Below are 53665 nucleotides of genomic sequence, written 5' to 3'. Positions count from 1 at the left end.
GCCGACACCGTCATCGAGGTCGGACGGCCCGCGAACACCATCGTCGGGTACGCCGAGAACCACGACGTCGACCACGTCGTCATGGGCAGCCACGGTCGGTCCGGCGTCACGCGCATCCTCCTCGGGAGCGTCGCCGAGACCGTCATCCGACGGTCGCCCGTCCCAGTCACCGTCGCCCGCGCCGACGAGACGAGCGGTGACGGGACGAGCGCTGGCGCGACGAGCGCGGATTCGACGAACGCGGACGCGACGAGCGCCGAGGACGCGCCCGAGAGCGAGTCCGCGAACGGCTCGCCCGAGGACGCCGCGAACGAGGTCCCCGGCGAAGGCTCCGCCTGACCAGCACCCTTTTCCACTAAGGTTCCGAACACTTCTGGTATGGAATCGAGCGGCGGCGACGTCGTCGCCTGGGAGATCTCGGCTACGGACACGCGATTCGGCCGCCTCTGTGGGTACGCGCTCGTCGGCGTCCTCGGCGCGTTCGCGCTCGTGGCGCTCCTCGCGTTCGCCGTCGCCGTCGCCGCTGCGGTCGCGAGCGGCGACAGCGGGACGCTGTTCGTCGCCGTCGTGCTCGTGCTCGTCGGCGGCCCGATGTCGGCCGTCGCGCTCGTGCCGTTCCTCGACGCCGACCAGCGCCCCGACGACCTCTGGCCCAGCGAGACGTTCGACGTCCGCGCACTCCACCCCGTCGGCGTCGCCGCCAGCAGCATCCTCGCCGCCGCCGCCCTCGTCGCGACGGTCGCCAGCGACAGCGTCCTCGCGGTCTACCCGCTCGTCGGCGTCCTGTTCGTCGCTGCGATGGGGCTCGCCATCGGCGGCCCGGCCGGGCGCGTCGACCGCGACGCCGGCACGCTCACCGTCCACGGGAACACGCACCCGCTCGCCGACCTCGCCGCCGTCCGCGCCGTCGACGTCGGCGGCCTCGTCCTCGTCAACACGCGGTTCGTCGCCCGACCGGGCGGCCGCGACGCTCCCTTCCTGTTCACGGTACCGCGCGACGCCTACGCGCAGGTCCGCGACGACCTCGACGCCGGCGTCGCCGCCGACAGCACCGTCGACGCCCCGCGCTCGCGCGCCGACCGCGTCGCCATCGTCGCCGCCGGCGTCGGGTCGCTCGCGCTCGCCGCCGCCCTCGTCGCACTCGGCGCGACCAGCGGCGTCGACGGCGCCGACGTCCTCTACGCCGTCGCCAGCTTCCCCGCGCTCTTCGGCGTCCTCTTCCTCGCGCTCGCCGCACGCCGGAGCGCGTGAACGTCGAGAGACGACGGGAACGAGAGACGACGGGGGACGCGTGAGCGACGGGACGCGTCACCGACACGACCCGCGCTACGCGACCCGATACCGGCCGTCGTCGGTCGTCTCGAGTTCGCCGAACAGGACGAGCCAGTCGAGCTCGCGCGCGACCGTCTCGCCCCAGACCTCGCGCCAGTTCGTCGGGTACTTGTTGCGCTCGTACTGCGGCACCCTGTCAGCGACTGCATCGAACACCGCGTCCGCCGACACGGGCTCGTCCGCGGCCGCGACCGCGTCGCGGACCGCGGGCGCGAGATAGACGCCCTCGAGGAACCGCTCAGCGAGTTCCACCGGGTCGACGTCCTCGCGCGTCCTCGCGTACCCGCGCTCGTGCTCGGCGACCAGCCCGAGCGCGCGCAGGAACGTCAACCACTTCGCGGCCTCGTCGCGCTCCGGGAACCCGACGCGCTCCATGAGTCGCGTGCAGCAGTCGTCCTGCGTGTCCGGCACGAGCGGGACCGCCTGCCGGGACTCGAACACGCGGTCGACCGACTCGGGCGGACGCGGCACGTGCTTGAATCGCATCGCCTACGAGAGGTCGAAGCTCTCCGCGAGCAGTTCCTCGTCGGTCTCCCCGAACACGTGCGTCGGGCCGCCGCGGACGTCGATCGTCACCTTCGCGGGCGCGAACACGTCCTTCGGGATCTGCTGGAAGTTCCAGTCGTTCTCCTCGAACACCTGCATGAACGGCTTCCCGTACGTGTCCGCGGCGGTGCTCGCGACCTCGTCGAACCGGTCGAAGCCCTGGTCGACGACGACGTGCACCTCGCCGCCGTACGCGAGCGCGTCGTTCGTGCGCGCCATCGCCTCGTCCTCCGTCGGCGCGACCGGCGCGACCGGGGCGCGAGCGTTCACCGACAGCACCGAGAGCGGGTCGTAGCCGAGTTCCGCGAGCCGGAAGGCCGCGAGTTCGCCGGCGCGTGCGGCCATGCTCACGCTCCCCGCCATGCTCGCGGTCGGGAACGCGAGCAGGAACACGCTCTCGACGTTCGTCTCCGTCAGTTCCGCGACGTGCTCCGCCACCGCTTCGTCCGGGAGCGTCTCCGTCTCCACCGCGAGCGCCGTCAGGTCGAACGCGTCGTGGTACCCGATGGTCCGGAAGACGTCCTCCTCGCCGACGAGCGCGCGCGCCGGCCCACTCCCCAGGCCCTCGAAGTCGTCGACGCTGACCTCCCAGCCCGCCTTCTGCGAGCACAACAGCGCGTACGCCGGGTGGTCGGTCGTCAGTTCGACGTGCGATAGCGGCGCGCCAGCGACGTCGCCGAGCTCGCTCTGGACGGTCGCCAGCCCCGCGGTCTGGATCTCCGACAGGAGGAGGCCGGCCTCCAGCCCGCCGTCGAAGTCCACGCCGAAGTCCAGGACTGTCGCCTCGTTCTCCAGTTCGAACGCCCCAACGTGCAACTGCTCCGCGAAGTCGATGGCCTCGTCGACGAGCTCGATGGCCATCCGATTCAGACTCTCCATACCCCCGCTAGCGCGCCCTCACGAATAAAAGACGCCAGTTCGGGCGACGACCAACGGGAGTCGCCGAACGAGCGGCGCGGCGACCGGTGGGAGCCGCGTCGCTCGCGGTCGATACGAATGGCGCGGAGGGTGCGACGACCAACGGGAGTCGCCGAACGAGCGGCGCGGCGACCGGTGGGAGCCGCGTCGCTCAGGGGTCAGTCCTGGGTCGAGCGGGCGTCGCGTCCGAGTTCTTCTTCGACGCGGTCGACTTTCGAGCGGGCGGTCGTGTCCACGGTGCGCTTGTCGTCTACCTTCAGGAACGTGGAGACGCGGTCGCCGTCGACGGCGGCGTGCGCGGCGCTCGCGGCCGCGAACACGGTCTCGGCGTCGTCCGCTTCGATGGTCGTCCCCATCGGCGTCGTCTCGTACGCGACGTCGAACTCCTCGAGTGCGGCGACGGCCTTCGCGACCTCGCCAGCCATGCTGTCCTCCGTGACCGGTGCCACCGACAGGAACGCTACGGTCGTCATACCGGAACGTTCGGCGAGCGCGACCGAAAGCGCGTCGACTGTCCTCGCTGGACCTACCGAGCGGTCACTCGTCGTAGAGCGATACCGTGACCAGCCCGTCGAAGTTCAGGAGGATGCGCTGGGTGACGTCACCGAAGAACGCCTTCCCGCTCGGCGACCGGCGGCGTCCCGAGATGAACATGTGGTCGCAGCCCTCGTCCTCGGCGATCTCGATGGCGTCCTGCTCGAGGCGGCCGACCACACCGCGGTACTCGACGTCGACGTCGTGCTCCTCGACGACCCGTCGACCCGCCTCCTTCGCGATGTGGGTCGCCTCGCGTTCGGCCTCGTCGATGGAGAACGTCCCGCCACCGCTCCCCGTCTCCAGGCGCGTCGCCATCCGGTCCTCGTACTCGTCCTCGGGCATCACGTGCAGGAGCACGAGTTCCGCGTCGACGCCCTCGCACAGCTCCACGGCCTCCTCGACGAGCGCTTCCGTCGCACCTGTGTCCATTCGAACGACTGCCAGTGCTTTCTCCATATCCCGACCTGTCACGGGGTTTCCGGAAAAGCGTTTCCAGTACGCGTCAACGTGGCACGCACCCGCAGGGTGGCGTTGGCCTCGGGTGACCGGTGACGAGCACTCGGCACCCGCCGGCCGACCGCGACGAAGCCGTCCGCACCGACGACCAGCCCGATGACAAGCACGGCTTTCCCACGCAGGGTCGGCGTAGCTGATGAAAATATTCTGGGCAATAACGCTATACGGCGGACTGTGTAATGACCCGGCAGAAGGGGGATGCAATCCGGACAAGACGACGCAGGAGGGGGAAGAACAGTGCCGAAAGCGATCGTCCACAAGAAGATCCTCGACGTCGCCGAAGAGCGACCCGACGCGTCCATCGAGGAGCTCTCGGAGCGCGTCTCGGCGGCGTCGCCGTCGCTCGTCGAACGCGTCCTCGACGACTACGGTGACCCGTCGGCGAGCACTGGCAGTCCGACCGCGAGCAGCGCCGACGCGTCCGCAACCGCATCGGACGGGAGTGGACTGGCCACGGTCGCGGCGGCCGACGAGGACGCCGGCGCGACCACGCCACCGTCAATCGTTGGGTCCGAGGATGGCGTCGACGCGGACGGGTCCGACGGGGAAGCGGATGTGGACGCGGCCGACAGCGACGACGGGACCGACAGCGACGACGGGACCGACAGCGACGACGGGCGGACGGACGCGAACGAGACAACACCCGACCGCGTCGAGTCACTGACCGACCGGCAACGCGAGTACCTCGCCGCAATCAAAGCGCGTCCCGACGCAACCCAGAGCGAGATCGCGGCGACGTTCGACGTCAGTCAGGCGACGGTCAGCACGCAACTCAACGCCATCGACGGCTTCGACTGGGCGAACCGCCAGTCGTACGTCGCCGACCTCCAGCTCGACGAACACGCCCCAACCGACGAGCCCGGGACGGCCGACGAACCCAGGACGACCGACGACGCCTCCGGGAGCACGCGCAACGCGAAAGCGGGCACGGACGAGCAGGATGCGAGTGCGAACGAACCAGCAGCAGACGAGCCGTCGGCACCGACGGACGACCGGCCGACCGACGACGAGCCGAGCGACCCAGACGACCCCGACACGGCCCGAACCGACGCGCTTGAACCGAGCGAGTCGACCGACGAGCACGACGCCGACGCAGCGGAATCATCAGACGAAACGGTCGCCGAACCACTCGACGCAGCACAGACGACCGAGACGACCGGCGTCGACCGAACCGTCGCAACGGCACTCGCGGAGACACGACCACCGCGCTCGCCCGACCACGACGACGGCGACGACGCCGTCGACACGACCCTCGCCGACGCCGTCGACGACCTCGCCACCACCGTCACCGAACTCGAACGACGCCTCACCACCAGCACGACGAACCCAGCACCTACCTCACCACTCCGAGACACCGAACTCGCAGCCAAAGTCATCCACGCCACCGTCCAATCCGACACCATCGACGAAACCGACGCGCTCGAGGTCATCCAACACCTCACCACGCAACCCGAGGACTGACCGCGAACACGACGCCCTCACCCCGCCAGCACCACGCGCCACCCACCCGACCGCACCGACCACGAACAACCAGGTGCACTCACAACCGACGACACCGAGCGACCCCCGTCACTCGAACCCCGAAATCCACTCGTTCGACCTCGACGAACGCAGCCGCCTCGCCACGCTCGTCGACTCCGAGACGACGAAACGTGCGCAGACCAGGACCTGAACTCGGTCGCACGGTCCTCGGTTCGCTCGGCTGCGCGCTCCCCGCTCAAATCCCAGCGTTCGACTGCACTCGCCGACGCGCATGACTCGCACCGCTATGCGGTGCTCGTCGGCGTTGTCGTCGAGAGAAGTGCGCAGACCGGGATTTGAACGCGACGAGACGGTCGCCTCACTGCGTTCGGCGCTGCGACTCGTCTGCTCAAATCCCAGATACCGATTCTTCCGGTTTCGGACGACTCGCTACGCTCGTCGTCTGGGAAACCGGAAGAATGCGCAGACTGGGATTTGAACCCAGGTTGTGACCATGGCAAGGTCACGTGATACCACTACACTATCTGCGCGCGGTCACGCTTTCGCGTACCTAATCGTAGTGGCCGGGTTACAGATAAGGGTTCCGAATCGTGGCGCGTTCGTGACGTGGAACCACCACAGGGCGCCGGGGTCGAGACTCCAGACTATGTCTTCTCTACGTGCGCGAGCGCTCGCGCGAGCGAAGGCCAGCGACCGCGGCACCGAACCGGTCGTCACGCGAGCGGTCGCACGCGCCCACGCCCTTGGGGCCTGCCTCGCCCGCCCCTTCCTCGCGAGGCCGGCTAGCCACCCTGCGTGCGAAACCAACCCACGCCAATGCGTCACCTTGTGAACTCGAAACACGCGGCTAGTGGGCTGAGAGCGCCTCACAACCCCAAATACAATTCGGCACCCTTTTATGGCGCGTTCGAATACAATCGGCACAGTCTAGTGACGAGGCGAGAAAGCGTCACGGCATGACCACCAGCGTACTCGTGCCGTCCTCCCTCACCCGGGAAGCCGAGGACAAACGCGAGGCAACTCGCAAACTCGGTTACGTCGCCCGCGCGGCGACCATCTTCCGGGCGGACCGACTCGTCGTCTTCCCCGACGAAGACGGCGAACGGAAACGAGGCGGGGACTTCGTACGCACCGTACTCGAATACGCCGCAACGCCCCCCTACCTCAAACGCGAGGCATGGGGAAAACGGCCAGAACTCGAGTACGTCGGTGTCCTGCCGCCGCTCCTCCCGGCGTCACAGACCGGCTCCGAATCGAACGATTCGGAGTCGTTAAGACAGGGAATCGTGACCGAGGTCGGACCTGAAGGGCGCGTCCGGGTCAATTGCGGACTGCAACACCCGATCTCCCTCAACGTCCCTCCGGCGATGGAGGTGGCTGAGGGAGAGCGCGTGACCGTCAGGGTCTCTTCGAGACGACCGGTTCGTGCGCGACTCGTCGACGCCCCACTCCCGGGGTTCGACGTGGAGCAATCGACCATTTCGGCAGCACTCGGCCGTGAGGACGCGGGCGTGACCATCGCCGCTTCACGACACGGGGAGGAACTCTCCGTGTCCAGGCTGGACACGCTCGCCGGGCGCATCCACGACGACGGACTGACCGTCGTCTTCGGAGCGCCCGACAGAGGACTGCCGCCAATCCTCGGCGTCGACGCCGACGCCGTGGACTCGAACACCGTCGAATCCGGTGACCTACCCGGGTTCGACCTCTGGGTGAATTCGATCCCGAACCAGGGCAGCGAGGTCGTGCGAACCGAAGAAGCGATGTTCGCCACACTCGGCTGCCTCACCCTAACGAGGTAACAGCATGCCACAACCAAGCAGACCACGCAAAGGCTCGCTCGGATTCGGCCCACGAGTTCGCGCGTCTAGCGAGACGCCGCGATTCAACTCGTGGCCCGAGGACGATGGACAGCCGACGCTGCAGGCTTTCGCCGGCTACAAAGCCGGCATGACGCACGTGGTGATGATCAACGACGAGTCCGACTCCCCCCGCGAAGGGATGGAGGAGACCGTTCCCGTGACCATCATCGAGACGCCGCCGATGAAGGCGGTCGCCCTGCGAGCGTACGAGAACACACCTTACGGCAAGCAGCCGCTCACCGAAGTCTGGGCGCCCGAGGTCGACGACGACCTCGACCGCGTCCTCGACGTCCCGGAGGACGTCGACTTCGAGACGAAGGCCGACGACTTCCGCGCGACCGTCGACGAGGCGGACATCGCGGACGTCCGTGCGATCACGCACACGACGCCCCGTAGCGTCCCGTCGGTCCCGAAGAAGAAGCCGGACGTCATGGAGACCCGCATCGGCGGTGGCTCCATCGACGACCGCGTCGACTACGGCCTCGAACTCCTCGAGGACGGCGGCGCGCACGACACGACGGACGTCTTCCGCGAGGGCGAACTCGCGGACGTCGCCGGTGTCACGAAGGGCAAGGGCACCCAGGGTCCCGTCAAGCGCTGGGGCGTCCAGAAGCGGAAGGGCAAGCACGCCCGCCAGGGCTGGCGGCGCCGCATCGGGAACCTCGGTCCGTGGAACCCGAGCCGCGTTCGCTCGACGGTCCCCCAGCAGGGCCAAACTGGCTACCACCAGCGCACCGAGCTCAACAAGCGTATTCTCGGGCTCGGTGACGGTGACGACGCGAACGTCGACGGCGGCTTCGTCAACTACGGCGAGGTCGACGGTCCGTACACGCTCGTCAAGGGGAGCGTGCCTGGTCCCGACCAGCGCCTGCTCCGACTTCGCCCGGCTATCCGACCGAACGAGCAACCGCGCCTCGACCCCGAGGTCCGGTACGTCTCCACAGCATCGAACCAGGGCTAAATCATGAACGCGACAATCTACGACCTGGACGGCGACGAGTCCGACTCGCTCGAGCTGCCGGAGGTCTTCGGGACGCAGTTCCGCCCGGACCTCATCAAGCGAGCGGTCGGCGTCGCACAGGCAAACGCGAAGCAGGACTACGGAGCGGACCCGCACGCGGGCCTCCGGACGTCCGCGGAATCGCCCGGCTCCGGGCGTGGCATGGCGCACGTGCCGCGCACGAACGGTCAGGGTGCGCGCGTCCCCCAGACTGTCGGGGGTCGCAAGGCGCATCCGCCGAAGGCCGAGAAAGAGCAGGGGAAGTCGATCAACAAGAAGGAACGCAAGCTCGCGTTCCGTTCCGCGGTCGCGGCGACCGTGGACGCAGAGCGCGTGGCCGAGCGCGGCCACGAGTTCGACGACGACCTCGACCTGCCCGTCGTCGTGTCCGACGAGTTCGAGGACCTCGCGAAGACCAAGGAGGTCGTCGCGCTCCTCGAAGCACTCGGGCTCGACGCGGACGTCGAGCGCGCTGACGAGGGGCGCTCGGTCCGCGCAGGCCAGGGGAAGGCCCGTGGCCGGAAGTACACGGAGCCGAAGTCCGTGCTGTTCGTCACGTCCAGTGACGCGGGCCCGTCGAAGGCCGCGCGGAACCTCGCCGGTGCCGACGTCGCCACCGCGGCGAACGTCGACGTCGAGGACCTCGCGCCCGGCACGCACGCCGGTCGACTCACCGTCTGGACGGAGTCCGCCGTCGCGGAGGTGAACGAGCGATGAGCGCCGACGTCATTCGGTTCCCGCTCGTCACCGAGAAGGCGATGAACGACATGGACTTCGAGAACAAGCTCCAGTTCGTCGTGCACGACGAAGCCTCGAAGATCGACGTCCGCGAGGCCGTCGAGTCGCAGTTCGAGGTCGACGTGGACGACGTGAACACGATGATCACGATGAAAGGCCAGAAGAAGGCGATCGTTCGTCTGAGCGAGGACGACGACGCGCAGGAAGTGGCCTCCCGCATCGGGGTGTTCTAAGAATGGGACGCAGAATCCAGGGGCAGCGACGCGGTCGTGGTGGCTCGACGTTCCGAGCCCCCAGTCACCGTTACAAGGCTGACCTCTCACACAAGAAGCTCGAGGAATCGGACGTCGTCGCGGGCGAGGTCGTCGACATCGAGCACGACCCTGCTCGCTCCGCGCCCGTCGCGGCCGTCGAGTTCGAGGACGGCGACCGTCGTCTCGTGCTCGCGCCCGAAGGGATCGCGGTCGGCGACGAACTGCAGGTTGGTATCTCCTCGGAGATCAAGCCCGGCAACACGATGCCGCTGGCGGAGATCCCCGAGGGTGTTCCCGTGTGTAACGTGGAGCGCCAGCCGGGTGACGGTGGGAAGTTCGCGCGTGCATCGGGTACGAGCGCGGACCTCATCACGCACGACCGCGACGCCGCGGTCGTCCAGTTGCCCAGCGGCGAGATGAAGCGCCTGTCGCCGGACTGCCGCGCCACGGTCGGCGTGGTCGCCGGTGGCGGTCGGACGGAGAAGCCGTTCGTGAAGGCGGGGAACAAGTACCACAAGATGCGTGCCCGCGGTGGCAAGTGGCCGACCGTGCGTGGTGTGGCGATGAACGCCGTCGACCACCCGTTCGGTGGCGGTGGCCGCCAGCACCCGGGTCAGCCCAAGTCCGTGTCGCGGAACGCGCCGCCGGGCCGCAAGGTCGGCGACATCTCCTCCCGACGCACGGGCCGAGGTGGTAACAAATGACGAATCAGGAATACCGAACCGGCCGGGACGAGGACGAGGAGTTCACGTACCGCGGCCACACGCTCGACGAACTCCAGGAACTCGACCTGGAGGACGTCGCGGAACTGCTGCCCGCTCGCCAGCGGCGAAGTATCGAACGCGGCCTCTCCGTGGAGAAGCAGAAGCTCATCGAGGAGGCTCGCGACGCGACCGAAGAGGAAACCGCGAACAACCCGCTCCGCACGCACCTGCGCGACATGGTCGTGCTGCCGGAGTTCGTCGGCCTCACGTTCGCCGTCTACAACGGCCAGGAGTTCGAGCGCGTTCGAGTGGAGCCCGAGATGATCGGGCACTACCTCGGCGAGTTCCAGCTCACGCGAACGTCCGTCGAGCACGGACAGGCCGGGATCGGGGCGACGCGGTCCTCGAAGTTCGTGCCACTCAAGTAAACCATGGGAATCAGTTACAGCGTCGACGCGGATCCGGATTCGACGGCGAAAGCCATGCTCCGGGAGCGTCACATGAGCAACAAGCACAGCAAGGCCATCGCGCGAGAGATCAAGGGGATGACCGTCGCGGACGCGCAAGCGTACCTCGACGACGTCATCGCCGGCGACCGCTCGGTGCCGTTCAAGCAGCACAACAGCGGTGTCGGGCACCGTAGCGACATCGACGGCTGGGACGCCGGTCGTTTCCCCGAGAAGGCCAGCAAGGCGTTCAAGGAACTGCTCACGAACGTCGCCGCGAACGCGGACCACCAGGGGTTCGACGGTGAATCCATGGAGATCGCGCACTGTGCGGCACACAAGGTCGGCGAGTCTCAGGGCCGCAAGCCCCGCGCGATGGGGCGGGCGTCGCCGTGGAACACGCCGGAGGTCGACGTCGAGATCGTCGTCGAGGAGGTCGAAGCATAATGGCTGACGAACATCAATTCATCCAGGACGGGATGCAGCGCTCCCAGATCGACGAGTTCTTCGCGGAAGAGCTCGGTCGCGCCGGCTACGGCGGCATGGAGATGGCGCCGACGCCGATGGGCATGCAGATCGTCCTCAAGGCGGAGAAGCCCGGGATGGTCATCGGGAAAGGTGGGAAGAACATCCGGAAGGTCACCACCCAGCTCGAGGAGCGATTCAACCTCGAGGACCCCCAGATCGACGTGCAGGAGGTCGACGAACCCGACCTGAACGCGCGTATCGTCGCGGACCGTCTCGCGAACGCGCTCGAGCGTGGCTGGTACTTCCGGAAGGCCGGTCACACGACCCTCGAACGCATCATGGACGCTGGCGCGCTCGGCGCCGAGATCGTCCTCTCCGGGAAGGTCACGGGTGCGCGGTCGCGCGTCGAGAAGTTCAACGACGGGTACATCAAGCACAACGGCGAGCCCGCTGAGGAGGTCGTCGACCACGGCCAGGGCGTCGCGGTGATGAAACTCGGCACGATCGGTGTCGACGTGAAGATCATCCCGCCGGGTGCGGAACTCCCCGACGACTTCGGCGTGCACGCCGACATGGACGTCAACGAGGTCGCGCCCGAGGCTGTCGAGGCCAACGAGGCGGCGGACCTCATCGAGGAACCCGACGACGAGGAGCTCGCGGAGATCCAGGAGGACGTCCAGGAAGCCGAGGACGACCTGTCCGCGGACGCCGACGACGACGCCGTCGACGCGGTCGACGAGGACGTCGTCGAGGAGGTCATCGAGGACGAACTCGACGAGGAGGTCGTCGACGAGGACGTCGACGTCCCGACCGACGACGACATCGAGGAGGACTTCGAGGACCTCGACGAGGCCGTCGAAGCCGAAGCCGAAGAGCTCATGGACGAGATGGACGACGAAGCAGAGGACACGGAGGAGTAAGTCATGGCGATTCTCCACACCGAAGAGATCCGCGACATGACGGCCACCGAACGCGAAGAGGAGCTGGAGGAGCTCGAGACCGAGCTCCTGAACACGAAGGCGGTGCAGGCAGCCGGTGGTGCGCCCGAGAACCCCGGGCGCGTGAGCGAACTGAAGAAGACGATCGCTCGCATCAAGACGATTCAGACGGAAGAAGGCGACCACGAGTAAGCGACCATGGCACTGACACCCGAGACGCTCCCACGACACGAACTCAACGGCCTCCTCGTGGAGGTCGTCGATGCCGCGAACCCCGACCTCGTCGGGATAGCGGGGCGTGTCGTCCTCGAATCGAGGAACACGCTGCACGTCGAGGACGTGCGCGATGGGGAGTCTCGGGTGCGGCAAGTGCCGAAGGAGTCCGCGGTGTTCGAGTTCCAGGTCACAGATGAAGCCGCCGACCGCGAGAAGCGGTCGGGGACCGCGTCGAAACTCGGCCGGGATACTGCTGGCGTCCGCGCCGGTCAGTCCGGGTCGGGCGACGGCGTGGCCTACGTTACGGTGGATGGCGACCGGTTGCTCTCACGACCCGCACTCCGATCGGAAACTGCAGGTGATTCGAAATGGCGATAGGACTGAACGTACCAGAACCGGAGGACTCCTGTGCTGACGAGGACTGTCCGTTCCACGGCTCGCTTGCCGTGCGCGGCCAGACCCTCGAAGGTACGGTAGCCTCCACCGACATGGACAAGACCGTCGTCGTCGAGCGAGAGTACGACGTGCGAGTCCCCAAGTACGACCGCTACATGAAGCGGCGTTCGCGGGTACCCGCCCATGCACCGACGTGCATGGAACTCTCGGAAGGCGACACGGTCCGCATCGCAGAGACACGACCGCTCTCGAAAACGAAATCTCACGTCGTCGTCGAAGTGCTCGACGGCGAGGGAGGTGACGCCTGATGGAAGCCCTGAAGGCCGACGTCACGCAGGGCCTGGAGAAGGGCTCGCTCGTGGCGTGTTCGGACAACACGGGCGCTCGTGAAGTGAAGATCATCAGCGTCGCCGGCTACCACGGCACGAAGAACCGACACCCGAAGGCGGGCGTCGGTGACAAGGTGACGGTCTCGGTGACCAAGGGGACGCCCGAAGAGCGTCGTCAGGTCAAGGAAGCCGTCATCATCCGTCAGCGCAAGCCCATCCGTCGTCCCGACGGCACTCGCGTCAAGTTTGAGGACAACGCGGCCGTCCTCGTGAACGAGAACGAGGAGCCTCAGGGGACGGAGATCAAGGGTCCGATTGCGCGCGAGGTGGCCGAACGATTCGGTTCGATTGCGTCCACTGCGACGATGATAGTATGACACGACAACCAACCAAACAGCGAAATCAGACCGAGCGTGCGTCGCTTCACGAGAAGCAGAAGCAGGTTCGTTCGACGCTCTCCGACGAGCTCCGCGAGGAGTTCGACCGTCGTCGCGCTCGCGTGAACGCGGGCGACACGGTCGAGGTGCTCCGCGGCGACTTCGCGGGCACCGAGGGCGAAGTGCTCGACGTCGACCTCCGCGAGGCGGTCGTGCACGTCGAGGACGTCACGCTCGAGAAGGCCGACGGCGAGGACGTCCCGCGCGCCCTCGACGCGTCGAACCTCCGCATCACGGACCTCGATCTCGAGGACGACGTGCGCGAGGCACGCCTCAGAGGTGATGACGAATGACGAAACACCAGAAGCGACTCTCGGTTCCGAAGTCTTGGCCAGTCGAGCGCAAGACCGAGACGTTCACCGTGAAGGCCGACGCCGGCCCGCACGGCGAGGAGGGTGTCCCGCTGGTCATCCTGCTCCGTGACGTCCTCGGGTACGTCGACTCGAAGAAGGAAGCTCGCTACGCCCTGAATCAGGGGTCCGTGCTCGTGAACGGCGACGCCGTCAGCGACGAGCAGCGCCCCATCGGGATGTTCGACATCATCGCGTTCACCGAGCGCGGCGAGCACTACCGTGTCTTCCCCGACGAAGGCGGTCGACTCGCGCTCACGCCCATCGACGCCGATGCGGCGGACGCGAAGCTCGGGAAGATCACGGGCAAGCAGCAGGTCACTGGTGGTGACACGCAGCTCTCGCTCCACGACGGGCAGACGCTCCAGCTCGAGGACGCGAGCGAGTACGCCGCGAAGGACTCGATCGTCGTCGACTTCGAGAACGACGAGATCGTCGCGCACTTCCCCTACGAGGAGGGTGCGCTCGTCACGGCGGTCCGCGGCAGTCACGCCGGCGAGATCGGCGAGGTCGCGGACATCGCCGTCACGCACGGCAGCGGGTCGAACACGGTGACCGTCGAGCAGGACGATGGCTCCTACGATACCGTCGAGGAGTACGTCGTCGTGATCGACGAGAACTTCACCGCCTCCACGGGAGGTGAGGACTGATGAGCGAGAGTGAGTCCGCCGAGTTCCACGAGATGCGCGAACCCACGATCGAGAAGGTCGTCGTCCACATGGGCGTCGGCGAAGGTGGGCGTGCGCTCGCGGACGCGGAGGACATCATCGAGAGCGTCACCGGCCAGCAGTCCGTTCGGACGAAGGCCAAGTCGACGATGCCGGACTTCGGTATCCGTCAGGGTGACCCGATCGGTGCGAAGGTCACGCTCCGCGGTGACGACGCCGCCGAGTTCCTCGAGACGACGCTCTCGATCGCGGAACTCGAGGCGTCCCAGTTCGACGACACTGGAAACTTCAGTTTCGGCGTCGACGAGCACACGGACTTCCCGAGCCAGGAGTACGACCCGAACGTCGGGATCTACGGCCTGGACGTGACCGTGAACCTCGTTCGACCGGGCTACCGCGTCGCGAAGCGCGACAAGCGCACGCAGAGCCTGCCGTCGAAGCACCGACTGAACCCCGAGGACGCGGTTCGATTCGTCGAGTCGTCGTTCGACGTGGAGGTTAACGATGAGTGAAAGCGAACAAGAGCGCGAGCAGACTGGAGAGCACGCCGCAAAGCGGACCGGTCAGCTGGAGGAATGCCAGCGTTGCGGCCGAGAGCAGGGTCTCGTCGGGAAGTACGACATCTGGCTCTGCCGACAGTGCTTCCGAGAGATCGCTCGCGACATGGGCTTCAAGAAGTACCGATAACAATGACAGCAAGCGACCCGTTCAGCAACGCGCTCTCCGGCCTCGATAACGCCGAGAGTGTCGGGCATCTCACGCACAAGGTATCGCCCGCTTCGAACGAGATCGGTAGCGTACTCGAGGTCTTCTACGACCGCGGGTACATCGACGGCTTCGAGTACGTCGACGACGGTAAATCCGGCGAGTTCGAAATCGAATTGAAAGGCCAGATCAACGAGTGTGGCCCCGTCAAGCCCCGGTATTCGGTTGGCGCGGACGAGTTCGAGCGCTGGGAGAAGCGGTTCCTTCCGGCGCGGGACTACGGCGCGCTCATCGTGACGACGAGTCACGGCGTCATGAGTCACTACGAGGCTCGTGACAAGGGCATCGGCGGTCAGGTCATCGCGTACGTGTACTGAATCATGCGAGTAGAACTACAGATTCCGGACGACGTAACCGCCGACGTGGACCATCTCGACCTGACGGTCGAGGGTCCGAACGGAGCCGTCACACGACGGCTCTGGTACCCGGACGTCTCCGTCGACGTCGAGGACGAGATGGTCGTCATCTCCTCTGACGCGGACGACGCGAAGACGACGGCGACGGTCGGAACGTTCGAGAGTCACGTCCAGAACATGTTCCACGGCGTCACCGAGGGCTGGGAGTACGAGATGGAGGTCTTCTACTCTCACTTCCCGATGCAGGTGGACGTCGAGAACGGCGAGGTCGTGATCGAGAACTTCCTCGGCGAGAAGGCACCGCGACGGACGACTATCCACGGCGACACCACCGTCTCTGTCGATGGTGAGGAGCTCACCATCAGCGGTGCGGACAAGGAGGCAGTTGGGCAGACCGCCGCGGACATCGAGCAGCTCACGAAGGTCTCCGGGAAGGACACGCGTGTCTTCCAGGACGGCGTGTACATCACGCAGAAACCCCGCAAAGGAGGTGCCTGATAGATGGCTGACGAACCCGAGAATCTCGAAGACATCAGCGGTGTCGGGCCGTCGAAGGCCGACGCGCTCGAGGACGCTGGCTACGAGTCCGTCGAGGACATCAAGGCGGCGTCCCAGTCCGAGCTCGCGGAGGTCGACGGCGTCGGGAACGCGCTCGCTGCGCGTATCAAGGCTGACGTCGGTGACCTCGAGGTTAGCGAGGACACCGAGGCGGAGATCGAGGACGACGAGTCCGAGGCCGAGGAGGCCGAGGAGGACGTCGAGACCGAACTCCAGCCGCGTGGCTTGACCGAGAAGACGCCGTCGCTTTCCGACGAGGAGGAGCGCCTCCTCGAGCAGCGTCGTCGCGTCGGCAAGCCGCAGTTCAACCGCCAGGATTACCACAAGAAGAAGCGGACGCCGACCTCGTGGCGGAAGCCGCGCGGGCAGCTGTCCAAGCAGCGACGTGGTGTGAAGGGCAAGGGCGACAAGGTGCAGGCTGGCTTCCGGACGCCGAAGGCGGTGCGCGGCAAGCATCCGTCCGGCTTCGAGGAGGTTCGCGTGCACAACGTGGACGACCTCGAGGGCGTCGACGGTGACACGGAAGCGGTCCGTATCGCGTCCGCGGTCGGTGCTCGCAAACGCGAGCGCATCGAAGAGCACGCGGAGGACGCCGAGATCCGCGTCCTGAATCCGACCTACGTCGAAGTGGAGGTCGATTCCGATGAGTGATCTGTCCGCACAGAAGCGACTGGCTGCGGACGTCCTCGACGTCGGGAAGAGCCGCGTCTGGTTCGACCCCGACCAGCAGGGCGAGATCGCGGAAGCGATCACGCGCGAGGACATCCGCGAGCTCGTCGACGACGGCACGATTCGAGCAGAGGAGAAGAAGGGTATCTCGAAGGGTCGGTCGCGCGAGCGCAAAGCGAAGCGCGCGTACGGCCACCAGAAGGGCCCGGGCTCCCGCAAGGGGAAGGCCGGTGCTCGCGAGAACTCGAAGGATGCGTGGGAGAAGCGCATTCGCGCGCAGCGAAAGAAGCTCAACGAACTCCGCGGGAACGGCGAGATCGACCGTTCGCAGTACCGCGAGCTCTACAACAAGGCTCGTGGTGGGGAGTTCCGGAGCGTCCAGTACCTGCTGAACTATATCGACAACAACTACGGTGACGAATAATGGCGACAGGACCACGATACAAGGTTCCGATGCGACGTCGCCGCGAGGTCCGTACGGACTACCATCAGAGGTTGCGCCTCCTGAAATCCGGGAAGCCGCGCCTGGTCGCTCGAAAGAGCAACCGGCACGTCACGGCGCAGCTGGTGCTCCCTGGTCCGGACGGTGACGACACGCTCGCGGCTGCACACTCGAGCGATCTCGAAGAATTTGGATGGGAGGCTCCGACGGGGAACCTTCCGGCTGCGTACCTGACCGGCCTTCTGGCTGGGCAGCGCGCGGTCGAGGCTGGTCTCGAGGAGGCGGTCCTCGACATCGGTCTGAACACGGCGACGCCCGGTAGTAAGGTGTTCGCCATCCAGGAGGGCGCGATCGACGCGGGCCTGGACATCCCTCACAACGACGCGGTGCTCGCGGAGTGGCCGCGGAACCGCGGTGAGCACATCGCCGAGTACGCAGAACAGCTCGACGAACCGCTCTATCAGGGCGAGTTCGACGCAACAGCTCTTCCCGAGCACTTCGACGAAGTGCGGGAAACCCTCATGGAACAATGAGTAACGACAACTACAACGACGGCTGGGAACCCGTCACTCGCCTCGGTAAGAAGGTGCAGGAGGGCGACATCGAGACGATGGAGCAGGCCCTCAATTCCGGGCTTCCGCTGAAGGAGGCCGAGGTCGTCGACCAGCTCCTGCCGGGGCTGGACGACGAAGTGCTGGACATCAACATGGTCCAGCGCATGACCGACTCCGGGCGACGGGTGAAGTTCCGCTGTGTCGTCGCCATCGGCAACCGCGACGGGTACGTCGGGTACGCCGAGGGTCGTGACGACCAGGTCGGTGCTGCCATCCAGAAGGCCATCGACATCGCGAAGCTGAACATCATCGACGTGCCTCGTGGCTCCGGGTCGTGGGAGGACCGTTCGACGAAGCCGCACTCGCTCACGCACAAGACGAGCGGGAAGGCGGGTTCGGTCGAGGTCGAACTCATTCCGGCGCCGCTCGGGCTCGGGCTCGCGGCGAGTGAGACGGTTCGGAACGTCCTGGAGCTCGCTGGCGTGGAGGACGCGTGGACGAAGTCCTACGGGAACACGCGGACGACGGTGAACCTGGCGAAGGCGACGTTCAACGCGCTCCAGAACGCTTCGCAGTCTCGTGGTGCTCGCACGCGCGGGCAGTCCGAGGGTGCGGGGGAGGTCGAACAATGAAGGCCGTCGTGCAGCTCCGCGGTGAGGTCGACATGGCTGGCGACATCAAGGACACGCTGGAGATGCTGAACGTCCACGAGGTCAATCACTGTGCGCTGGTTCCGGAGACGGACAGCTACACGGGGATGTTGACGAAGGTCAACGACTACGTGGCGATGGGCGAACCCAGCGAGGACGTCCTCGCGACGGTCCTCTCGAAGCGCGCGGAACCGCTCGAGGGCGACGCTGACGTGGACGGCGAGTACCTCGCCGAGCACACGGACTTCGAGGACTTCGAGGGTCTTGCGGCGGCGTTGATCGCGGAGGAGACGACGCTCCGCGAGCAGGGCCTGGCACCGTGCCTGCGCCTGCACCCGCCCCGGAAGGGCCACGACGGCATCAAGCACCCCACCCAGGAGAGCGGCCAGATCGGCAAGCACTCTACGGGTGATATCGACGGGCTCCTCAAGGCGATGCGATAACCATGAGTAAGAAACGTAGACAGCGTGGCTCGCGCACGCACGGTGGCGGCACACACAAGAACCGGCGTGGTGCCGGGCACCGTGGTGGGCGTGGTCGCGCAGGACGGACGAAGCACGAGTTCCACAACTACGAGCCGATCGGCAAACACGGCTTCAAGCGGCCGCAGGACGCGCAGGACGACGTCGTCGAGATCTCGGTGCAGAAGCTCGACGAGGACGCGGTCCTGTACGCTGCTGAGGGCGACGCCGAGAAGGACGGCGACGCGTACGTCATCGACGCGCGCGACGTCGTCGAGGACGCGTGGGAGGCTGACGCGGTGAAGGTCCTCGGGAACGGGCAGGTTCGGAACGAACTGCACGTGACTGCGGACGCGTTCTCGGCGAGCGCTCGCGGCCTCATCGAGGAAGCCGGTGGCAGTGCGGAGCTCTCCGAGCGCGGCGAGGCGCTCGCCGAATCGGAAGACACTCAGGGATCGGACGACGACGAGGAGTAATCTATGGGATGGAAGGAGGCTGCGGAACCGGTACTCACGCGGATGCCCACGGTCGAGCGACCGGAGGGTCACGTGCCGTTCAAGCGCAAACTGATGTGGACCGGTGGCGTGCTCGTGTTGTACTTCTTCCTCACGAGCGTTCCCCTCTGGGGGCTGCCGGCTGGCGGTGGCCAGGACCTGTTCGGGCAGTTCCGCGCGATCCTCGCGGGCGGCCAGTTCACGGTCCTGCATCTCGGTATCGGACCGATCGTCACGGCGAGCATCGTCCTGCAGTTGCTCGGGGGTGCGAACCTCCTCGGGTTGGACACGGACGATCCGCGTGATCAGGTGCTCTATCAGGGCCTCCAGAAACTCCTCGTCGTGTTCATGATCGTCTTGACGGGGCTACCGATGGTCCTCAGCGGGTTCTTGCCCGCGGATCAGGCGCTCGCGCAACAGCTCGGTATCGGTATCGCCGGTGTCCAGGGGCTGTTGTTCGCCCAGATCTTCGTGGGTGGCCTCCTCATCCTGTTCATGGACGAGGTCATCTCGAAGTGGGGTGTCGGGTCCGGTATCGGGTTGTTCATCGTCGCAGGTGTTTCCGAGAGTCTCGTCACGGGTATCATCGGGCCGCGGAACGGCCTGGTGTTCAACTGGGCGGGGATGGTGCTCGGTGACACGGCGCTGTCGGTGGACAACGTCCTCGGTTCGCAGGGCCAGGTCATCGCGCTCATCACGACGCTCGCGATCTTCGTGATCGTCGTGTACGCGGAGTCGGTCCGGATCGAGATTCCGCTGAGTCACGCTCGCGTGAAGGGTGCACGTGGTCGGTTCCCCGTGAAGCTCATCTACGCGAGCGTCCTGCCGATGATCCTCGTTCGCGCGCTGCAGGCGAACCTCCAGTTCCTCGGGCGTATCATCGTCTCGCAGGCTGGGTCGCCGACAGCGGATGGGCGAGTGGTCATCGAGATCCTCGGCGTGCAGATGCCGTGGCTCGGGTTGTACTCGCAGACGGCTCAGGGCCCGAACAGCCCGGTCGGCGGGTTGTTCTACTACATGGCGCCGATCCGCCAGCCGACTGACTGGATGTGGTGGCTGGCGAGCGGTCCGAGCCAGGAGATCTGGCAGGTCGTGACTCGGGTCACGGTCGACCTGACGTTCATGATCATCGGCGGTGCGATCTTCGCCATCTTCTGGGTGGAGACCGCCGACATGGGTCCGCGGTCGACCGCGAAGCAGATCCAGAACTCCGGGATGCAGATTCCCGGGTTCCGTCAGAACGTCGGTGTCATCGAGAAGGTCATGGAGCGGTACATCCCGCACGTGACCGTCATCGGTGGTGCCCTCGTCGGATTGCTGGCGGTCATGGCGAACATGCTCGGTACCATCGGTGGTGTCTCCGGAACTGGGCTGCTGCTCGCGGTCTCCATCACGTACAAGCTGTACGAGGAGATCGCCGAGGAGCAACTCATGGAGATGCACCCGATGATGCGCCAGATGTTCGGCGACTGACTGCGGTTCTCTCCTCTCTTTCCGTTCTATAGTGGTTCGGTAGCGACGCGTGAAGGGTTCGTCGTGGATCGAGTGTGGCGGTCGGTGTGTGTCGGTGCGGGCGTCGGACACGGTGCTCTCGACGTGGGAGGTGTGTTGTCTGGGTCGTCTTTGGTGTCGTGTGGTCCGCTCGTTGATGGTGGGTCGTGTGGTCCGCTCGTTGATGGGAGTCGTGGGGTCCGCGTTCGTCGCGGGCGCGGGGTGGTACGCTCGCGAGGTCGATCGTTGCTGTTGGGGTGCGTGCGGGAGTGATGGCTGCCGTGTGCGGTATTCGGGCGGTGGTTCCGTTGCCGTGTTTCACGTGCTCGACGACGCGTTCGGTGTCGTTGGATGGTCTCGGTTCCTGAAGCACGCATCGAGCGTGCGCGAGGCGGTGGTGTACGTGTGCGCGATGACGGGTTTCGACGAGGTCCACGTCGATCTCGTCGTGAAACGCTCTCGCTGATGCAGTCGACCGTGTACTGACGAGTCCAGGGGCCCGCACTCGAGCGTGCGAGAGTCATCCCTGGCTGATTCCGGGTGAAGGACCAGGGTAGTGATCGAAGAACGCGTTCCGGACGCGGGCGTCTACGTCGACGAGGCCGGTGCGGTCATTCGTTCCCGAAGAGGCGTTCCTTGAGCGTGCGGCGGCGTTTCTTCTCGGCGAGCAGCACCGAGCAGTCGACGTCGTCGACGACGTCCATGACGAGCGTGCCGCCGACGAGGCGACTGATGAGGCCGCGTTCGGTCGCGCCGACGAGGAGCATGGTGGCGTCGCGAGCGCGGCGTTCGATGGCTTCCTCGACGTCGCCCTCTTCGATAGTGAACTCGGCGTCCTTCAGGTCGTGGTCGACCGCCCAGTCCGCGAGGAACTCGCCGGCGTCGTCCCGGCTCTCGTCGTCGTCGCGGACGTACAGGAGTTCGACCGTGGAGCCGTATTCGGAGCGGAGGTCGCGTGCGACGGCGGCGGAGAGGTCGCTGTCGGGACCGCCGGCGGTCGGGACGAGGAGGTGGTCCGGGTCGAACCCGCGGTCCTTGAGGACGAGGAAGTCACAGGGGACGTCGCTCGTCAGTTCGTCGACGCGTGATTCGGCGCGGCCGTGCGAGTGCGGCCCCCAGCCCATCACGCAGACGTCGGCGTTGTACGTGCGGGCGGCGTCGAACACTTCTTCGAACGCGCGATGCGAGATGATGGTGTGCGTCTCGACGTCCACGCCGAACGTCTCGGCGTCCTCGCGGGCGGCGGCGAGCAGTTCGTCGTTCGTGCCGTCGAGCGCGTCGACGTTGTCGCGAGCGTGCTCGAGCGTCGTCTGGTCGGGGACGGTCACGATGTGGGTTGCGATGACGGTGCCGTCGTTCTGTTTGGCGAGTGCGCTCGCGAGCGTGATGAGGTCCTTCTCGTGTTTCGGGTTCGCCAAGGGTACCATCACGCGGTACTGGCCGCCGTCGGGTGCGACGGATTCGGCGGCGGCGACGGCGCTGTCGGGCATCTCGTCGCTCCGCGAGAGGATCCAGTCGGCGAGTTCGCCAGCCTGGGTCGTTCGACTGCGGGCGTAGAGGAGGTACCAGCCGGCGGCGAACGCGACGACGCCGAGGCCGAGCCAGCGGACGAACGGCGAGATGTAGATGATGAGTGCGAACGAGAGGAGAGCGCCGAGGATGGGCGTGAACGGGTAGAACGGAACGGTGAACGAGGGGTCGTAGTCCTCGACGTTCGCTTCGCGCATCACGATGAGTGCGAGGTTCAGGAGGCCGTAGATGACGAGGTGGAGGACGCTCCCGAGTTCGGCGAGCGTGTTGATGGGGGCGACGAGGATGAAGACGAGGATGAGTGCGCCCGTGATCCCGATGGCGCGGTACGGCGTCCCGAAGCGCTCGTGGATCTCGTTCAGGTCCGGGGTGACGATGCGGTCGCGTCCCATCGCGAAGTTGATGCGGGAGGACGCGAGGATGCTCGCGTTCGCGCTGGATGCGGTGGCGAGCAGGCCACCCAGTAGGAGGGCGCCGGCGACGACCCCGCCCTGTATCTGGCGGCCGACCTCGACGACCGCGATCTTGTCGGGGTCCAGGCCCGCGATGAAGCCGTCGGGGACGGCGGCGCTCATGACGACGAGAACGAGCGCGTACACGGTCGTGACGATGAGGACGCTCCCGATGACCGCGCGCGGCAGGTTCTTGTCGGGGTCCTTGATCTCTTCGGCGACGCTCGTGATCTGGACGAACCCGAGGTAGGAGACGAAGATGAGGCCGGTCGTGGAGAGCATCGCGTCCACGCCCTTGGACTCGGGGAGGTTCGCCGGTTGCGCGTTCATGATGCCGAGTGCGGTGAAGACGGTGAGGATACCGAGGAGGATGACGACGATGACGTTCTGGAGGCGCCCGGTCTCCTTCGCACCGACGTAGTTCACGGTGATGAACAGCGCTGCACCGCCGAACGCCATCGTCTTCACGGTCGGGATGGTGACGCCGAGGAGTGCGTACCCGGTGGCGAGCCCGAAGATGTTCCGGATGTACTCGCCGAACCCGACCATGTAGAACGCGCTCGCGAACGCGAGCCCGAGCCAGTTCGACCAGCCGGCGACGGACCCGAACAGGGGGCCGAGGGCGCGGTTCACGTAGAAGTACGCGCCGCCCGACCGCGGCATCGCGGTGCCGAGTTCGCTCGCGGAGAGCGCGGTGAACAGCGCGATGACGCCACCGAGGACGAACGCGCCACCGGCGAGACTCCCTGCCTGCGAGATGGCGTCCCCCGGGAGGACGAAGATACCGGCGCCGATCATCGTCCCGACGCCGATGGTGAGTGCGGCGAGCGGGCCGAGGTCCTTCGCGAGGTCCTCGTCGGTCACTGTTCGCCCTCCGCGTCGGTTGTATCGGTCGCGTCGGTCGCGTCGGTTGTATCGGTCGCGTCGGTCGCGTCGACGTCGCTACCGTCGTCGTCGGCTTCGTCGGGGAGGACGACGACGGGACGGTCGTTCTCGGTGACGAGGTCGTGCGTGGTGTCGCCGGTGAGGAACTGGAGCCACCGCGACCCCTCGCGGGGCGTGAACACGACCGAGGACGCGTCGATGTCGGCGGCCGCGGCGAACACGGTGTCGGCGACGTCGGTCCCGTAGTCGATGCGGGTCTCGACGCTGACGTCCGCGGCGCGACAGTGCGCTTCGACGTGGTCGAAGATCTCTCGAGCGCGGTCCTCGCGTTGCTCCACACTTGCCTTGTCGACCCCCCCACCGGACTTCTCGATGACGTGACAGACGACGATGGTCGCGCCGGCGTCGAGCCGCGGCAGGAGCGCGTGGAGCGTCGCCTCCGCGTCCGCCTCGCTCGCCACCGGCACGAGCGGGTACGCGAGCAGGTCCCTCATCCGCCACCACCGCCGTCTGGCGTCGACGTGGCGACCGTCGGTTCGTCGTCGCAACGACCGTGGCGAGGGACGGACGCGGCCCGCTCCCGACAGCGGCCGCTTCCAGTGAATCGTGACATACGCCTGCTTGCGCGTCCCGCTACGTAATACTTCGCTCTCAGGACCACGCCTGCCGGGAGTTCTGCACTTCGAAGTAACTCGTCCGTGTCACCGCACGCGGACGTCACCGATGCGGTCTGGCATGGTCGACTCGACGGCCGTCCACTCCTGGGGCGTGTCGGTGATGCCTCGACAGCGGAGCTCTCGTCGGCCGCCGCGACGTCGGACGTCGACTCGCCCCCCGAACAGATGCGCGAGCTGGGCGAGATCGCTCTCGTCGGTCGTGTTCGTGTACATCGGATAGACGCCGAGTGCATCGGGTGCGTCCCCGAGCACGAGCAACTGGTGCGTGAACCGCGCGACCGTCTCGACGTCCCCGCCGAGGACGAGCCGCGACAGCGAATCGAACACGACGTGCCGCGTCGACACGCCGCGGTCGAACAGCGTCGACAGGCACTCGTGGACCGCTTGACTCGTGCCCGTGAGGTCCATCGGCGACCGCACGCGCCAGTGTAGCGGCCGCGGGTTCGCGCGTACCGCTTCGCCCTGTGGTCGCGCGTCCACGACCGCCACGTCGTCGCGAGCGATGCCCGAGACGCGCCGCTCGATGCGGTCGACGAGCGTCCGCGGTTCGAGGTCGGTCGTCACCGCGACCACGCCGTCACCGTCGTTCGCGGCGCGGTCGAGCAGTCCCGTCGGTACTCCCCGGAGCACGTCCTTCGACGTCCCCGCGACGAGGACGCTCCCGGCACCGGCGAGACTCCCATCCGGGATGGCGCTCGCTACGTTCTTTCGGTCGGACACGTGATTCCACCCGTTCGCATCACTCGAATTCTCGTTTTCTAGGGCTTAACGTTGACGGCACTTCACTTCAGAATCCGGTCGCTGGCCGGGTTCGTTCTTGATTCTAGACGGACTCTACGGGGAGTTTACACGGAGTTCGCAAAACGAATAATCCCTCACTCGGCGTCCTCGAAGCCGGACATCTCCCTCCGGAGAACGCTACCTATGACACGCCTAACGCGACGTCGCGTCCTTCAGACGATTGCGGCCCTCGCCGCAACGACCGCCGCCTCGACCGCGCTCGCCAACCCCGGGAAGGGCAGCGAACGCGGGAACGGCCGTAGCGTCGGTCGCGTGTACGCGAACGACGTCCTGTACCGCACGAACGTCGTGAAAGTGCTCGACAGCGAACCGTCCCCGAGCGACGCGATCTACTTCCTGCACGACGGCGAGCAGCCGACCGTCGAGAACATGGACGCGGACGACGCGCAACTGTCGCCGTTCGTCTCCGAATCCGCGCCTGGCGATCGCGACTGGAACGGCGGCCAGTGGGTCCACTACAGCGCAGAGGTAACCGACGTCGACGCGTTCAACGCCGACGCACCCCTCACCCGCGAATCGGACGTTCTCGACGCCGACTACGTCGACGTCACCAAAGGCCGCCCGAACTTCGGCCCACCGAACTTCTTCATCTGCCCGCTCAACGGCCGCGCCTGACGCTTCCCGCGGTCACTCGCTGACACCACCTCTTCGCTCTCGCCCTCGTTCTCGCCCTCGCACGTGAGGGAACTGGTCGTGCGGCCGTAGGTCGTGATTACGCGAGCTTCGCTCAGCGCCTGGATTCGGTGGAGGAATCGGCGGTAAGGGGTATAAGCGCACGGTGTTTTCACTTCGATGAGGGAGGCATCCCTCAACCCACACCGTGGCTGCGCGGCCGGCGCGCACTCCACGTTTCGCGGCTGCCGACTACAAATCGTATATAAATGTTGTCCTACAAGTTTAGAACGCCATATTAGTATCAGAATTTTATAGGGTGTCTTGGCGTGCGATCATTGATTGGGAAAAACACAATACGTGGCCGGTTTTGAACGGTCTTCAAGCCGCCATTGAACGCGGGAAATCCGACCTATACCAAATTCCAGACACACTTGACAGAGTGGAATCTGAACTGATGGCCGGTGGGATTAAGTAAGTCGCTTCTAATCTGAATGGTAACATCGGCACGGTGGGTGAACCGTCAGCCGGTGTGGGAAACTACAACAATGCAACTGAAGAACCTCTTCGCGGACGAGGACGCCGTGTCGCCGGTCATCGGGGTCATCCTGATGGTCGCGATTACAGTCATCCTCGCAGCCGTGATCGGCGCGTTCGTCCTCGGCATCGGTGGTAGCCAAGAACAGGTCCCGCAGGCCAGCTTCTCGTTCGAGGGCACCTCCGGTAACGCCTATACGATAACTCACGAAGGTGGGGACACGATTACGACTGCCCTTGATATCAAGGTCGACGGTAGCGACGACGGCGACTGGTCCGCGGACATCTCCGCTGGTGACACGTACACTACTGGATCGGCGAGTGACTCCATTACCATCGTCTGGAACTCCCCGTCCTCGGATTCCAGCTCAGTCATCGGAGAACACGACATCTAAACAATGCAACTGAAACGACATCTAAACAATGCAACTGAAGAACCTCTTCGCGGACGAGGACGCCGTGTCGCCGGTCATCGGGGTCATCCTGATGGTCGCGATTACAGTCATCCTCGCAGCCGTGATCGGCGCGTTCGTGCTCGGTATCGGCGGCAGTCAAGAAAAGGTGCCGCAGGCGAGTATCTCATTCTCGCAGACGAGTACCAGTGGTGTTGTCGAAGCAACCCACGAAGGCGGAGACCCGATTAGCTCTGGGACGATGGATGCGGCTTACTCCGGAAGTTGCACCGACGGTAGCGACGTAGACGACGGTAGTACCTACGGCAGCGAGTGGAGTGCAGGTAGCACTTTGGAAGTCGCGACGAGTTGTACTGATGGAGACTCGGTGTCGCTCGTCTGGAGCAGCCAGCAGTCGGACAAGACGTCCGTGCTTGGCGAATTCGAGTATGGTGCATAAATGAATATTAAGAACCTCTTCACTGACGAAGACGCGGTGTCCCCGGTCATTGGGGTCATCCTGATGGTTGCGATTACGGTCATCCTCGCAGCCGTGATCGGCGCGTTCGTGCTCGGTATCGGCGGCAGTCAAGAGCAGGTGCCACAAGCCAGCATATCATTCGAGTACGATGGTGGCTCAACGTCAGGGTTCGGTGACAGCGGTGACGATGAATCCGTGACGATTAGCCACGATGGTGGTGACTCGATTCCCACCGGTACGCTCACGGTGAACATTGAGGGCAATGATGCGACGACTAGCAACGGACCTGCGGCTGGTGTTAGTGTGAGTTCGCCCTCTGATCCATGGACCGCTGGTAGTTCCTACACTCTGAGCGACCCGTCAACGAACACTCCCAGTGATACTTGGGAAAGTGACGATAGCATCACGGTGGTCTGGAGCTCGCAGCAAAGCGACAGCTCGCAGATCATCGCTGAAGGAGAGCTGCCCTAACAAACGGGCTGCGATTTTTTTATGCAAGTCAGTAGAATACTTACGGACGAGAATGCAGTGTCATCGACCATCGGTGTCGTTTTGATGGTGGCGGTGACGGTTATCCTCGCAGCGGCGGTGGGAACGTTCGCGCTTGGACTGGCGGAAGAGTCGACGAAAGAAACACCATCAGCGTCGGTTGAAGTGAAATGGGGCACGGTTGGGAGCGATGACACGGTCGACATCACGATAGTCGGTGGCGACAGCGTCAAGTCGCGGTTCGTCACTGTGGTCCACCAAGACGGCACCGAGCTATGGGCTGACGGCACGACGACTGATGTCTCCCCCTACGGCGGTAAGACGTGGAGTGGAGACGAGATTCAATCTGGGGATACCCTCGGACTACAGGAAGACTCCAGCGATATCTTCCAGTCCGACGACACTGTGAAGGTCATCTGGAACAACGGCCAGAAGTCGCAGGTTCTCGGGTCTGGGACGCTCAACTGACCGTTCTCTACCTATCCTAACCGACAATCCCAGGCGACGGTCGCGGTTCTGCTCTCGGTGAGAGGTTTTTACGCTGGTTTCTGGTCGTGAAGCCTGTAGCACATGACTACTGGCGAATTCGATTCCGAGGACGCTCCCGGCGTCGCGGCCATCGTCCTCGGTGCAATCGGCCTGACCGAGATCGGAACCATCAGCATCTACGGGTTCAGCCGCAGCGACACCGCGTTCTCGCTGGGCTCGACCGGCGTGACGTGGGCGGCACTCCTCGTCGTTGCCGGCGCCGTCTGGATCTCCATCACGAACGAGGTCGCGCTCGGCGACTGGATCGGGATGATCTCCGACGGCGACGACCCGCAGAACAAGAGGCCTTCACTCCCGGAATCGGACGTTTGAGCGACGCTGGTGACCGTACTCTCCGTCGTTGGAGAGCGATGGAACGACACGTGGGACCACGGTCGCTCGCTGCGCTCGCTCCCTGCTCCCATTTTCGCGACGCGCGCACTCGTCGCTACGCTCCTCGTTTGGCGTCGCGAAAAGTGGGACCGCCGAGAGTCGAACTCGGGTCCTACGGACCCCATCCGCAGAGGATACCACTACCCCACGGTCCCTGTATTCAGACGATTGGTCGGTTCGTGTTTAAGGGTGTCGTTTCGGGTGCGCCTGCTCGTGGTTTGCTAGACGAGCACGCGCTCGAGGGTGACGACTTCGCCGCTCTCTGCACGTGGGTCGCCGGTGAGGCGGCCGAGGGCGACGACGGCGTCGTTCGGGGTGTAGGCGGCGACGATGCCGTCGACGTCGTCGGGGTTGGGGGCGTCGATGACGCCGGGGGCGTAGATGGGGGCGCCGTCGGCGACGGCTTCGGCGGCGCTCGGTGCGATGGTCACCGTGGGGAGGTGTTCGAGTGCGCGTTCGGCGGGCTGGAGGACGTCGCGGAGCGGGGCGTCGTCGCCGTCGTCGAGCCAGTCGTGGATGGCGTCGACGAGGTCGTGGAGGGTGACGAGCGTGGTGTCGTCGAACGGCGTGGTCGCGGTCCGCCGGAGGTGTCCCATGTGCGCGCCGGTGCCGGCGGCGAGCCCGACGTCGTGACAGAGCTTTCGGATATACGTCCCGGGCTCGCAGCGGATGCGCAGGAGTGCGCGACGCTGCTCGACCTCGAGGACGTCCAGCTCGAAGATCTCGCGGGTGCGGAGCCGGCGGGAGACCGCGGACTTCCGCGGCGGCTTCTGGTATATCTCGCCTTCGAACTCGGCGACGACGGCTTCCAGGTCGCTCGGGGCGTCCGCGTGGAGTTCCAGGACGCTCACGTACTCCTTCTCGCCTTCGCCGAACGCTTGCGCGACGCGGGTCGCGTCGCCGGTGAGCATCGGGAGGCAGCCCGTGACCTTCGGGTCGAGCGTCCCGGCGTGCGCCGCACCGTCGACCGAGAGGTCCTCGCGAGCACGCCCCGCGGCCTGTGCGTCTTCGAGCGCGTCGCTGGCGGCGTCGCGCACCCACGCGGCGACCTGGTGCGCGCTCGGCCCCGGGGGTTTGTCGAGGTTCACGACGCCGAACGCGAGGAGTTCGGCGGGCGTCCGGTCGGCTGGTGCGGACCGAAGCATCAGCCCTCGACGGCGAGGTCGACGGTCAGGTCGACGGGCTCCATGCCTTCGTCCGCCGTCTGGTCGTACGCTTCGACGGCGTCGACGAGCAGGTCGACCATCGCGTCCTCGCCCCAGCGCGCGGTGTTCATCGACAGGTCGTAGATCGAGCGGTCCTCGATATCGATGCCGTAGTACTCCATGTAGCGTTTCGCTTCGCTGGATTCGCGCGCCGCGGTCTCCTCGGCGGCGGCCTCGGGGTCCTTCCCTTCGCGGTCGGCGATACGGGCACCGCGCACGGAGACGGGCGCGTCAAGCCAGAACCTGAAGTCGGCGTGGTCGCCGGCGAGCCAGCCGGCGAGTCGCGATTCCAGCACGACGTCCTCGCGCTCGCGAGCGATCTTCTGGAGGCGCGCGTCGAGGTCGCGGTCGATCTGGTCGTTCTCCTCGGCGAGCTTGTTGAACTCGAGTGGCGTGTAGCCGCGTTCGTCGGCGAGGTCGCGGAAGATGTCGCCACCGGAGATGTGTTCGAGGTCGAACGCGTCGGCCAACGCGGGCGCGGCCGTGCTCTTCCCGCTGCCCGGCGGGCCGGAGACCGTGATTAACATATGCATCCTCCGGCCGTCGCGGTAAAAGGAATTGTGACTTGTCGCGACCGTTGGCGGGAACGCCGCCCTGTCTCAGGACGGCGTCGGGGTGTCGAGGTCGAGCGCCTTCCGCATCACTTGCTGGAACCCCATCGAGCACAGGAAGTAGAACGCGATCCACGCGGGGAGCGGGCCGATGCTACCGTTCTGCCACGACACTTCGCCCGCGAACGGCATCACGACGGTCTGCTCGAGGCCCTGGAGGTGGCCGGCGGAACCGCGAATCCCGATCATCCAGGCCATCCAGAGGAACGCGGGGATGGTGAGGAGCGTGATCCACGCCATCGGGCGGAAGTTCTCTTTCATCATGTTCATCTGGTCGCCCATCGCGTCCATGCGTTCCTCCTGGATGCGGTCGACGGCCGCGTCGTCGTCCCGCTCTTTGGCTTCCTTCTCGCGCTCCTGGAGCGCCTGGAACTTCTCCTGGTACGCCGCGACCTTGTCCTGGTCGACCATGTTCGCCTGGAGGACTGACGAGTACAGGCCGGTCACGAGCGAGATGCTGAGGATGACCGCGTAGAACGGGAGCGCGGCGTCCAGTGGCCCGAGGACGAGGTCGAATGCACCACCGACGATCTGCATTATCGGATCGAAGTAGTACCCGGACATGAGGACGAGCGTGAGGACGCCGGCTGCCTTGTCGCGAGTCTTCCAGCTGGAGCCGGAGTCCTCGACCTCGGGGATGTCCTCCATCTCGTAGTCGTCGTCGCCGTTCCCGTCGAGGACGTCTGCGACAGCGTCGGCGTCGGCGAACTCGAAGCCGTCGTCGCCGTCGACGAGGATGTCCTTCTCGAGGAGGCGACCCCACTGGCCGGACGAGATGTCGTCTTTCACGTCCGTCCAGCGGACCACGCCGTCGTTCTCGTCGGCGACGCTGCGAACGGTCTCGAGCGCGTCGCGCATCTCCGCGCTCTCGTTCGCCAGTGTCGCCGCCTTCTCCGCGGTACGCGCCATTTCCAGGCCCTAAGCGATGCCCGGTAAAGAAGCTTTTACTCTCCACCGCGGCCTGATTTACTCTCCACCGCGGCCTGAGATGGACTGCGAGTAGGGGGCGTCGGGCGCGCGTTCGCCGTCGACGGCGACGAAGTCCTCGCGGGAGACTCGGGGTCGCGGTCGATCTGGTCGTCCTCCTCGGCGAGCGTGTCGAACTCGAGGGGCGTGTCCCCGCGTTCGTCGGCGAGCGCCGGCGCGCCGGTGCTCTTGGCGCTACCCGGCGGTCCGGAGACCGTGATTGCTATGTGCGTCCTCCGGCCGTCGCGGTAGAAGGAATTGCGACTTGTCGCGACCGCTGGCGGGAACGCTGCCCTGTCTCAGGACGGCGTCGGGGTGTCGAGGTCGAGCGCCTTCCGCATCACCTGTGTGAACCCCATCGAGCACAGGAAGTAGAACGCGATCCACGCCGGAATCGGGCCGATGCTACCGTTCTGCCACGTCACCTCGCCCGCGAACGGCATCACGACGGTCTGCTCGAGGCCCTGGAGGTGGCCGGCGCCGCCGCGCGTCCCGATCATCCAGTACATCCAGAGGAACGCGGGGATGGTGAGGAGCGTGATCCACGCCATCGGGCGGAAGTTCTCTTTCATCATGTTCATCTGGTCGCCCATCGCGTCCATGCGTTCCTCCTGGATGCGGTCGACGGCCGCGTCGTCGCCGCGTTCCTTCGCCTCCTGCTCGCGCTCCTGGAGCGCCTGGAACTTCTCCTGGTACGCCGCGACCTTGTCCTGGTCGACCATGTTCGCCTGAAGGACCGACGAGTACAGGCCGGTCACGAGCGAGATGCTGAGGATGACCGCGTAGAACGGGAGCGCGGCGTCCAGTGGCCCGAGGACGAGGTCGACGACGCCACCGACGACAGACCGGATCGAAGTAGTACCCGGCCATGAGGACGAGCGTGAGGACGCCGGCTGCCTTGTCGCGAGTCTTCCAGCTGGAGCCGGAGTCCTCGACCTCGGGGATGTCCTCTATCTCGTGGTCGTCGTCGCCGTTCCCGTCGAGGACGTCCGCGACGGCGTCGGCGTCGGCGAACTCGAAGCCGTCGTCGCCGTCGACGAGGATGTCCTTCTCGAGGAGGCGACCCCACTGGCCGGACGAGATGTCGTCTTTCACGTCCGTCCAGCGGACCACGCCGTCGTTCTCGTCTGCGACGCTGCGAACGGTCTCGAGCGCGTCGCGCATCTCCGCGCTCTCGTTCGCGAGCGTCGCCGCCTTCTCCGCGGTACGCGCCATTTGCAGGCCCTAAGCGATGCCCGGTAAAGAAGCTTTTACTCTGGGTCTCCCGGAACGCCCCACCGGACCGGGCGACCGCCGATGGTCGCGGTCAGGCGTTCGATTCGATGGCGGCTTCGACGTCGTCCCAGACGGCGTCGGGGGCGCGTTCGCCGTCGACGGCGACGAAGTCGTCGCGGTCGCTGTAGTGGTCGATGACGGGCTGGGTGTTGTCGTCGAAGACGTCGAGGCGGTTCTGGACGGCTTCTTCGGTGTCGTCGTCGCGCTGCACGAGGTCGCCGCCGCAGTCGTCGCAGACGCCCTCGACTTCGGGCTGGTCGAACTCGACGTGGTAGTTCGTTCCGCAGTCGTCGCAGACGCGGCGGCCGGTGAGGCGGTCGACGAGTTCGTCGCGGGACACGTCGAGGTGGAGGATGACGTCGAGCTCGGTCATGTCCTCGAGTTCTTTGGCCTGTTCGAGGTTCCGCGGGTAGCCGTCGAGGACGTAGCCGTCGGCGGTCGAGAGCGCTTCCTCGACGATGGCGTTGACGACGGCGTCGGGGACGAGGTCGCCGGCTTCCATGTACTCGCGGGGCGTGTCGTACTCGGTATCCATGTCGCTGATGTCCATGTCCTTGTTCGCGCGGAGCGCGTCGCCCGTGGTGACGTGCTCGACGTCGAACGCGTCGGCGATGCGTGCGGACTGCGTGCCTTTGCCTGCGCCCGGTGCGCCGAGGATGAGTACGTGCGGGTTGCTCATACACGGGACGTCACGGGCCGGGTTTAAATCGTTGTAGAAACGCGCTCGATGTTACCGGGGCTTTCCGCTCCTTGCAACCCCATTCGAGCCCGACCCGAGCATCCGACGCGAGCATCCGACGCGAGACCGACGCGAGACCGATGCGACACCGATGCGAGCCCGACGTGAGCGTTCGGCGACCGGTTGGCGCGCGGTGTCGCAGTCGCGCTCGCTTCGGCGAGCGCGGCTGCGTCGATACCGTGGGAGGTTCCCGCGAGTCTATCGAGCGGGAGTCGGCTGGGGAGGGCGTGGCGCGGGACGCTGCGTCCAGGACGGGGCACCGTCCGTGACTCGAACCCGACGAGGTTTACAGAACATGTAAACCCAATCGCGGCGGCCCGCCACGCGGAGGCGAGGACGGCGACGGAATCGAGCGAGATACTGACGCTACGGTGCGGTCGCGGCCGCGGTCGCTGTGTCGTCCAGGATACCCACCGAGCGCGAGCGAGCGAAGCGATCGAGTCGCTCGGCCTTTTTCCATCAACGTTTTTTCAAGTGGGGGTCGCCGGAGCGCCCGAAGGGCGAGGCGACCCTCCGCACAAAAAAGGTTGGAGGCGAACGGTACTTGTGACCGGCGCGCGACGCGTGGCGTATGGACGTTTCACTCGTCGTGCTCGACGGTTGGGGATTGAACGACGACCCGGGGGACCACCGGGATGCGGTCGAGGCGGCGCATACGCCGGTGTTCGACCGGTTGAGTCGACAGGGCGCGCGCGGTCGGCTCTCGGTGTCGGGGCGGCGCGTCGGGCTGCCGGACGGCCAGATGGGGAACTCGGAGGTCGGGCATCTGAACATCGGCGCGGGACGCGTCGTCCGGCAGGAGTACACGCGCATCAGTGACGCCATCGAGGACGGGTCGTTCTTCGAGAACGACGGCTTGGCGTCGGCGTTCGAGTACGCCGCGGACACGGGCGGACGCGTGCACTTCGTGGGGCTCGTGAGCGACGGTGGCGTGCACTCGAGTCAGGCGCACCTGCACGCGCTCGTGGAGATGGCGGCCGACCGGGGCGTGGACGCGGTGACGCACGCGTTCACGGACGGTCGCGACACCGCGCCCGAGTCGGGTGCGGGATTCCTCGCGGACCTCGAGGCGGTCGTCGACGACCACGGTACTGGGGACGTGGCGTCGGTGACGGGCCGCTACTACGGGATGGACCGCGACCGGAACTGGGAGCGCACGAAGGCGGCGTACGACGCCATCGTCGATCGAGAGGCCGACCATCACGCCGCGTCGGCGGTCGAGGCGGCCGAGGCGAGTTACGAGCGCGGCGACACCGACGAGTTCGTGGAGCCGACGACGGTCGGCGACCACGACGGCCTGGAGTCGGGGGACGCGGTCGTGTTCTTCAACTTCCGCGCGGACCGCGCGCGCCAGCTCACCAGGATGCTCGCGAACGACCCGCCCGCGGACGACTCCGTCGCCGAGTCCGACGTCGAGTGGCCGGAGGCGCCGAAGCTCCGACTGGTGACGATGACGGAGTACGACGAGGAGTTCGACGTCCCGGTCGCGTACCCGCCGACGTACCCCGAGGACGTCTTCGGGGAGGTGCTCGCCGACGCCGGGAAGACCCAGTTGCGGATGGCCGAATCCGAGAAGTACGCGCACGTCACGTACTTCCTGAACGGCGGCCGCGAGGGCGCGTTCGACGGCGAGAGCCGGGAGATAATCGAGAGCCCGGACGTCCCGACGTACGACGAGACGCCCGCGATGAGCGCCCGAGCGCTCACGGACGCGGCTATCGCGCGTATCGAGCGCGACGACCCGGACGTCCTCGTGTTGAACTACGCGAACCCGGACATGGTCGGCCACACGGGCGACTATCGGGCCGCCGTGGAGGCCGTGGAGGCCGTCGACACCCAGCTCGGGCGGCTCGCGGAAGCCGTCCAGGCCGCTGGCGGCGACCTCGTCGTGACCGCGGACCACGGGAACGCCGACGACATGGGGACGGAGGAAGATCCACACACGGCGCACACGTACAACGACGTCCCGTTCGTCTTCGTCGACGCGGACGGCACCGACGGCGGCGTTCGCGTCCGCGAGGACGGGTCGCTCTGCGACGTCGCGCCGACGCTCCTGCACCTCGCGGACGTCCCGAAACCGGCCGCGATGACCGGCGAGTCGCTGCTCGTCGTCGACGACTGACTGCGGCGCGCTATCGAGCGCGGCCCGCGGCTGAGTGCGGCCCGCGACCCGCCCCGGAGCGTGTGGCGTGATACCGCGAATCACGCCGCAGTGCGGGAGTTTATTTGATTCCTGTTGCTAGAGGGCGTGTGCAGAGTCCGTTCGACGTGCTGGGGGTCGACCGGGACGCGGGGGAGGACGAGATCCGTCGCGCCTATCGACAGCGCGCGAAGGAGACCCATCCCGACCAGGGCGGGACGCGCCGCCAGTTCCGACTCGTCAAGGCCGCCTACGAGGAGCTGTCCGCTGGCGGCGGCCGCGACTGGGACGAGGTCGCGGCCGACGAGGAGGGCGAGACCCTCGCTCGTACCGAGTCCGTCGTCGAGTACCTCGACTACGACGCCATCGTCGAGCAAGGCTGGAGTCTCGACGACGACGACCTCTTCGAGAAGGCCAACCGCGTCCGGTTCGACGACGCTACGCACGGGACGTTCGTCGTCGAGGGCGACGACAGCGTGCTCGAAGCCGCCGAGGACGCCGGCTTCGACTGGCCGTTCTCGTGTCGCGGTGGTGCGTGCGCGAACTGCGCTGTCGCGGTCGTCTCCGGCGAGATGGACGTCTTCCACGACCACGTGCTCCCCGAGGAGCTCACCGAGCGCGGGATCCTGCTCTCCTGTATCGGGACGCCAGCGACGAGCGACATGCAGGTCGTGTTCAACGTCAAGGACCTCCCCGAGCTCGAGGAGCACCTCCTGCCGCCGCGACCGAGCTGACCGACCGTTATCGCGGCAGCGTCGACCAGTTCGCATTTCGTTTCTGACACCGGAAAGCCGAATACGTCGGCGAGAGAACGGTCGGGCGTGTCCCGAGATTGGACTGGTGCCGAGGGCGAGGACGACTCGCTGACGGGGCCGGACGGGAGCTTCGACCGCGAGCGCGTCGTCTCCGTCGCGTCGTCGGTCATCGAGCGATGGGAGCAGAGCCGTCACCTCGAGGTCGTCCGCGGGCGCGTCAGGAACCTCTTCGTCGCGTTCGCGCTCGTCGCCGCGGCGACGTGGCTGTTCGAGCCACGCGGCCTCAGCGGGTTCGTCTTCCAGGTGTGGTGGCTCGCGAGCCTCCCGCTCGCCGGCCTCACGGGCACGGTGTACGTGACGCTCCGGAACCCGAACCAGGTACGGGACATCTGGTGGGACGACGGCGCGCTCGTCACGCTCGGGCTCGTCGTCGTCGCGATGCTCGCGAAGGCCGCGACGAGCGGGCCCGCCGCGCGGGTCGCCTGGCAGCTCTTGTTCGCCGAGGACTCGCCGACGGGCGTCGACTACGGGTACGACGCAGTCGGCGACGGTATCGACGATGCGCGCGTCGCCGAGATACGCGAGTACGTGAACTGGGCGATACTGGGGTCGGTGGGCATCGTCCTCGTCGACTTCCTCGGGCGGGCGCTCTCCCGGGGCGGCGTCGACGCGGTCCTCGACCTCCTCGCCGGCGGAACCGGCGGTGGCGGTGGTGGCGGCGGTGGCGGTCTCCCGAGCGTCCCGACGCTCCCGGGCGTCCCGACGGACCCGCTCTCGGTCGTTGCGCTCCTCGTCGCTGCGGTCGTCGTCGGCGCGGTCGTCGGCGTCATCGTTGCACTCCAGCGCGAACTGTAGTCCCCGCGACCCGGCTGCCAGCCCCGACGACGCCGGGCGCGTCGCCTCGACGCCGAGCGGCCGCCGGCCACGCGTCACGGGTCGTGCACGCGAGGGCTTAAGCGACCGTCGACCGAACCGTCCGTCGACCACCCGAACCCCATGGACTTCTCGCTCTTCGACGCCACCGTCCGGATCGACGACGCGTTCGTCGACGCCCCGCCCGACGCCCTCCGCCGCGAACTCCGCGAGTACGCGCGTGGCGAGCGCCGCACGTTCGACGTCGCCGTCGCCTACCCCGACGACTTCACGGGCGACGTGATGCGCGCGATGACCGAAATCCCCTACGACGAGACGCGAACGTACGGCGCCCTCGCACGCGACCTCGACACGAGCGCGGTCGCCGTCGGTGGCGCCTGCGCGCGCAACCCCGTCCCCGTGGTCGTCCCCTGCCATCGCGTCGTCGCGAGCGACGGCGGCCTCCGCGGATACTCCGGCGGCGACGGCGTCGACACGAAGCGCCGGCTCCTCGAGCACGAAACCAGGAACGTCGAGGGCGACGACGGCACGCGACAGTCGACGCTCCCCGGACGCGACTGACGGAACGCCGACCTGGGCGACGCAGACCCCGGCGACGCCGACCCCCTCTGACGCCGGCCCCCGGCGACGCCGACCTCAGATACGCCAGCCGCCGGCGACGTCGACTCGCGAGCGCGTTCAGTCGCCGGTACGGAACGAGTAGTCGAGGCTGCGCGCGGAGTGCGTGAGGCTCCCCATGGAGACGACGTCGACGCCGGCGTCGGCGTACGCGGGGACGTCGCCGACGGTGATGCCGCCGGAGGCCTCGACGACGACCTCGCGGCCGCCGGCGACGGCGGCGTCGCGGACAGCCGCCGCGACCGACGCGGTCGTCTCCGGGTCCATGTTGTCGAGGAGGACGACGTCCGCGCCCGCGTCGACCGCGCGCACGGCCTCCTCGCGCGTCTCCGCTTCCACCTCTATCTTCGTCGCGAACGACGCTCGCTCGCGGAAGTGTGCGACAGCGTCCTCGAGCCCCATCTCGGCGACGTGGTTGTCCTTCACCATCACCATGTGCGAGAGGTCCAGGCGGTGCGTGTCGCCACCGCCGGCGACGACCGCGCGCTTCTCGACCCCACGCAGCCCTGGTGTCGTCTTCCGAGTCGCTACGATAGCGACGTCGTCGCTGAACTCGCGGGCGGTGTCGACCGCGCGACGCGTCTTCGTCGCCACGCCCGACGCGTGCCCCGCGACGTTCACCGCGACGCGCTCGGCGCGTAGCGTCTCGCGCGCCGCCCCCGACGTCCGCAGCACCACGTCGCCCGCAGCGACCCGGTCGCCGTCGTCGACGCGCTCCGTGACGTCCACGCCGAGGTACCCGAACACCGCCTCGGCGGCCGCGAGTCCCGCCGCGACGCCAGCCTCCTTCGCGACGAGCCGCCCCGTCGTCTCGCCTGAGACGTCGTTCGTCACGTCGTGATGGCCGACGTCCTCGCGCAGCCACCGTTCGACGTCCGCGTCCGTTATCATCGCCGACCCTCCCGCCGTCGTCTCTCCCGTCGTCGTCCCGGTCGCATCATTCGGCCTCCGGCGTCGGCGCCTCCTGGTCGTCCGTCGACTCCTCGCCGTCGACGACGTAGTGACAGCCGACGCTCTCGGGGTTCTCCGCGGCGGCCTTCGCGACCAGGAGCGCGACGACGCTCGCGTTCCGCAGCTCGAACAGGTCTCGCGCCGTCCGCGTACGGACGTACGCGTCCACCTCGCCTTTGAGTCGACGGAGCGCCGCTTGCGCGCGCCCCAGGTCGGCGGCGTTCCGCCGGAGGCCGACGTGCTCGCTCATCACGCGCCGGAGCCGCCGGAACTTGTCCGCGGCGAAGCGCTCGGGGAGCGCCGGGTCGCTGTTCCGGTACGACGGCCCCTCGACGACGAGCGCGTCGCGGTCGAGCGCGTCGCGGGCGACCGCGTCCTGGCCCGCGCGCAACCCCCAGACGAGGCCCTCCAGCAGGCTCGTCGAGGCGAGCCGGTTCGCGCCGTGGACGCCGGTCCGCGCGCACTCCCCGACCGCGTACAGGCGGTCGAGGGTCGCGCGTCCGTCGTGGTCGACGGCCACGCCACCACAGAGGAAGTGCTCGCAGGGCGTCACCGGAATCCCGGACTCCCAGTCGACCTCGCGCTCGTCGCACTTCGCGGCGAGTCCGGGGAACGCCTCCTCGAACGGCTCCGCGAGCGGGGAGACGTCCAACCGGACCTCACCGGTCGCCTCGCGTTCCGCTGCGACCGCTCGCGCGACGACGTCCCGCGGCGCGAGCTCCGCGTCCGCGTGATAGTCGGGCATGAACCGTTCCCCGTCGCCGTTCACGAGGTGCGCGCCCTCGCCGCGGACCGCCTCCGAGAGCAGGAACGAGTCCTCGCCGTCGTACGCGGTCGGGTGGAACTGCACGTACTCCATGTCCGCGACGTCGGCGCCCGCGAGCGCCGCCATCGCGATACCGTCGCCCGTCGACCCCGCCGGGTTCGTCGACGTCTCGAAGCAGTCGCCGATACCGCCGGTCGCGAGCACCGTCGCGTCCGCGTACACCGCTTCGCCCTCGGGGGCACGCGGCGCGAGTCCGTCCGCGTCGAACGCGTCCTCGGGCGCGCTCGCCTGCCGGTCCAGGACCGCGCCGTGGACGCGCCCCTCGTCGGTGACGAGGTCGAGCGCCGCGGTGTCCTCCAGTAGCTCGACGTTCTCGACGTCCGCGAGATGCGAGAGGAACGGCCGGAGGACGTGCTGGCCGGTCGCCGCGTCCACGTGCAGGATTCGATTCTCGCTGTGCGCGGCCTCGCGAGCGAAGTCCAACCCGCTGCCCTCGGCGTCGGTGTCGAACGGGACGTTCAGGGTGTCGACGAGGACGTCCGTCACCGCCGCCGACGCCTCCTCGACGAGCACGTCCACCGCCTCCTCGTCCGCGGTCCCCGCGCTCGCCGCCACGACGTCCGCCTTCAGCGATTCCGGGCGGCCGCGCGTCGTCGCGATACCGCCCTGCGCCCAGTCCGAACTCGCGTCGGCGGGCTTCTGGGCTTTCGTCACGAGCAGGACGTCCGCGCCGTCCCGGGCCGCCGCGAGCGCCGCCGCACACCCCGCGATACCGGAGCCGACGACGAGCACGTCCGCGACCCGCGGACCGGATGCGTCACGCATGATTCAGACCTCCAGCATGCGGTCGAGCGCGACCTGCGCGAGTTCCTTCTCCTCGGGCGCGACCTCGACGACGTTGCGCTCGCGGCCCGCGACCAGTTCCTCCAGGACCCACGTCAGGTAGTTCGGGTCGATCTGGCGCATCGCGTTGCAGTCCATGCACGCGTCCCCACAGAGCGGGAGGACCTCGACGTCGGGATGCCAGCGGTCGAGGTGCTTCGCGAGGTGGATCTCGGTCCCGATCGCCCACGCCTCGCCGGGGTCGGCGTTCGCGACCGTCTCGCATATCGTGGCAGTCGAACCGACGACGTCCGCCGCTTCGACGACCTCGCGCCGGCACTCGGGGTGGACGACGACGTTCGCGTCCGGACGCTCCGCGCGGAGGTCCGCGATGTGCTCCGCGGAGAAGCGCTCGTGGACCTGACAGTAGCCGTCCCAGAGGACGATGTCCGCCTCGGCCGCGGCCGCGGCGTCCTTCCCCTCGGGGTCCCACGGGTCCCACTCCGTTATCGCGTCCTCCATCCCGAGCTCGTACGCGGTGTTCTCGCCGAGGTGCTTGTCGGGGAGGAACAGGACCTTGTCGCCGCGCTCGAACGCCCACTCGAACGCGTCCGCGGCGTTCGAACTCGTACAGACGAGGCCGCCCTGCTCCGCGCAGAACGCCTTCAGGTCCGCGTACGAGTTCATGTACGTGATCGGGATGATGTCGCTATCGGGGGCCGCGGCCGTGATCTCCTCCCACGCCGCGTCGACCTGGAGCGCCTCCGCCATCCCCGCCATCGGACAGGACGCCTCCATGCTCGGGAGGACGACGGACTGGTCGTCGTCCGTGATGATGTCCGCGCTCTCCGCCATGAACGTCACGCCACCGAAGACGACGTACTTCGCGTCCGCGTTCGCCGCCTCCTTGCTGAGTTGGTAGGAGTCGCCGACGAAGTCGCTGTGCTCGACGATCTCGCGGCGCTGGTAGTTGTGCCCGAGGACGACGACGTCGTCGCCGAGTTCGGCCTTCGCCGCCTCGATGCGCTCGCGGCGCTCTCCCTCGTCGAGGTCCCGGTAGGATTCGGGCAGTTGCTCCAGGTTGTCGTACTTGAAGAGACTCAACTCCGTCTCGAACGTCGCGGACTCCATCTGGGCCACTTTGACTCACCTGTTGTTACTAGCCGCTCGGAGAGCCACATTGAAGAACTTTTCTCTACAAAGACCGGTACCGGTGAGGTACCACCACCGAATAGTGGCTCGCGTCGGCAGCGAGTTGTGTGTCGGTGGTTCGAAGATGAATGATACGCGCGACCCGCGACCGTCGACGAACCGTCGAACAACGCTGGAGAGGGGTGGGTTCAGCGGTTCTCGCTGCAGGCCGGTCGCCGCCACGGCGGCACTCGCTCCCCGTCGTCGGCGTCGTCGCCGACCGCTTCGTCGTGCTCGGCGAGCAGCCGTGACTGTTCCGCGAGCGTCACCGACTCCAGCAGGAGCGCGAACGTCACGGCGGTGACCGCGACCGCCAGCAGGGACGCGCCCTCGCGCGTGACCCCGCTGGTCGGGAGGACGACGGCGAGCATCCTGAGGACCCGTCGTCCGTGTGGTACGTCCACCGGGACTCGCCCGTAGTGCGTCCGGTAGTACGCGAACGGCCCGAAGGAGAACAACGCGACCCACGGGACGACGTCGGGGACGGTGGGGACCTCGCCGACGAGGAGGAACCCGGCGACGCTCGCACTCAGACCGAGGCATCGCGCGGCCATCTCGTTCGATCGGAGCACCGCTGCCAGCCACGTCCAGGCCGCGCAAGCGCGCTGCGCCGGCCACGACCGCGTCGTCCACCGCCGCAGCGGGTCCCGCCGGACCGCGAGCGCCGCCGCACGCGCCGTCGGGTCGTCGTCGACGGACTGGTCTCGCTCGCACTCGTCTCGCTCGCGTTCCAGCCACGCGCGACCGTCGAGTTCCGCCATCGCCATCACCGCGACCCCCACGCCCGCGAACGAGACGACGGTCACGCCGATGGCCACCCAGCCGTCCTCCTTCGGGACGAGGTAGAGGAGGGCGAACGGCCAGAAGCTCGCGACGTCCCACGGCCGGGACTCGTCGGAGAGCGCGTCCGGATGGTGCGCGAGGTAGTACGTCCCCGGCCCGAGACCGCTGGCAGTGAGGCTGGGGAGATACTCGGGACCAACGACGAACGCGTCGACGAGCACGAAGCCCACAACGGCCGCGGCCGCCCCGAGCCACCACGCCGCCGCCGACCGCGACGCGAAGAACGCACCGAGTCGCGCGACCGCTGCACGCGGGTCAATCGCCATCGGTCCACCTACTCGACGACGCCGGGTCGTCGACGCCCTCGTTCCCCACCTCGGTCCCTGGACCGCCGCGTCCGGTGTCGCCGAACCCGTCGCCGATGCGGACCTGTTCCGCGACCGTCATTCCTTCGATGAGCAGTACGAACGCGGCTGCGGAGGCGGCAACCGCCAACCCGTCGTCGCTGACGACGAGTCCAGCGGTAGTCGCAGCCCACTGACGTATGAACCCGCGATGCTTGTGTCGGGTCGTCTCCGGGCGTTCCGGGTCGGTCCCGTGGTACACCACCGGTGCGAGGCCGAGCAAGAGTGCCCACGGGACGGCGTCCGGGAGGTCGAGGACGAACGCGCTGGTGAGGAACCCGGTGCCGCTCGCGGCCGCACCGACCCACCACGCGAGTTGCCGGTCCGCGCGGAGTCGGTCCAGGAACGCGTCTCGCATCGACCGCATCGCTCGGAGCGGTGGCGTCGCCGCGAGCCACGCCACCGCGCGCTCGACGCGCGGCGACGGTTCCGGGTCGTCGTCGCGGCGGACGTGATGATACCGCTTCGGCGGCGCGTGGACGTCGATGCGCGCGCCCGCCACGACCGCGACCCAGAGCCCGACGATGGCGACCGCGAGCGCGACGGCGACACCCACGTCCGCGCCGCTCGGCAGCAGGTACGCGAACAGGAGCACCGCGACGGCGACGGCGTCCCAGTTCACTGACTCGCCCGCCAGCGGGTCGTAGTACCGCACCGGATAGTGGAGGACGTAGTACGTCGCGAGCCCGACGCCGACGCCGAACACCAAGAGGAGGTAGATGGGTTCGTCGACGACGGCGGCGAGCCCGAACGGGCTCCCGACGGCGACGGCGACGGCGAGATACCGCGACGCGTCGATGCTGTCCCGGAAGAACGCGTGCACGGTCGCGACCACCGCCACGCCGCCGTCACCGAGCACGTACGATACCTCCGGACGCTGGACCGGGCTCGCTCCAGGCCCACGCGACTCGACTCCGAGCTGCGGCGGACGCGGATCGGTCAGTCTGCATCGACGGCACTGGCCGGTCTCCGGTGGGTCCCGCCCTCGACGCCGTGGTCGCCGTCGTCCGCGTCCTCGTCGTCGGTCGCGTCGACGACGTCGACGACCGCAGTGATGACCGCGAGGAAGACGGCGCCGTACACGGCCACGAACGAGACGATGTACTCCATGAGGGGGAGGTCGTCGGAGATCAGCATTGTCAGCGGAAGTAGCATCGCGAAGTTCCGGATGAACCCGCGGAGCATCGCATCTTGACTCCACGCGGACAGGTCGTAGTGTGCCATGTAGTACGTGCTCCCGCCGACGCCGAGCGGAAGCAGGAGGTACTGGTAGAGCGAGAGATGGGCGTAGTATTCGGCTGCGAACAGCGCGCCGATACCGAGCGCGAACCCGAGGCCGAGCGAGAGGGTGCGACTGGCGCGGAACACGCCGGCGAGTCGCGCGAGCCACCTGCGTGGGAGGGAGAGCATACGCGAAAGTCTCGATTCTCGACGTATATTTCTTGTGACGTGAAAGGCCCGCGAATCGGGCTCCGGAGCGAGTGTCAGCGCGCGTCGTGGACGACGTCGCCGTCGACGACGGTCATCGCGACGTCGACGTCCCGGAGTCCTTCGGGGTCCATGCTCCAGGGGTCGTCGTCGAGGACGACGAGGTCGGCGTGCTTCCCGGGTTCGACGGTGCCCATGCGGTCCTCGTCGAACCCAGCGTGCGCGCCGCCGAGCGTGTACGCGCGCAGCGCCTCCGTGACGGTGAGGCGCTGGCCGTCGGCGGGCGCGTTCACGGCGTGATGGACGCCGAGCATGGGGTCCATCGGCATGACGTCCGAGGAGAACGCGAGGTCGACGCCCGCGTCCAGGAGGTCGCGGTAGCGGTTCGACTGCTTTCGACGCGCTTCCCCCAAACGCTGGTCGTAGAGCCCGCCGGGCTGGGCCCACTGGAGGAAGTTCGGCTGGCACGAGGCGACCACGCCGAGTTCGGCGAACCGCTCGATGTGGTCGTCGGTGACGAGTTCGACGTGCTCGACGCGATGCCGGGCCTCGCCGGGGTCGTCGGTGCGCTCGTACGCGTCCAACGTCGCCGTGATGGCTTCGTCGCCGATGGCGTGCGCGGTGAACTGGAGGTCGTAGCCGTCGGCGCGGTCGACGAAGCGGTTGAGTTCATCGGAGTCGACGACCCACTCGCCGCGGCCGTCGCTCTCCGGGTCGGCGTCGTCGGCGTCCGCGTCCGCGTACGGCTCGTCGAGTTTCGCGGTGCGGCCGCCGAACGACCCGTCAGTGAACGACTTCACCGCGCCGACCTGGACGAACTCGCTCCCGTGATTCGATGCGAGGCCAGCGTCAGCGAGCGCGTCCAGGTGGTCGGTCCAGTAGTTGATGCGGACGCGGAGGTCGAGCGCGTCGGCGAGGTCGAGCTCGCGGTACACCTTCGGCGCGGGCGACTCGCGGACCATGTCGTGGACCGCGGTGACGCCGTGCCTGTGGGCGTAGTCGCGAGCGGCGCCGAGGAGCTCGCGGGCCTCCGCGCGGTCGACCTCGGTCGCGTCCCAGAGCGGGTCCACGGCCTCCTCGACGAGCACGCCCGTCGGTTCGCCGTCCTCGTCGGTGCGGACGTCCGGGTCAGTATGGTCGACGTCGAGGACGTCGAGCGCGACGGAGTTCACGGCCGCGGTGTGCATGTCCACGCGCAGGGCGGCGACCGGCTGGTCGGTGCTGACGGCGTCGAGGTCCTCGCGAGTGAGGTAGCGGCCGTCGGGCCACGCGGATTCGTCCCAGCCGAACCCGAGCAGCCACTCGCGGTCGCGCGGCGCGTCCGCGTCCAGGGTCGCGACCGCGTCGGCAAGCGTCTCGGCGTCGGAGAGGTCGGCGTACACCTGGTACTGGCCGAGCTGGAGCATGTGCGTGTGCGCGTCGACGAACCCGGGGAGGAGCGTCCGGCCGCCGCAGTCGACGACGTCGGTCTCCGCGCCGACGAGGAAGTCGACCTCGTACGCGCTGTCGACGCGCACGACCCGGCCGTCGCGGACGGCGACGGCCTCGTGCGTTGCGTCTGGCTCGGCGAGCGTGTGGACGTCCGCGTTCGTGAACACGCGGTCCGCAGGCGTCGTCATACCCGAGAGCGACGCCCCGCGTCAGGAAAACCCTACTGCTCGCGGCGAGCGACCGATGTCGGCGTCGACGGTCGCCGCCGAAGGTGGCGCGTTTCGCTCTCGCGCGCGAGCCGGTTCTCGGCGGGCGGGGGGGGGCGCGGTGGCGTCGGCGCTGAACGGTGCCGCGTGCGGGCTGGCGATTTCCAATCCTTCCGGAGTTACTGTCAATTACCTAATTCACCGTTGCTTGTAAATACACGTCCTCTCCGAGCATATTTCTCATCCGTACAGCGGTAGATTTAACATCTATTCGTACAAAACATCCGTGAAACCAGGGGCCATCATGAGTAACACATCCAACCACAATCAACGCGACGACCGTGGCGTCTCCGAGCTCGTCGGCGTCGTCCTGCTTTTCGGCATCGTCATCGCCGGCTCGGCGATGATATTCGTGTCCGGGACGGCGGTCACCGACGACGTCCGCGCGGAAGGACGCGTCGACGCCGCGTCGTCAGCGCTCGTCGAGATGGATAGCAGCGTTCAGTCGCTCGCACAACGCCGCGGCAACAACCAGGAGGCGGTCTCCATGGGTGCCGTCGACCCGAACAAGGCCGAGATCAGCGACACTGGCCAGATAGAGCTAGAGATCAACGGCGAGTGCTCCGCGACCATGCAGCTATCCGCGCTCGAGTACAACGACGACGGTGGGTCCACCATCGCCTACGAGGGCGGTGCCATCTGGAAGGACACCGACGCCGGCCTCGTCACGCAGAAGGCGCCCGAACTCGGCTTCCAGGACGGCGCGCTCCAGCTGCAGGTCGTCCAGATCGAGGGGAGCGTCGAGGACGACGAGATGCGCATCGACTACGACCGCACGGAGTCCATCGATAAGACCGAGGAGATCCAGGAAGCCCTGTTCGAGCCGTCGGACCCGTCGTCGAACTGCGATCGCCCCGAGTCGCTCAGCATCACCGTCACGAGCGACGACTACTACCGGGGCTGGGCCGACCACCTCGAATCCGAGTTCGGCGCGTCGAACGTGAACGTCGACGAGGACGCACAGACCGTCACCGTCGACAGCATCGACCTCGACGTCGAGTACGACGTCATCGACCTCCCGGGCTCCGCCGGGAGCGTCGTCTCTACGCCGTCGGGCGAGGGGATTCAGATGCCCGTTACGTCGCCGCTGTACGCCGGCGTGACCCCTCCGGGGGACGTCGTGGAGTACTCGGGGACGGTGACGTTCCTCGGGAGCATGAACGCGAACCTCCACGAGTACACGTCCGAGGAGGAGACGTGGGACAACGAGACCGTCGTCGACGACGTGACGCTCTGGGCGAACAAGAGCGTGCAGCTCCCGCTCGACGGGAGCGTCGACGTCCAGGTCAACGACACGGAGTTCTACTGGGACAACCGCACGAAGACGGTCTGGAACAACACGACCGTCCGGAAGCGCGTGAACGGCACGCCCCCGCTCGAGGTGTCGTTCGTGCTCGACGAATCCGGGTCGATGCAGTGGAACGACAAGATGGGGAAGGCTCGGGACGCGACCCGCGAGTTCCTCTCGGTCATGAAGGACGACCAGGGACACCGGGTGAACGTCGTCGGGTACGACTACTGTAGTCAGGAGGTCTACTCGAACTGGTGGGACCAGTGGCGGTGCGCGGACGTGGAACTCGACGTGAACACGTACCAGGAGTTCACGACCAACCAGAGCGCCGCGGACGCGGCGCTCTCGGAGCTCCAGGTCGGTGGGGGGACGCCCATCCCGCAAGCGATCGAGCACGCGTCCGACGAGTTCCGCGCGGACGGGAACGCGTCGAACAACCAGGTGCTCATCCTCCTGACGGACGGGAAGGACGAGGACGGGGCGCCGTATCCGTACGAGACGGCCCAAGAGGAGATTCCGGACGACGTCACGGTGTACACGATCGGTGTCGGTGACGACGTCAACGCGAACGTCCTCGAGAACGTCGCGACGACCGGGGACGGCGAGGGCGAGTACATCCCGGTGTCGGACACGGACGAGCTCGATTCGGTGTTCTCCGCCATCGCGCGCAACGAGACGACCGAGGTCATCCACATCAATGAGTCGACGAACAAGACGATCTCCGTGAAGAAGCAGCGGACGGTCACGCGTAACGTCACGATTCCGCTCGACGAAGGGAGCGTTCGGCGGGACGTGAACGTCTCGCGGTACCTCTCGAACCCGGAGGACTTCGAGGTCGGCGACACCGTGTGGGTGAACGGGACGCGGACGGTCGCGGCCGGTGAGTCGGTGTCGCTCCAGACGTCCGTGAACCGCACCATCGAGTACGCGAACGGAACGGTCGAGGTCGAGCCCGTGCTCGTGTCCCGGTTGGTCGAGTTGTCGGCCTCGCGGGACGTGACGGTGAACGAGTCGGTCGTCCTCGGCGAGGAGCACACGCGGTGGGAGAACGAGTCGGTCACCACGGAGACGACGCACAACATCGTGCTGCGTCGACCGACGACGATCGAGGCAACGTACAACAGCTCACACGACCTCTGGTCGGGCGAGAACGTGAACGCGTACACGGGTGGCGTCGAGCGCGGTGCGTACTCGAACATCGTCGTCGAGGAGGGGTCGACGCTCCAGTTCACCCCTGAGTCCTACGAGTGCGAGGCGAACACGACGCACGACGAGCAGGTCGAAATCGGTGGCACCGACCACAACCTGACGACGTGTACGTCGTACGGGAGTACCCCGGCGAACCTGGATCACGAGGTGCAGATCTACACGAACGGGGAGACGCTACCGTCGGCGAGTGCGCCGAGCTGGCAGATGAGCTTGGAGTCGATGCTGACGCTCGACGGCCGCCAGTACTACGAGCGTCAGGGCGGTGACCTCGTCGCGTCGAACCTGTCCTCGAACCAGGCGATCGTCGTCGTGGAGTCGGACGACGAGGCTGGCCGGGACAACAACAACGTCGTGATGCTCGTGGAGCTCGGCGAGTCCGACGAGACGACCGGGAAGCACCTCGTGAACGTCGAGGTGACGGCGGTGTCCGCGCAGAGCGGTGACGCGGACGACGACGACGATTGACTGGCGCGACTAGAAGGGCTTTTTTCGCGTGGGTCTGTCGGGTCGTGTATGACTGACGCCGAGTCTCTGGTGACGCGAGTGCGCGATGGCGACCTGCGGTTGCACGAACTGGAGGAGCACGCTGATGCGGAGACGGCGGCGACCGCTCGTCGGTTGTACGTCGAGCAGGAGGCGGACGTGGACCTGTCGGTGACCGGCGAGTACGCGCTGGATGCCGAGCAGGCGTCTGGGTCGGCGATCGAGAACATGATCGGGGCGACCCAGATTCCCGTGGGTGTCGCGGGCCCGGTCGAGGTCGCTGGTGGTGACGCGGACGGCGAGTACCTGTTGCCGCTCGCGACGACGGAGGGCGCGCTCTTGGCGAGCGTGAACCGCGGGCTGTCGGTGATCCGGTCGGCTGGCGGGGCGAGTGCGCGCGTGACGAAGGAGGGGATGACGCGAGCGCCGGTGTTCCGCGTGGACGGCGTGGTCGAGGCGGCGGAGACCGTGGAGTGGGTGCGCGAGAACGTCGACGCGCTCCGGGAGGCGGCGGAGTCGACGACGAGTCACGGCGAACTCATGGACGTGACGCCGTACGTCGTCGGCGATTCGGTGTTCCTCCGGTTCCGGTACGATACGAAGGACGCGATGGGGATGAACATGGCGACGATCGCGACCGAGGAAGCGGTCGGGGTCGTCGAGGCGGAGACGCCGGCGAGTCTCGTCGCGCTCTCCGGGAACATGTGCACGGACAAGAAGCCGGCGGCGATCAACGCGGTGGAGGGTCGTGGGCGGTCGGTGACGGCGGACGTCGAGATCCCGGGCGAGGTCGTCGAGGAGCGCCTGCATACGACGGCGTCGGCGATCGCGGAGGCGAACACGCGCAAGAACCTCGTGGGGAGTGCGAAGGCGGGGAGTCTCGGGTTCAACGCGCAGGCGGCGAACGTCGTCGCTGCCGCTTTCTTGGCGACGGGCCAGGACGAAGCGCAGGTCGTCGAGGGTGCGAACGCCATCACGACCGTCGAGGAGCGCGACGGCGACCTGTACGCGTCGGTGTCGCTCGCGAGCCTCGAGGTCGGGACGGTCGGTGGTGGGACGAAGCTGTCGACGCAGTCGGAGGCCCTGGAGGTGCTCGGGTTCGCCGGTGGTGGCGACCCGCCGGGGTCGAACGCGCGGGCGCTCGCGGAGGTCATCGCGGTCGGTGCGCTGGCGGGCGAGCTCTCGCTGCTGGCGGCGCTGGCGTCGAATCATCTGGCGTCGGCGCACGAGGACCTCGGGCGCTGACGTGGGTCGCCTCACCGGTCGGTGACGGGGTCACCTTAGCGGTCGAGGATGGAGTCGCCTTAGCGGTCGAGGACGGTGCGGACGCGGCCGAGGTCGACGCGGAGGCGCGCGCTGAGGAGGGCGACGCCGCCGGCGGTCGCGAGCGCGAGCGGGTGGGCGGTGGTGAGTGCGAGTGCGGCGGCGACGCCGAGGCCGAGTTCGCCGACGGCGGCGGTGGGGTCGACGTGGTCGGCGGTGCGGAGTGCGCCGAGGGCGGCGCCGACGACGACGAGGCCGCCGCCGAGTGCGGTCGGCGGGAGGACGATGCCGGCGATGGCGACGGGGTCGGCGGTGCTCTTCGCGGCGACGAGCACGAGCGCGAGGCTGACGACGACGAGTTCGCCGGCGAGCAGGGCGAGTCCTTCGCTGCGGTCGGTCACGGGTCCTGCTGCGTTCGGCGTCGACAAGTAGAGTGCGTCGAGTTCGGGGGTCGTTTCGAACGCTGAGTCGTAACCCATCAGTCGTGTCTTTCTACCAACCCTTATTATAATTGGATTTCTAACAGTTCGTATGGAGTCATCAACGCGCCAACTGGTGACCGCGCACCTCCTCCGGCACACGCTCGTCGCCGGCGCCGTCCTCACGTTCGCCATCGCCGCCGCCGGCACCGAACTCCTCGGACTCGGCGCCAGGAACGTCCTGTTCTTCCTCGCCGTCTTCGCCGGCGGACTCGTCCTCGTCCCCTTCGCCGTGAGCGACGCGGGCCTGGAGTCCGCGGGCGTCGGCGTCGCCGGCGGATTTGACGTCACCAACCCCAGCGAGTACCGCGCCGGCACCGACGGCTCGCTTCGCCTGAAGGCCGCGTTCTCGCTCGCCGGCGTCCTCGCGTACTCCCTGCTCGGGTTCGCCGCCCTCACCGTCGCCTGACGACGCGGCGAACACACTCCCCGACTCCCTGCCTACCTGACTGCCCGACTCCCTGCCTGCCTCCGGGACGACGACTCAGAGCTGGCGGTACGTGCCGCCGGACCGCGACACCTCGCCGGCGCGTTCGAGCTTCTCCAGCGCGCGCTCGACGTACTCGCGCTCCACGCCGTGCTCGCTCGCGTACGCCGCGACGTCGTCGAGCGTCGGCTCGTCGAGCGCGCCGAGCGCCTCCAGGACCGCCTCGCGCTTGTTCGGCCCGCTCGAACTCGCGCGCCCCGTGTCCGCGCGGTCCGCGGCTTCCTGTGCCGCCGTCGCGTCCACGCCACTGCGTTCGAGGAACTCGTCGTCGTCGACGACGCCCTCCGCGACGTCGGCCTCCATGTCCGCGAACGAGTCCACGTTCGCGAACGCCTCCCCCTCGCCCTGGCGGTTCGCCAGCATCGACGCCCGCACCTCTCGCGCGTGGTCGACGTCCTCGGTCGACACGAACCGCTTGAGCTTCGAGAACTGCTTGCTCGCCCCGCAGCGCGTACAGGAACTGCGCTCCGGTCGCCCCTCGACGATGCGGAGCGCGCTGCACTCGCTGCATCCGACGACGTGATACATGTCGACCCCTTCGAGCGCGTTCGCACCTAACGGTTCGGGTCACGCCCGACCGGCGAACCCGAGAGACGGCGCCGCCGCCCGGTACGCTCATACAAGTTGCCCTCGTAATGCTGGTATGACCTCGCGGACGTGGTGCAGTCGATGACGGCCGGTGCCGATCCGTCGGACGACGTCGCCGATGGGACGGTGAATGACGTCGCCGACGGTACGGTGAATGACGTCGCCGACGGTACGGTGAACGACGTGGAACTTGCCGCACTCGTCCCGACGGCGGACGCGTTCGACGTGCGAGCCTTCGCGGCGGACCGCGGCTGTCACGTCGTGCATTCGGGCGAACCGGACTACTCGCAGGCGGCGCGCGTCGGCGCGACCGCTGCGACCGTCGCCGTCCTCGTCCCGGACCCCGACGGTCCGAGCGCGCTCGCGATCCTGGACGCGCTCCGCGAGCGCACGACGCTCCCGGTCGTCCTGTACGCGGACGCCGTCGCGACCGACGACCTGGCGGCGTTCCTCGACGCGGAGGCGACCGATTACGTCCGCAAGCACCCCGACGGGAGCGAGCTCGTGCTCGAAAAGCGGCTGCGTGCGGCCGCCGAGCACGCGACGCTCGTCGAGTCCCACGGCCTCCTCGAGCGTGCGGTCGACCAGGCCGACGTCGGTATCACGATCGCGGACGCCCGCACCGACGACGAACCCCTCATCTACGTGAACGAGGGGTTCACGCGACTCACCGGGTACCCAGTCGAGGAGAGCGTCGGCCGGAACTGTCGGTTCCTTCAGGGCGAGGACACCGACCCGGAGACGGTCGCGACGCTGCGCGCCGCGATCGAGAACGAGGAAGCGGCGTCGGTCGACATCAGGAACTACCGCGAGGACGGCACGCCGTTCTGGAATCACCTCGACATCTCGCCGGTGTTCGACGAGGACGGCGAGCTCACGCACTACTTCGGGTTCCAGCGCGACGTCACGGAACGCAAGCGCCTGCAGGCCGAACTCCACGAGCAGAACGAGCGCCTGTCTGACTTCGCGAGCGTCCTGAGTCACGACCTCCGGAACCCGCTCGCGGTCGCGCAGGGACGCCTCGACGCGGTCGACGACCCGAACGTGGCGGCGGCCGAGGAGGCGCTTTCGCGCATGGATTCGCTCATCACGGACGTCCTCGCACTCGCCCGCGAAGGCGACGTCGTGGAGGCGACAGAGCGCGTCTCCCTCGGCGAGGTCGCGACGTACGCGTGGTCGATGGTGGAGACCGACGGGCTCGTGCTCGACGTCCCAGAGGGGGTCGTCGTGCACGCCGACCGGGAGCGACTCGTCTCCGTGTTCGAGAACCTCTTCCGGAACACGGTCGAACACGGTTCGACTGGCTCCCGGACGCGGTCCGGGAACACGGTTGAACACGCCAACGGCGCGTCGACGGTCACGGTGTCCGCGACCGAAGACGGGTTCGTCGTCGCGGACGACGGCCCCGGCATCCCCGAGGGCGAACGCGACAGCGTGTTCGACCGCGGGCACACCACCGACCCCGACGGAACCGGGTTCGGCCTCGCCATCGTCGCCGCCATCGTCGACGCGCACGAGTGGACGGTCGAGGTGACCGAGAGCGCGGACGGCGGTGCCGAGTTCGCGTTCCACGGCGTGGACGTCGAACGGTCGGGCTGACGGCGCGGTGGCGTGGACGTCGAACGGTCGGGCTGACGGCGCGGTGGCGTGGACGTCGAACAGTCAACGCGTACGCTTAACAAGTTGGCTCTATGCCATTTCGACATGGCAACTGTCGACGAATCAGGGGGAACCGGTTTCAGGGGGATGGCCGAGCGCGCGAACCCGGCGTTCGCCGCCGGTGCCGTCGTCGTCCCGATCCTCGCACTCGGGGTCGCGCTCGCGACCGGGAACACGCGCTACCTGTTCTACGTGCACGTCATGGCGGGCGCACTCTGGACGGGCGTCGACGTCTTCATGGGCGCGGTGCTGGGCCCAGTGCTCGGCGGTCTCGACGTCGAGGAGCGCGCGAGCGTCTTCGAGCGGTTCACGCCGAAGATGACGTTCCTCATGCCCGTGCTCGCCGCCGTCACCATCACAGCCGGCGTCGAACTCGCGACCACTCTCAAGGGCGGCCTGGGCGCGTTCTGGATACAGGTCGCGCTCGGCGTCGCCGTCCTCCTCTCGGTCATCGGGTTCGGCGTCATCCTCCCCGGCGAGGTCGCCATCTACCGCGAACTCGTCTCCGGAGACCCCGACAAGGACCGCATCAGCGACATCGGGATGCGGAACGCGAAACTCGGCGGCGTCCAGGGCGTCCTCCAGCTCGGCATCATCTTCGTGATGATGCAACTCCGCTTCCTCTGAC

General features: G+C 67.3%; 64 protein-coding genes, 2 tRNA genes and 2 pseudogenes (1 of these 68 running past the window's edge). 44 read left to right on the top strand and 24 right to left on the bottom strand.

The genetic code is table 11. The features are described 5' to 3' along the window. Both VYJ16_RS21730 and VYJ16_RS21725 read left to right on the top strand, forming a co-directional pair. Window positions 1–339 carry the 3' portion of a universal stress protein gene (locus VYJ16_RS21730; RefSeq protein ID WP_336352406.1) on the top strand. Its footprint begins 246 nt before the window's first position, so 339 of the gene's 585 nt are visible here — the last part of the coding sequence; the start codon falls outside the window, past its left edge; the stop codon is at window positions 337–339. A gap of 39 nt (window positions 340–378) precedes the next feature. Beyond that, window positions 379–1251, top strand: a complete 873-nt coding sequence (locus VYJ16_RS21725) for a hypothetical protein (RefSeq protein WP_336352405.1) — start codon at window positions 379–381, stop codon at window positions 1249–1251. A gap of 75 nt (window positions 1252–1326) precedes the next feature. Here VYJ16_RS21725 and VYJ16_RS21720 read toward each other — a convergent pair whose 3' ends face one another. The 4 genes from VYJ16_RS21720 to VYJ16_RS21705 form a co-directional block, all read right to left on the bottom strand. Continuing rightward, window positions 1327–1818 carry a double winged helix-containing putative transcriptional regulator gene (locus VYJ16_RS21720; RefSeq protein ID WP_336352404.1) on the bottom strand — a complete coding sequence of 164 codons (492 nt, stop codon included), beginning with the start codon at window positions 1816–1818 and terminating at the stop codon, window positions 1327–1329. 3 nt (window positions 1819–1821) lie between these two features. Continuing rightward, window positions 1822–2757: a methenyltetrahydromethanopterin cyclohydrolase gene (mch, locus tag VYJ16_RS21715; RefSeq protein ID WP_336352403.1), complete on the bottom strand. Its 936-nt coding sequence runs from the start codon at window positions 2755–2757 to the stop codon at window positions 1822–1824. Window positions 2758–2954: 197 nt separating this feature from the next. Beyond that, on the bottom strand, window positions 2955–3269 hold the full coding sequence (locus VYJ16_RS21710; RefSeq protein WP_336352402.1) for a thiamine-binding protein: 315 nt from the start codon (window positions 3267–3269) through the stop codon (window positions 2955–2957). Between the two features lie 64 nt (window positions 3270–3333). After that, entirely contained in the window at window positions 3334–3789 is a 456-nt protein-coding gene (locus VYJ16_RS21705; RefSeq protein ID WP_336352401.1) for a universal stress protein, read from the bottom strand. Window positions 3790–4086: 297 nt separating this feature from the next. Between VYJ16_RS21705 and VYJ16_RS21700 the strand changes: the two genes are divergently transcribed. Beyond that, window positions 4087–5310 (top strand): hypothetical protein, encoded by a 1224-nt coding sequence (locus VYJ16_RS21700; protein ID WP_336352400.1) that lies wholly within the window; start codon window positions 4087–4089, stop codon window positions 5308–5310. 480 nt (window positions 5311–5790) lie between these two features. Here VYJ16_RS21700 and VYJ16_RS21695 read toward each other — a convergent pair. Then, a tRNA-Gly gene (locus VYJ16_RS21695) sits at window positions 5791–5861 on the bottom strand. Window positions 5862–6287: 426 nt separating this feature from the next. On the opposite strand from VYJ16_RS21695, the gene VYJ16_RS21690 reads away from it, so the two are divergent. The 26 genes from VYJ16_RS21690 to VYJ16_RS21565 all read left to right on the top strand — a co-directional run bounded on the left by VYJ16_RS21690 (window position 6288) and on the right by VYJ16_RS21565 (window position 21043). Next, window positions 6288–7133: an RNA methyltransferase gene (locus VYJ16_RS21690; RefSeq protein WP_336352399.1), complete on the top strand. Its 846-nt coding sequence runs from the start codon at window positions 6288–6290 to the stop codon at window positions 7131–7133. Window positions 7134–7137: 4 nt separating this feature from the next. Further along, window positions 7138–8154: a 50S ribosomal protein L3 gene (locus VYJ16_RS21685; protein WP_336352398.1), complete on the top strand. Its 1017-nt coding sequence runs from the start codon at window positions 7138–7140 to the stop codon at window positions 8152–8154. 3 nt (window positions 8155–8157) lie between these two features. Continuing rightward, window positions 8158–8910, top strand: coding sequence for a 50S ribosomal protein L4 (gene rpl4p / locus VYJ16_RS21680; protein ID WP_336352397.1), 753 nt, complete (start codon window positions 8158–8160; stop codon window positions 8908–8910). Next, window positions 8907–9164 (top strand): 50S ribosomal protein L23, encoded by a 258-nt coding sequence (locus tag VYJ16_RS21675; RefSeq protein WP_336352396.1) that lies wholly within the window; start codon window positions 8907–8909, stop codon window positions 9162–9164. The genes rpl4p and VYJ16_RS21675 overlap by 4 nt, the downstream gene beginning before the upstream one ends. Window positions 9165–9166: 2 nt before the next feature. Then, complete coding sequence (locus tag VYJ16_RS21670; protein ID WP_227133674.1) at window positions 9167–9889, top strand: 50S ribosomal protein L2; 723 nt, start codon at window positions 9167–9169, stop codon at window positions 9887–9889. Continuing rightward, a complete protein-coding gene (locus VYJ16_RS21665; protein WP_336352395.1) occupies window positions 9886–10317 on the top strand; it encodes a 30S ribosomal protein S19 in 432 nt (143 codons plus the stop codon). The genes VYJ16_RS21670 and VYJ16_RS21665 overlap by 4 nt, the downstream gene beginning before the upstream one ends. A 3-nt stretch (window positions 10318–10320) precedes the next feature. Next, window positions 10321–10782 (top strand): 50S ribosomal protein L22, encoded by a 462-nt coding sequence (locus tag VYJ16_RS21660; protein WP_336352394.1) that lies wholly within the window; start codon window positions 10321–10323, stop codon window positions 10780–10782. Continuing rightward, entirely contained in the window at window positions 10782–11723 is a 942-nt protein-coding gene (locus VYJ16_RS21655; protein WP_336352393.1) for a 30S ribosomal protein S3, read from the top strand. Before VYJ16_RS21660 ends, VYJ16_RS21655 begins: the two co-directional genes overlap by 1 nt. Window positions 11724–11726: 3 nt before the next feature. Continuing rightward, window positions 11727–11933 (top strand): 50S ribosomal protein L29, encoded by a 207-nt coding sequence (rpmC, locus tag VYJ16_RS21650; RefSeq protein ID WP_336352392.1) that lies wholly within the window; start codon window positions 11727–11729, stop codon window positions 11931–11933. A gap of 6 nt (window positions 11934–11939) precedes the next feature. Continuing rightward, entirely contained in the window at window positions 11940–12335 is a 396-nt protein-coding gene (locus tag VYJ16_RS21645) for a ribonuclease P protein component 1 (RefSeq protein ID WP_336352391.1), read from the top strand. Next, the gene (locus VYJ16_RS21640; protein WP_227133680.1) at window positions 12326–12661 is read left to right on the top strand and encodes a 30S ribosomal protein S17; all 336 of its coding nucleotides are present in this window, start codon (window positions 12326–12328) and stop codon (window positions 12659–12661) included. Before VYJ16_RS21645 ends, VYJ16_RS21640 begins: the two co-directional genes overlap by 10 nt. Next, on the top strand, window positions 12661–13059 hold the full coding sequence (locus tag VYJ16_RS21635; protein WP_227133681.1) for a 50S ribosomal protein L14: 399 nt from the start codon (window positions 12661–12663) through the stop codon (window positions 13057–13059). The genes VYJ16_RS21640 and VYJ16_RS21635 overlap by 1 nt, the downstream gene beginning before the upstream one ends. Next, window positions 13056–13412, top strand: a complete 357-nt coding sequence (rplX, locus tag VYJ16_RS21630; RefSeq protein WP_323675646.1) for a 50S ribosomal protein L24 — start codon at window positions 13056–13058, stop codon at window positions 13410–13412. The genes VYJ16_RS21635 and rplX overlap by 4 nt, the downstream gene beginning before the upstream one ends. After that, window positions 13409–14119 carry a 30S ribosomal protein S4e gene (locus VYJ16_RS21625; RefSeq protein WP_336352390.1) on the top strand — a complete coding sequence of 237 codons (711 nt, stop codon included), beginning with the start codon at window positions 13409–13411 and terminating at the stop codon, window positions 14117–14119. Before rplX ends, VYJ16_RS21625 begins: the two co-directional genes overlap by 4 nt. After that, window positions 14119–14649 carry a 50S ribosomal protein L5 gene (locus tag VYJ16_RS21620; protein ID WP_379762966.1) on the top strand — a complete coding sequence of 177 codons (531 nt, stop codon included), beginning with the start codon at window positions 14119–14121 and terminating at the stop codon, window positions 14647–14649. The genes VYJ16_RS21625 and VYJ16_RS21620 overlap by 1 nt, the downstream gene beginning before the upstream one ends. Next, complete coding sequence (locus VYJ16_RS21615; protein WP_227133684.1) at window positions 14642–14824, top strand: 30S ribosomal protein S14; 183 nt, start codon at window positions 14642–14644, stop codon at window positions 14822–14824. The genes VYJ16_RS21620 and VYJ16_RS21615 overlap by 8 nt, the downstream gene beginning before the upstream one ends. 2 nt (window positions 14825–14826) lie before the next feature. Beyond that, window positions 14827–15219, top strand: coding sequence for a 30S ribosomal protein S8 (locus VYJ16_RS21610; RefSeq protein ID WP_227133685.1), 393 nt, complete (start codon window positions 14827–14829; stop codon window positions 15217–15219). Continuing rightward, the gene (locus VYJ16_RS21605; protein WP_336352479.1) at window positions 15220–15756 is read left to right on the top strand and encodes a 50S ribosomal protein L6; all 537 of its coding nucleotides are present in this window, start codon (window positions 15220–15222) and stop codon (window positions 15754–15756) included. It begins immediately after the preceding gene. Window positions 15757–15759: 3 nt separating this feature from the next. After that, window positions 15760–16467, top strand: coding sequence for a 50S ribosomal protein L32e (locus tag VYJ16_RS21600; RefSeq protein WP_336352389.1), 708 nt, complete (start codon window positions 15760–15762; stop codon window positions 16465–16467). Next, a complete protein-coding gene (locus VYJ16_RS21595; protein ID WP_336352388.1) occupies window positions 16460–16909 on the top strand; it encodes a 50S ribosomal protein L19e in 450 nt (149 codons plus the stop codon). Before VYJ16_RS21600 ends, VYJ16_RS21595 begins: the two co-directional genes overlap by 8 nt. Beyond that, the gene (locus tag VYJ16_RS21590) at window positions 16909–17460 is read left to right on the top strand and encodes a 50S ribosomal protein L18 (RefSeq protein WP_336352387.1); all 552 of its coding nucleotides are present in this window, start codon (window positions 16909–16911) and stop codon (window positions 17458–17460) included. Before VYJ16_RS21595 ends, VYJ16_RS21590 begins: the two co-directional genes overlap by 1 nt. Beyond that, entirely contained in the window at window positions 17457–18113 is a 657-nt protein-coding gene (locus VYJ16_RS21585) for a 30S ribosomal protein S5 (RefSeq protein ID WP_336352386.1), read from the top strand. Before VYJ16_RS21590 ends, VYJ16_RS21585 begins: the two co-directional genes overlap by 4 nt. After that, the gene (rpmD, locus tag VYJ16_RS21580) at window positions 18110–18574 is read left to right on the top strand and encodes a 50S ribosomal protein L30 (RefSeq protein WP_227133690.1); all 465 of its coding nucleotides are present in this window, start codon (window positions 18110–18112) and stop codon (window positions 18572–18574) included. The genes VYJ16_RS21585 and rpmD overlap by 4 nt, the downstream gene beginning before the upstream one ends. Before the next feature lie 2 nt (window positions 18575–18576). Continuing rightward, entirely contained in the window at window positions 18577–19068 is a 492-nt protein-coding gene (locus tag VYJ16_RS21575) for an uL15m family ribosomal protein (RefSeq protein ID WP_336352385.1), read from the top strand. Window positions 19069–19071: 3 nt separating this feature from the next. Continuing rightward, on the top strand, window positions 19072–20559 hold the full coding sequence (secY, locus tag VYJ16_RS21570) for a preprotein translocase subunit SecY (RefSeq protein WP_336352384.1): 1488 nt from the start codon (window positions 19072–19074) through the stop codon (window positions 20557–20559). 340 nt (window positions 20560–20899) lie between these two features. Further along, window positions 20900–21043, top strand: a complete 144-nt coding sequence (locus VYJ16_RS21565) for a hypothetical protein (RefSeq protein WP_336352383.1) — start codon at window positions 20900–20902, stop codon at window positions 21041–21043. 145 nt (window positions 21044–21188) lie between these two features. On the opposite strand, the gene VYJ16_RS21560 is transcribed toward VYJ16_RS21565, so the two are convergent. The 3 genes from VYJ16_RS21560 to VYJ16_RS21550 form a co-directional block, all read right to left on the bottom strand. Continuing rightward, complete coding sequence (locus VYJ16_RS21560; RefSeq protein WP_336352382.1) at window positions 21189–23423, bottom strand: amino acid permease; 2235 nt, start codon at window positions 23421–23423, stop codon at window positions 21189–21191. Continuing rightward, window positions 23420–23938, bottom strand: coding sequence for a universal stress protein (locus VYJ16_RS21555; RefSeq protein WP_336352381.1), 519 nt, complete (start codon window positions 23936–23938; stop codon window positions 23420–23422). Before VYJ16_RS21555 ends, VYJ16_RS21560 begins: the two co-directional genes overlap by 4 nt. A 207-nt stretch (window positions 23939–24145) precedes the next feature. Further along, window positions 24146–24841: a DUF7504 family protein gene (locus VYJ16_RS21550; RefSeq protein ID WP_336352380.1), complete on the bottom strand. Its 696-nt coding sequence runs from the start codon at window positions 24839–24841 to the stop codon at window positions 24146–24148. A 204-nt stretch (window positions 24842–25045) separates the two neighbouring features. On the opposite strand from VYJ16_RS21550, the gene VYJ16_RS21545 reads away from it, so the two are divergent. The 6 genes from VYJ16_RS21545 (at window position 25046) to VYJ16_RS21520 (ending at window position 28294) form a co-directional block, all read left to right on the top strand. After that, entirely contained in the window at window positions 25046–25537 is a 492-nt protein-coding gene (locus tag VYJ16_RS21545) for a hypothetical protein (protein WP_336352379.1), read from the top strand. A 545-nt stretch (window positions 25538–26082) separates the two neighbouring features. After that, a complete protein-coding gene (locus tag VYJ16_RS21540; RefSeq protein WP_336352378.1) occupies window positions 26083–26466 on the top strand; it encodes a type IV pilin N-terminal domain-containing protein in 384 nt (127 codons plus the stop codon). A gap of 28 nt (window positions 26467–26494) precedes the next feature. Beyond that, a complete protein-coding gene (locus tag VYJ16_RS21535) occupies window positions 26495–26923 on the top strand; it encodes a type IV pilin N-terminal domain-containing protein (protein WP_336352377.1) in 429 nt (142 codons plus the stop codon). Continuing rightward, the gene (locus VYJ16_RS21530; RefSeq protein WP_336352376.1) at window positions 26924–27415 is read left to right on the top strand and encodes a type IV pilin N-terminal domain-containing protein; all 492 of its coding nucleotides are present in this window, start codon (window positions 26924–26926) and stop codon (window positions 27413–27415) included. A gap of 21 nt (window positions 27416–27436) precedes the next feature. After that, window positions 27437–27901 carry a type IV pilin domain-containing protein gene (locus VYJ16_RS21525; RefSeq protein ID WP_464379846.1) on the top strand — a complete coding sequence of 155 codons (465 nt, stop codon included), beginning with the start codon at window positions 27437–27439 and terminating at the stop codon, window positions 27899–27901. Between the two features lie 102 nt (window positions 27902–28003). Continuing rightward, window positions 28004–28294 carry a DUF8023 family protein gene (locus tag VYJ16_RS21520; protein WP_336352374.1) on the top strand — a complete coding sequence of 97 codons (291 nt, stop codon included), beginning with the start codon at window positions 28004–28006 and terminating at the stop codon, window positions 28292–28294. A gap of 144 nt (window positions 28295–28438) precedes the next feature. Here VYJ16_RS21520 and VYJ16_RS21515 read toward each other — a convergent pair. The 7 genes and pseudogenes from VYJ16_RS21515 to VYJ16_RS21480 form a co-directional block, all read right to left on the bottom strand. After that, a tRNA-Pro gene (locus VYJ16_RS21515) sits at window positions 28439–28509 on the bottom strand. A 66-nt stretch (window positions 28510–28575) separates the two neighbouring features. Further along, a complete protein-coding gene (locus VYJ16_RS21510; RefSeq protein WP_336352373.1) occupies window positions 28576–29499 on the bottom strand; it encodes an RNA-guided pseudouridylation complex pseudouridine synthase subunit Cbf5 in 924 nt (307 codons plus the stop codon). Further along, complete coding sequence (gene cmk / locus VYJ16_RS21505; protein WP_336352372.1) at window positions 29499–30086, bottom strand: (d)CMP kinase; 588 nt, start codon at window positions 30084–30086, stop codon at window positions 29499–29501. The genes VYJ16_RS21510 and cmk overlap by 1 nt, the downstream gene beginning before the upstream one ends. Before the next feature lie 72 nt (window positions 30087–30158). Then, window positions 30159–31079 (bottom strand): DUF106 domain-containing protein, encoded by a 921-nt coding sequence (locus VYJ16_RS21500; protein ID WP_336352371.1) that lies wholly within the window; start codon window positions 31077–31079, stop codon window positions 30159–30161. A 152-nt stretch (window positions 31080–31231) separates the two neighbouring features. Continuing rightward, window positions 31232–31363 (bottom strand): annotated as a pseudogene (locus tag VYJ16_RS21495) ((d)CMP kinase); the annotation flags it as partial. Between the two features lie 72 nt (window positions 31364–31435). After that, a pseudogene (locus VYJ16_RS22225) lies at window positions 31436–32351 on the bottom strand (DUF106 domain-containing protein). A 91-nt stretch (window positions 32352–32442) separates the two neighbouring features. After that, window positions 32443–33090, bottom strand: a complete 648-nt coding sequence (locus tag VYJ16_RS21480; RefSeq protein ID WP_336352369.1) for an adenylate kinase — start codon at window positions 33088–33090, stop codon at window positions 32443–32445. 631 nt (window positions 33091–33721) lie between these two features. On the opposite strand from VYJ16_RS21480, the gene gpmI reads away from it, so the two are divergent. The 4 genes from gpmI to VYJ16_RS21460 all read left to right on the top strand — a co-directional run bounded on the left by gpmI (window position 33722) and on the right by VYJ16_RS21460 (window position 37479). Continuing rightward, window positions 33722–35272: a 2,3-bisphosphoglycerate-independent phosphoglycerate mutase gene (gene gpmI / locus VYJ16_RS21475; RefSeq protein WP_336352368.1), complete on the top strand. Its 1551-nt coding sequence runs from the start codon at window positions 33722–33724 to the stop codon at window positions 35270–35272. Between the two features lie 128 nt (window positions 35273–35400). Next, the gene (gene fer / locus VYJ16_RS21470) at window positions 35401–36024 is read left to right on the top strand and encodes a ferredoxin Fer (RefSeq protein WP_336352367.1); all 624 of its coding nucleotides are present in this window, start codon (window positions 35401–35403) and stop codon (window positions 36022–36024) included. An 87-nt stretch (window positions 36025–36111) separates the two neighbouring features. After that, entirely contained in the window at window positions 36112–36900 is a 789-nt protein-coding gene (locus VYJ16_RS21465) for a hypothetical protein (protein ID WP_336352366.1), read from the top strand. Window positions 36901–37041: 141 nt separating this feature from the next. Continuing rightward, the gene (locus VYJ16_RS21460) at window positions 37042–37479 is read left to right on the top strand and encodes a methylated-DNA--[protein]-cysteine S-methyltransferase (RefSeq protein ID WP_336352365.1); all 438 of its coding nucleotides are present in this window, start codon (window positions 37042–37044) and stop codon (window positions 37477–37479) included. A 117-nt stretch (window positions 37480–37596) separates the two neighbouring features. Here the strand turns inward: VYJ16_RS21460 and nadC are convergent, their stop codons facing one another. The 7 genes from nadC to VYJ16_RS21425 form a co-directional block, all read right to left on the bottom strand. Then, window positions 37597–38427, bottom strand: coding sequence for a carboxylating nicotinate-nucleotide diphosphorylase (gene nadC, locus VYJ16_RS21455; RefSeq protein WP_336352364.1), 831 nt, complete (start codon window positions 38425–38427; stop codon window positions 37597–37599). A gap of 46 nt (window positions 38428–38473) precedes the next feature. Next, window positions 38474–40078 carry an L-aspartate oxidase gene (locus tag VYJ16_RS21450; RefSeq protein WP_336352363.1) on the bottom strand — a complete coding sequence of 535 codons (1605 nt, stop codon included), beginning with the start codon at window positions 40076–40078 and terminating at the stop codon, window positions 38474–38476. 3 nt (window positions 40079–40081) lie between these two features. After that, window positions 40082–41206: a quinolinate synthase NadA gene (nadA, locus tag VYJ16_RS21445; RefSeq protein WP_336352362.1), complete on the bottom strand. Its 1125-nt coding sequence runs from the start codon at window positions 41204–41206 to the stop codon at window positions 40082–40084. Between the two features lie 209 nt (window positions 41207–41415). Further along, complete coding sequence (locus tag VYJ16_RS21440; protein WP_336352361.1) at window positions 41416–42375, bottom strand: hypothetical protein; 960 nt, start codon at window positions 42373–42375, stop codon at window positions 41416–41418. Further along, window positions 42365–43312, bottom strand: a complete 948-nt coding sequence (locus VYJ16_RS21435) for a hypothetical protein (protein WP_336352360.1) — start codon at window positions 43310–43312, stop codon at window positions 42365–42367. The genes VYJ16_RS21440 and VYJ16_RS21435 overlap by 11 nt, the downstream gene beginning before the upstream one ends. Before the next feature lie 80 nt (window positions 43313–43392). After that, the gene (locus VYJ16_RS21430; RefSeq protein WP_336352359.1) at window positions 43393–43863 is read right to left on the bottom strand and encodes a hypothetical protein; all 471 of its coding nucleotides are present in this window, start codon (window positions 43861–43863) and stop codon (window positions 43393–43395) included. Window positions 43864–43937: 74 nt separating this feature from the next. Continuing rightward, on the bottom strand, window positions 43938–45500 hold the full coding sequence (locus tag VYJ16_RS21425; protein ID WP_336352358.1) for an amidohydrolase: 1563 nt from the start codon (window positions 45498–45500) through the stop codon (window positions 43938–43940). A gap of 322 nt (window positions 45501–45822) precedes the next feature. Here VYJ16_RS21425 and VYJ16_RS21420 point away from each other — a divergent pair, with 322 nt between their 5' ends. Together VYJ16_RS21420 and hmgA are read left to right on the top strand one after the other, a co-directional pair. After that, complete coding sequence (locus tag VYJ16_RS21420; RefSeq protein ID WP_336352357.1) at window positions 45823–48543, top strand: vWA domain-containing protein; 2721 nt, start codon at window positions 45823–45825, stop codon at window positions 48541–48543. Window positions 48544–48591: 48 nt separating this feature from the next. Next, entirely contained in the window at window positions 48592–49806 is a 1215-nt protein-coding gene (gene hmgA / locus VYJ16_RS21415) for a hydroxymethylglutaryl-CoA reductase (NADPH) (protein ID WP_336352356.1), read from the top strand. A gap of 59 nt (window positions 49807–49865) precedes the next feature. On the opposite strand, the gene VYJ16_RS21410 is transcribed toward hmgA, so the two are convergent. Then, the gene (locus VYJ16_RS21410) at window positions 49866–50303 is read right to left on the bottom strand and encodes a hypothetical protein (RefSeq protein WP_336352355.1); all 438 of its coding nucleotides are present in this window, start codon (window positions 50301–50303) and stop codon (window positions 49866–49868) included. Between the two features lie 52 nt (window positions 50304–50355). On the opposite strand from VYJ16_RS21410, the gene VYJ16_RS21405 reads away from it, so the two are divergent. Beyond that, window positions 50356–50712: a hypothetical protein gene (locus VYJ16_RS21405; RefSeq protein WP_336352354.1), complete on the top strand. Its 357-nt coding sequence runs from the start codon at window positions 50356–50358 to the stop codon at window positions 50710–50712. Window positions 50713–50787: 75 nt separating this feature from the next. On the opposite strand, the gene VYJ16_RS21400 is transcribed toward VYJ16_RS21405, so the two are convergent. Further along, window positions 50788–51318, bottom strand: coding sequence for a DUF5817 domain-containing protein (locus tag VYJ16_RS21400; protein WP_336352353.1), 531 nt, complete (start codon window positions 51316–51318; stop codon window positions 50788–50790). 141 nt (window positions 51319–51459) lie between these two features. On the opposite strand from VYJ16_RS21400, the gene VYJ16_RS21395 reads away from it, so the two are divergent. Together VYJ16_RS21395 and VYJ16_RS21390 are read left to right on the top strand one after the other, a co-directional pair. Then, window positions 51460–52977, top strand: a complete 1518-nt coding sequence (locus VYJ16_RS21395) for a PAS domain-containing protein (RefSeq protein WP_336352352.1) — start codon at window positions 51460–51462, stop codon at window positions 52975–52977. Window positions 52978–53082: 105 nt separating this feature from the next. Next, the gene (locus VYJ16_RS21390) at window positions 53083–53664 is read left to right on the top strand and encodes a hypothetical protein (RefSeq protein ID WP_336352351.1); all 582 of its coding nucleotides are present in this window, start codon (window positions 53083–53085) and stop codon (window positions 53662–53664) included. The last annotated feature ends 1 nt before the right edge of the window (window position 53665 follow it).

This window comes from Halorubellus litoreus (assembly GCF_037081675.1).
In the GTDB taxonomy this organism is placed as follows: domain Archaea; phylum Halobacteriota; class Halobacteria; order Halobacteriales; family Natrialbaceae; genus Halorubellus; species Halorubellus litoreus.
Note: the sequence above shows the minus strand (reverse complement) of the source record. Positions and strands in the feature narration are given on the sequence as shown.

Excerpts from the sequence above, each read along its gene's own strand:
- VYJ16_RS21725 (WP_336352405.1), top strand. The coding sequence starts at position 379 with ATGGAATCGAGCGGCGGCGACGTCGTCGCCTGGGAGATCTCGGCTACG.
- VYJ16_RS21720 (WP_336352404.1), bottom strand. The coding sequence starts at position 1,818 with ATGCGATTCAAGCACGTGCCGCGTCCGCCCGAGTCGGTCGACCGCGTG.
- mch (WP_336352403.1), bottom strand. The coding sequence starts at position 2,757 with ATGGAGAGTCTGAATCGGATGGCCATCGAGCTCGTCGACGAGGCCATC.
- VYJ16_RS21710 (WP_336352402.1), bottom strand. The coding sequence starts at position 3,269 with ATGACGACCGTAGCGTTCCTGTCGGTGGCACCGGTCACGGAGGACAGC.
- VYJ16_RS21705 (WP_336352401.1), bottom strand. The coding sequence starts at position 3,789 with ATGGAGAAAGCACTGGCAGTCGTTCGAATGGACACAGGTGCGACGGAA.
- VYJ16_RS21690 (WP_336352399.1), top strand. The coding sequence starts at position 6,288 with ATGACCACCAGCGTACTCGTGCCGTCCTCCCTCACCCGGGAAGCCGAG.
- VYJ16_RS21685 (WP_336352398.1), top strand. The coding sequence starts at position 7,138 with ATGCCACAACCAAGCAGACCACGCAAAGGCTCGCTCGGATTCGGCCCA.
- rpl4p (WP_336352397.1), top strand. The coding sequence starts at position 8,158 with ATGAACGCGACAATCTACGACCTGGACGGCGACGAGTCCGACTCGCTC.
- VYJ16_RS21675 (WP_336352396.1), top strand. The coding sequence starts at position 8,907 with ATGAGCGCCGACGTCATTCGGTTCCCGCTCGTCACCGAGAAGGCGATG.
- VYJ16_RS21670 (WP_227133674.1), top strand. The coding sequence starts at position 9,167 with ATGGGACGCAGAATCCAGGGGCAGCGACGCGGTCGTGGTGGCTCGACG.
- VYJ16_RS21665 (WP_336352395.1), top strand. The coding sequence starts at position 9,886 with ATGACGAATCAGGAATACCGAACCGGCCGGGACGAGGACGAGGAGTTC.
- VYJ16_RS21660 (WP_336352394.1), top strand. The coding sequence starts at position 10,321 with ATGGGAATCAGTTACAGCGTCGACGCGGATCCGGATTCGACGGCGAAA.
- VYJ16_RS21655 (WP_336352393.1), top strand. The coding sequence starts at position 10,782 with ATGGCTGACGAACATCAATTCATCCAGGACGGGATGCAGCGCTCCCAG.
- rpmC (WP_336352392.1), top strand. The coding sequence starts at position 11,727 with ATGGCGATTCTCCACACCGAAGAGATCCGCGACATGACGGCCACCGAA.
- VYJ16_RS21645 (WP_336352391.1), top strand. The coding sequence starts at position 11,940 with ATGGCACTGACACCCGAGACGCTCCCACGACACGAACTCAACGGCCTC.
- VYJ16_RS21640 (WP_227133680.1), top strand. The coding sequence starts at position 12,326 with ATGGCGATAGGACTGAACGTACCAGAACCGGAGGACTCCTGTGCTGAC.
- VYJ16_RS21635 (WP_227133681.1), top strand. The coding sequence starts at position 12,661 with ATGGAAGCCCTGAAGGCCGACGTCACGCAGGGCCTGGAGAAGGGCTCG.
- rplX (WP_323675646.1), top strand. The coding sequence starts at position 13,056 with ATGACACGACAACCAACCAAACAGCGAAATCAGACCGAGCGTGCGTCG.
- VYJ16_RS21625 (WP_336352390.1), top strand. The coding sequence starts at position 13,409 with ATGACGAAACACCAGAAGCGACTCTCGGTTCCGAAGTCTTGGCCAGTC.
- VYJ16_RS21620 (WP_379762966.1), top strand. The coding sequence starts at position 14,119 with ATGAGCGAGAGTGAGTCCGCCGAGTTCCACGAGATGCGCGAACCCACG.
- VYJ16_RS21615 (WP_227133684.1), top strand. The coding sequence starts at position 14,642 with ATGAGTGAAAGCGAACAAGAGCGCGAGCAGACTGGAGAGCACGCCGCA.
- VYJ16_RS21610 (WP_227133685.1), top strand. The coding sequence starts at position 14,827 with ATGACAGCAAGCGACCCGTTCAGCAACGCGCTCTCCGGCCTCGATAAC.
- VYJ16_RS21600 (WP_336352389.1), top strand. The coding sequence starts at position 15,760 with ATGGCTGACGAACCCGAGAATCTCGAAGACATCAGCGGTGTCGGGCCG.
- VYJ16_RS21595 (WP_336352388.1), top strand. The coding sequence starts at position 16,460 with ATGAGTGATCTGTCCGCACAGAAGCGACTGGCTGCGGACGTCCTCGAC.
- VYJ16_RS21590 (WP_336352387.1), top strand. The coding sequence starts at position 16,909 with ATGGCGACAGGACCACGATACAAGGTTCCGATGCGACGTCGCCGCGAG.
- VYJ16_RS21585 (WP_336352386.1), top strand. The coding sequence starts at position 17,457 with ATGAGTAACGACAACTACAACGACGGCTGGGAACCCGTCACTCGCCTC.
- rpmD (WP_227133690.1), top strand. The coding sequence starts at position 18,110 with ATGAAGGCCGTCGTGCAGCTCCGCGGTGAGGTCGACATGGCTGGCGAC.
- VYJ16_RS21575 (WP_336352385.1), top strand. The coding sequence starts at position 18,577 with ATGAGTAAGAAACGTAGACAGCGTGGCTCGCGCACGCACGGTGGCGGC.
- secY (WP_336352384.1), top strand. The coding sequence starts at position 19,072 with ATGGGATGGAAGGAGGCTGCGGAACCGGTACTCACGCGGATGCCCACG.
- VYJ16_RS21555 (WP_336352381.1), bottom strand. The coding sequence starts at position 23,938 with ATGAGGGACCTGCTCGCGTACCCGCTCGTGCCGGTGGCGAGCGAGGCG.
- VYJ16_RS21545 (WP_336352379.1), top strand. The coding sequence starts at position 25,046 with ATGACACGCCTAACGCGACGTCGCGTCCTTCAGACGATTGCGGCCCTC.
- VYJ16_RS21540 (WP_336352378.1), top strand. The coding sequence starts at position 26,083 with ATGCAACTGAAGAACCTCTTCGCGGACGAGGACGCCGTGTCGCCGGTC.
- VYJ16_RS21535 (WP_336352377.1), top strand. The coding sequence starts at position 26,495 with ATGCAACTGAAGAACCTCTTCGCGGACGAGGACGCCGTGTCGCCGGTC.
- VYJ16_RS21530 (WP_336352376.1), top strand. The coding sequence starts at position 26,924 with ATGAATATTAAGAACCTCTTCACTGACGAAGACGCGGTGTCCCCGGTC.
- VYJ16_RS21525 (WP_464379846.1), top strand. The coding sequence starts at position 27,437 with ATGCAAGTCAGTAGAATACTTACGGACGAGAATGCAGTGTCATCGACC.
- VYJ16_RS21520 (WP_336352374.1), top strand. The coding sequence starts at position 28,004 with ATGACTACTGGCGAATTCGATTCCGAGGACGCTCCCGGCGTCGCGGCC.
- VYJ16_RS21510 (WP_336352373.1), bottom strand. The coding sequence starts at position 29,499 with ATGCTTCGGTCCGCACCAGCCGACCGGACGCCCGCCGAACTCCTCGCG.
- cmk (WP_336352372.1), bottom strand. The coding sequence starts at position 30,086 with ATGTTAATCACGGTCTCCGGCCCGCCGGGCAGCGGGAAGAGCACGGCC.
- VYJ16_RS21500 (WP_336352371.1), bottom strand. The coding sequence starts at position 31,079 with ATGGCGCGTACCGCGGAGAAGGCGGCGACACTGGCGAACGAGAGCGCG.
- VYJ16_RS21480 (WP_336352369.1), bottom strand. The coding sequence starts at position 33,090 with ATGAGCAACCCGCACGTACTCATCCTCGGCGCACCGGGCGCAGGCAAA.
- gpmI (WP_336352368.1), top strand. The coding sequence starts at position 33,722 with ATGGACGTTTCACTCGTCGTGCTCGACGGTTGGGGATTGAACGACGAC.
- VYJ16_RS21460 (WP_336352365.1), top strand. The coding sequence starts at position 37,042 with ATGGACTTCTCGCTCTTCGACGCCACCGTCCGGATCGACGACGCGTTC.
- nadC (WP_336352364.1), bottom strand. The coding sequence starts at position 38,427 with ATGATAACGGACGCGGACGTCGAACGGTGGCTGCGCGAGGACGTCGGC.
- VYJ16_RS21450 (WP_336352363.1), bottom strand. The coding sequence starts at position 40,078 with ATGCGTGACGCATCCGGTCCGCGGGTCGCGGACGTGCTCGTCGTCGGC.
- nadA (WP_336352362.1), bottom strand. The coding sequence starts at position 41,206 with ATGGAGTCCGCGACGTTCGAGACGGAGTTGAGTCTCTTCAAGTACGAC.
- VYJ16_RS21440 (WP_336352361.1), bottom strand. The coding sequence starts at position 42,375 with ATGGCGATTGACCCGCGTGCAGCGGTCGCGCGACTCGGTGCGTTCTTC.
- VYJ16_RS21430 (WP_336352359.1), bottom strand. The coding sequence starts at position 43,863 with ATGCTCTCCCTCCCACGCAGGTGGCTCGCGCGACTCGCCGGCGTGTTC.
- VYJ16_RS21425 (WP_336352358.1), bottom strand. The coding sequence starts at position 45,500 with ATGACGACGCCTGCGGACCGCGTGTTCACGAACGCGGACGTCCACACG.
- VYJ16_RS21420 (WP_336352357.1), top strand. The coding sequence starts at position 45,823 with ATGAGTAACACATCCAACCACAATCAACGCGACGACCGTGGCGTCTCC.
- hmgA (WP_336352356.1), top strand. The coding sequence starts at position 48,592 with ATGACTGACGCCGAGTCTCTGGTGACGCGAGTGCGCGATGGCGACCTG.
- VYJ16_RS21410 (WP_336352355.1), bottom strand. The coding sequence starts at position 50,303 with ATGGGTTACGACTCAGCGTTCGAAACGACCCCCGAACTCGACGCACTC.
- VYJ16_RS21405 (WP_336352354.1), top strand. The coding sequence starts at position 50,356 with ATGGAGTCATCAACGCGCCAACTGGTGACCGCGCACCTCCTCCGGCAC.
- VYJ16_RS21400 (WP_336352353.1), bottom strand. The coding sequence starts at position 51,318 with ATGTATCACGTCGTCGGATGCAGCGAGTGCAGCGCGCTCCGCATCGTC.
- VYJ16_RS21395 (WP_336352352.1), top strand. The coding sequence starts at position 51,460 with ATGACGGCCGGTGCCGATCCGTCGGACGACGTCGCCGATGGGACGGTG.
- VYJ16_RS21390 (WP_336352351.1), top strand. The coding sequence starts at position 53,083 with ATGGCAACTGTCGACGAATCAGGGGGAACCGGTTTCAGGGGGATGGCC.